This is a genomic window from Streptomyces roseirectus (genome assembly GCF_014489635.1).
In the GTDB taxonomy this organism is placed as follows: Bacteria; Actinomycetota; Actinomycetes; order Streptomycetales; family Streptomycetaceae; genus Streptomyces; species Streptomyces roseirectus.
Window position 1 is genome coordinate 1,710,849 of record NZ_CP060828.1, and the last position, 57,156, is coordinate 1,768,004.

At 70.9% G+C, this 57,156-nt stretch carries 45 protein-coding genes, 1 tRNA gene and 1 pseudogene (1 of these 47 cut by a window edge); 13 read left to right on the forward strand and 34 right to left on the reverse strand.

Annotation, left to right across the window (positions count from 1 at the left end):
* Positions 1 to 439, forward strand: partial view of a flavin-containing monooxygenase gene (locus IAG44_RS06950; RefSeq protein WP_187746243.1) — the 3' portion only. The gene continues 848 nt to the left of window position 1, outside the view; only the last 439 of its 1,287 coding nucleotides appear in the window; its start codon lies beyond the left edge, outside the window; the stop codon is at positions 437 to 439.
* A gap of 229 nt (positions 440 to 668) precedes the next feature.
* Here IAG44_RS06950 and IAG44_RS06955 read toward each other — a convergent pair whose 3' ends face one another.
* Positions 669 to 1,916 carry a tryptophan dimethylallyltransferase family protein gene (locus tag IAG44_RS06955; RefSeq protein WP_187746244.1) on the reverse strand — a complete coding sequence of 416 codons (1,248 nt, stop codon included), beginning with the start codon at positions 1,914 to 1,916 and terminating at the stop codon, positions 669 to 671.
* A 26-nt stretch (positions 1,917 to 1,942) separates the two neighbouring features.
* Here IAG44_RS06955 and IAG44_RS06960 point away from each other — a divergent pair, with 26 nt between their 5' ends.
* The gene (locus tag IAG44_RS06960; RefSeq protein ID WP_187746245.1) at positions 1,943 to 2,125 is read left to right on the forward strand and encodes a hypothetical protein; all 183 of its coding nucleotides are present in this window, start codon (positions 1,943 to 1,945) and stop codon (positions 2,123 to 2,125) included.
* 153 nt (positions 2,126 to 2,278) lie between these two features.
* Here IAG44_RS06960 and IAG44_RS06965 read toward each other — a convergent pair whose 3' ends face one another.
* The 11 genes from IAG44_RS06965 to IAG44_RS07015 form a co-directional block, all read right to left on the reverse strand.
* Complete coding sequence (locus tag IAG44_RS06965) at positions 2,279 to 3,625, reverse strand: cytochrome P450 (RefSeq protein ID WP_187746246.1); 1,347 nt, start codon at positions 3,623 to 3,625, stop codon at positions 2,279 to 2,281.
* A 139-nt stretch (positions 3,626 to 3,764) separates the two neighbouring features.
* Positions 3,765 to 4,358 (reverse strand): GTP-binding protein, encoded by a 594-nt coding sequence (locus IAG44_RS06970; RefSeq protein ID WP_187746247.1) that lies wholly within the window; start codon positions 4,356 to 4,358, stop codon positions 3,765 to 3,767.
* Positions 4,333 to 4,710, reverse strand: coding sequence for a DUF742 domain-containing protein (locus tag IAG44_RS06975; RefSeq protein ID WP_187746248.1), 378 nt, complete (start codon positions 4,708 to 4,710; stop codon positions 4,333 to 4,335). The genes IAG44_RS06970 and IAG44_RS06975 overlap by 26 nt, the downstream gene beginning before the upstream one ends.
* On the reverse strand, positions 4,707 to 5,108 hold the full coding sequence (locus IAG44_RS06980; protein WP_187746249.1) for a roadblock/LC7 domain-containing protein: 402 nt from the start codon (positions 5,106 to 5,108) through the stop codon (positions 4,707 to 4,709). The genes IAG44_RS06975 and IAG44_RS06980 overlap by 4 nt, the downstream gene beginning before the upstream one ends.
* Positions 5,105 to 6,301 (reverse strand): ATP-binding protein, encoded by a 1,197-nt coding sequence (locus IAG44_RS06985; protein WP_187746250.1) that lies wholly within the window; start codon positions 6,299 to 6,301, stop codon positions 5,105 to 5,107. Before IAG44_RS06985 ends, IAG44_RS06980 begins: the two co-directional genes overlap by 4 nt.
* A gap of 270 nt (positions 6,302 to 6,571) precedes the next feature.
* Positions 6,572 to 7,795 (reverse strand): ROK family transcriptional regulator, encoded by a 1,224-nt coding sequence (locus tag IAG44_RS06990; RefSeq protein ID WP_246561557.1) that lies wholly within the window; start codon positions 7,793 to 7,795, stop codon positions 6,572 to 6,574.
* Positions 7,796 to 7,809: 14 nt separating this feature from the next.
* Positions 7,810 to 10,341, reverse strand: coding sequence for a beta-galactosidase (locus tag IAG44_RS06995; RefSeq protein WP_187746252.1), 2,532 nt, complete (start codon positions 10,339 to 10,341; stop codon positions 7,810 to 7,812).
* Entirely contained in the window at positions 10,338 to 11,279 is a 942-nt protein-coding gene (locus IAG44_RS07000) for a carbohydrate ABC transporter permease (RefSeq protein ID WP_246561558.1), read from the reverse strand. Before IAG44_RS07000 ends, IAG44_RS06995 begins: the two co-directional genes overlap by 4 nt.
* A complete protein-coding gene (locus IAG44_RS07005) occupies positions 11,279 to 12,220 on the reverse strand; it encodes a carbohydrate ABC transporter permease (protein WP_187746253.1) in 942 nt (313 codons plus the stop codon). The genes IAG44_RS07000 and IAG44_RS07005 overlap by 1 nt, the downstream gene beginning before the upstream one ends.
* A 6-nt stretch (positions 12,221 to 12,226) precedes the next feature.
* Complete coding sequence (locus tag IAG44_RS07010) at positions 12,227 to 13,495, reverse strand: ABC transporter substrate-binding protein (protein WP_246561560.1); 1,269 nt, start codon at positions 13,493 to 13,495, stop codon at positions 12,227 to 12,229.
* A 205-nt stretch (positions 13,496 to 13,700) separates the two neighbouring features.
* Positions 13,701 to 13,788: transfer RNA gene (locus IAG44_RS07015), tRNA-Leu, on the reverse strand.
* A 279-nt stretch (positions 13,789 to 14,067) separates the two neighbouring features.
* Between IAG44_RS07015 and IAG44_RS07020 the strand changes: the two genes are divergently transcribed.
* The 5 genes from IAG44_RS07020 to IAG44_RS07040 all read left to right on the forward strand — a co-directional run bounded on the left by IAG44_RS07020 (position 14,068) and on the right by IAG44_RS07040 (position 22,077).
* Positions 14,068 to 15,768, forward strand: a complete 1,701-nt coding sequence (locus IAG44_RS07020) for a thiamine pyrophosphate-binding protein (RefSeq protein ID WP_187746255.1) — start codon at positions 14,068 to 14,070, stop codon at positions 15,766 to 15,768.
* An 11-nt stretch (positions 15,769 to 15,779) separates the two neighbouring features.
* Positions 15,780 to 17,012, forward strand: coding sequence for a formyl-CoA transferase (gene frc / locus IAG44_RS07025; RefSeq protein WP_187752548.1), 1,233 nt, complete (start codon positions 15,780 to 15,782; stop codon positions 17,010 to 17,012).
* Position 17,013: 1 nt separating this feature from the next.
* Positions 17,014 to 19,161, forward strand: a complete 2,148-nt coding sequence (locus IAG44_RS07030) for an acetate--CoA ligase family protein (RefSeq protein ID WP_425508426.1) — start codon at positions 17,014 to 17,016, stop codon at positions 19,159 to 19,161.
* Between the two features lie 122 nt (positions 19,162 to 19,283).
* Positions 19,284 to 20,678: an OFA family MFS transporter gene (locus IAG44_RS07035; RefSeq protein WP_187746256.1), complete on the forward strand. Its 1,395-nt coding sequence runs from the start codon at positions 19,284 to 19,286 to the stop codon at positions 20,676 to 20,678.
* Position 20,679: 1 nt separating this feature from the next.
* Entirely contained in the window at positions 20,680 to 22,077 is a 1,398-nt protein-coding gene (locus IAG44_RS07040) for an OFA family MFS transporter (protein WP_187746257.1), read from the forward strand.
* 271 nt (positions 22,078 to 22,348) lie between these two features.
* Here IAG44_RS07040 and IAG44_RS07045 read toward each other — a convergent pair whose 3' ends face one another.
* From IAG44_RS07045 to IAG44_RS07110, 14 genes and pseudogenes are all read right to left on the reverse strand, one after another.
* Positions 22,349 to 23,521 carry a sugar phosphate isomerase/epimerase family protein gene (locus tag IAG44_RS07045; RefSeq protein ID WP_187746258.1) on the reverse strand — a complete coding sequence of 391 codons (1,173 nt, stop codon included), beginning with the start codon at positions 23,519 to 23,521 and terminating at the stop codon, positions 22,349 to 22,351.
* A 195-nt stretch (positions 23,522 to 23,716) separates the two neighbouring features.
* A complete protein-coding gene (gene eboE / locus IAG44_RS07050; protein ID WP_187746259.1) occupies positions 23,717 to 24,886 on the reverse strand; it encodes a metabolite traffic protein EboE in 1,170 nt (389 codons plus the stop codon).
* 96 nt (positions 24,887 to 24,982) lie between these two features.
* A pseudogene (locus IAG44_RS07055) lies at positions 24,983 to 25,168 on the reverse strand (TatD family hydrolase); the annotation flags it as partial.
* The gene (locus IAG44_RS07060; RefSeq protein WP_187746260.1) at positions 25,168 to 25,836 is read right to left on the reverse strand and encodes an EboA domain-containing protein; all 669 of its coding nucleotides are present in this window, start codon (positions 25,834 to 25,836) and stop codon (positions 25,168 to 25,170) included. The pseudogene IAG44_RS07055 and the gene IAG44_RS07060, both read right to left, overlap by 1 nt.
* Before the next feature lie 15 nt (positions 25,837 to 25,851).
* Positions 25,852 to 26,676: a sugar phosphate isomerase/epimerase family protein gene (locus IAG44_RS07065; RefSeq protein WP_246563848.1), complete on the reverse strand. Its 825-nt coding sequence runs from the start codon at positions 26,674 to 26,676 to the stop codon at positions 25,852 to 25,854.
* A gap of 200 nt (positions 26,677 to 26,876) precedes the next feature.
* On the reverse strand, positions 26,877 to 28,154 hold the full coding sequence (locus IAG44_RS07070; RefSeq protein WP_187746261.1) for an inositol-3-phosphate synthase: 1,278 nt from the start codon (positions 28,152 to 28,154) through the stop codon (positions 26,877 to 26,879).
* 175 nt (positions 28,155 to 28,329) lie between these two features.
* Positions 28,330 to 29,646: a ThuA domain-containing protein gene (locus IAG44_RS07075; RefSeq protein ID WP_187746262.1), complete on the reverse strand. Its 1,317-nt coding sequence runs from the start codon at positions 29,644 to 29,646 to the stop codon at positions 28,330 to 28,332.
* A gap of 12 nt (positions 29,647 to 29,658) precedes the next feature.
* Positions 29,659 to 32,145, reverse strand: a complete 2,487-nt coding sequence (locus IAG44_RS07080) for a PQQ-dependent sugar dehydrogenase (protein ID WP_187752551.1) — start codon at positions 32,143 to 32,145, stop codon at positions 29,659 to 29,661.
* A gap of 122 nt (positions 32,146 to 32,267) precedes the next feature.
* Positions 32,268 to 33,266, reverse strand: coding sequence for a sugar phosphate isomerase/epimerase family protein (locus IAG44_RS07085; protein ID WP_187746263.1), 999 nt, complete (start codon positions 33,264 to 33,266; stop codon positions 32,268 to 32,270).
* Positions 33,267 to 33,278: 12 nt separating this feature from the next.
* A complete protein-coding gene (locus IAG44_RS07090) occupies positions 33,279 to 34,502 on the reverse strand; it encodes a Gfo/Idh/MocA family protein (RefSeq protein WP_187746264.1) in 1,224 nt (407 codons plus the stop codon).
* A gap of 77 nt (positions 34,503 to 34,579) precedes the next feature.
* Entirely contained in the window at positions 34,580 to 35,626 is a 1,047-nt protein-coding gene (locus IAG44_RS07095; RefSeq protein ID WP_187746265.1) for a substrate-binding domain-containing protein, read from the reverse strand.
* Between the two features lie 17 nt (positions 35,627 to 35,643).
* Positions 35,644 to 36,663, reverse strand: coding sequence for an ABC transporter permease (locus IAG44_RS07100; RefSeq protein WP_187746266.1), 1,020 nt, complete (start codon positions 36,661 to 36,663; stop codon positions 35,644 to 35,646).
* A complete protein-coding gene (locus tag IAG44_RS07105; protein WP_187746267.1) occupies positions 36,660 to 38,177 on the reverse strand; it encodes a sugar ABC transporter ATP-binding protein in 1,518 nt (505 codons plus the stop codon). Before IAG44_RS07105 ends, IAG44_RS07100 begins: the two co-directional genes overlap by 4 nt.
* Positions 38,178 to 38,368: 191 nt before the next feature.
* On the reverse strand, positions 38,369 to 39,550 hold the full coding sequence (locus tag IAG44_RS07110; protein ID WP_187752552.1) for an ROK family transcriptional regulator: 1,182 nt from the start codon (positions 39,548 to 39,550) through the stop codon (positions 38,369 to 38,371).
* Positions 39,551 to 39,775: 225 nt separating this feature from the next.
* Here IAG44_RS07110 and IAG44_RS07115 point away from each other — a divergent pair, with 225 nt between their 5' ends.
* Positions 39,776 to 40,207 carry a DUF4231 domain-containing protein gene (locus tag IAG44_RS07115; protein ID WP_187746268.1) on the forward strand — a complete coding sequence of 144 codons (432 nt, stop codon included), beginning with the start codon at positions 39,776 to 39,778 and terminating at the stop codon, positions 40,205 to 40,207.
* A gap of 147 nt (positions 40,208 to 40,354) precedes the next feature.
* Here the strand turns inward: IAG44_RS07115 and IAG44_RS07120 are convergent, their stop codons facing one another.
* The 4 genes from IAG44_RS07120 to IAG44_RS07130 form a co-directional block, all read right to left on the reverse strand.
* Positions 40,355 to 41,029 carry a GntR family transcriptional regulator gene (locus IAG44_RS07120; RefSeq protein ID WP_187746269.1) on the reverse strand — a complete coding sequence of 225 codons (675 nt, stop codon included), beginning with the start codon at positions 41,027 to 41,029 and terminating at the stop codon, positions 40,355 to 40,357.
* 146 nt (positions 41,030 to 41,175) lie between these two features.
* Positions 41,176 to 42,114 (reverse strand): beta-ketoacyl-ACP synthase III, encoded by a 939-nt coding sequence (locus IAG44_RS07125; protein ID WP_187746270.1) that lies wholly within the window; start codon positions 42,112 to 42,114, stop codon positions 41,176 to 41,178.
* A gap of 147 nt (positions 42,115 to 42,261) precedes the next feature.
* Positions 42,262 to 42,396 carry an MFS transporter small subunit gene (locus IAG44_RS44225; protein WP_281404278.1) on the reverse strand — a complete coding sequence of 45 codons (135 nt, stop codon included), beginning with the start codon at positions 42,394 to 42,396 and terminating at the stop codon, positions 42,262 to 42,264.
* A complete protein-coding gene (locus tag IAG44_RS07130; RefSeq protein ID WP_187746271.1) occupies positions 42,365 to 43,705 on the reverse strand; it encodes an OFA family MFS transporter in 1,341 nt (446 codons plus the stop codon). Before IAG44_RS07130 ends, IAG44_RS44225 begins: the two co-directional genes overlap by 32 nt.
* A 137-nt stretch (positions 43,706 to 43,842) precedes the next feature.
* Between IAG44_RS07130 and fdhD the strand changes: the two genes are divergently transcribed.
* Positions 43,843 to 44,691 (forward strand): formate dehydrogenase accessory sulfurtransferase FdhD, encoded by an 849-nt coding sequence (fdhD, locus tag IAG44_RS07135; RefSeq protein ID WP_187746272.1) that lies wholly within the window; start codon positions 43,843 to 43,845, stop codon positions 44,689 to 44,691.
* Between the two features lie 259 nt (positions 44,692 to 44,950).
* Here fdhD and IAG44_RS07140 read toward each other — a convergent pair whose 3' ends face one another.
* Positions 44,951 to 45,958: a bile acid:sodium symporter family protein gene (locus IAG44_RS07140; RefSeq protein ID WP_246563874.1), complete on the reverse strand. Its 1,008-nt coding sequence runs from the start codon at positions 45,956 to 45,958 to the stop codon at positions 44,951 to 44,953.
* Positions 45,959 to 46,123: 165 nt separating this feature from the next.
* On the opposite strand from IAG44_RS07140, the gene IAG44_RS07145 reads away from it, so the two are divergent.
* The 3 genes from IAG44_RS07145 (at position 46,124) to IAG44_RS07155 (ending at position 49,962) form a co-directional block, all read left to right on the forward strand.
* On the forward strand, positions 46,124 to 46,987 hold the full coding sequence (locus IAG44_RS07145; RefSeq protein ID WP_187746274.1) for a LysR substrate-binding domain-containing protein: 864 nt from the start codon (positions 46,124 to 46,126) through the stop codon (positions 46,985 to 46,987).
* Positions 46,988 to 47,203: 216 nt separating this feature from the next.
* On the forward strand, positions 47,204 to 49,030 hold the full coding sequence (locus IAG44_RS07150; RefSeq protein WP_187746275.1) for an AMP-dependent synthetase/ligase: 1,827 nt from the start codon (positions 47,204 to 47,206) through the stop codon (positions 49,028 to 49,030).
* Between the two features lie 95 nt (positions 49,031 to 49,125).
* Positions 49,126 to 49,962, forward strand: coding sequence for an aldo/keto reductase (locus IAG44_RS07155; RefSeq protein WP_187746276.1), 837 nt, complete (start codon positions 49,126 to 49,128; stop codon positions 49,960 to 49,962).
* 62 nt (positions 49,963 to 50,024) lie between these two features.
* On the opposite strand, the gene IAG44_RS07160 is transcribed toward IAG44_RS07155, so the two are convergent.
* From IAG44_RS07160 to IAG44_RS07170, 3 genes are all read right to left on the reverse strand, one after another.
* The gene (locus tag IAG44_RS07160; protein WP_187746277.1) at positions 50,025 to 50,732 is read right to left on the reverse strand and encodes an SDR family oxidoreductase; all 708 of its coding nucleotides are present in this window, start codon (positions 50,730 to 50,732) and stop codon (positions 50,025 to 50,027) included.
* Positions 50,733 to 50,784: 52 nt separating this feature from the next.
* The gene (locus IAG44_RS07165) at positions 50,785 to 51,657 is read right to left on the reverse strand and encodes a class I SAM-dependent methyltransferase (RefSeq protein ID WP_187746278.1); all 873 of its coding nucleotides are present in this window, start codon (positions 51,655 to 51,657) and stop codon (positions 50,785 to 50,787) included.
* 181 nt (positions 51,658 to 51,838) lie between these two features.
* Complete coding sequence (locus IAG44_RS07170; RefSeq protein ID WP_187746279.1) at positions 51,839 to 53,590, reverse strand: glycoside hydrolase family 6 protein; 1,752 nt, start codon at positions 53,588 to 53,590, stop codon at positions 51,839 to 51,841.
* A 517-nt stretch (positions 53,591 to 54,107) separates the two neighbouring features.
* On the opposite strand from IAG44_RS07170, the gene IAG44_RS07175 reads away from it, so the two are divergent.
* Positions 54,108 to 57,023 (forward strand): glycoside hydrolase family 48 protein, encoded by a 2,916-nt coding sequence (locus tag IAG44_RS07175; RefSeq protein WP_187746280.1) that lies wholly within the window; start codon positions 54,108 to 54,110, stop codon positions 57,021 to 57,023.
* Positions 57,024 to 57,156 lie beyond the last annotated feature (133 nt).

A 57,156-nucleotide genomic window follows, 5' to 3' on the forward strand; every position in this document is an offset into this window, starting at 1 on the left:
CGGCGCGGTGACCCCGAAGCCCGCGATCGACTTCCTCGACGGCGGCCGGGTGGTGTTCACCGACGGCACGTCCGTGGCCGCCGACACCGTCGTCTACTGCACCGGCTACCGCATGGACTTCCCCTTCCTGCCCGCCGGTTGCCCGACCGGCCCGCAGGGTGCGGTGGAACTTTACAAACGCGTCGTCGCGGCCGACCGCCCGGGACTCTACTTCGCCGGGCTGGTGCGACCCCTCGGCTCCATCACCCGGCTCGTCGAGGCCCAGGCCCGCTGGATCGCCCGCATCATCACGGGCGAGGCGACCCTGCCCGCGCCCGAGGTCATGCACAAGGAGATCGCCGACTACCTCGCAGGGATCGCCGACCAGTACGGGCAGACGGAGGGCTCGTCGACGCAGGTCGCCGTGGCGCCGTACCTGGAGGAACTGCGGGCCGAATGAACGCCGACGGCCCGCCCTGACGCCGTCGGCCTCACCAGTGGTACATCACACATCACGCACTACGCGTCACACATCACGCGTCACGCACCACGCGCCTAAACACCCCGCGCCCACCATCACGCGTGATGCACCACGCGTCATGCATCACACACCACACCTCACGCCCCACACCCCACGCACCCCACCCCACGCACCCCGAGGGGAGCCCCCACCCCCCTCGGCCGCAATATCATGCGCATGCCACCCCACATGGCACATCAACCCCCGCCACCCGCACCGCATACGCCTCGGCGGACAGATAAGTAGTGACCCGAGCCGGCCGCCCCTCCTGATGCACCAGCGCCAGATAGGCGATGAGCCCGGCCCCGTCCTCGGGCCGGCGGGAGGTCAGCGCGTCCATGGCCCGCCGCAGCGACGCGGGATCCATCCCGTAACGGCGCAGGGCACGCGTCGCGCGGGCGAGGGCTTCGCCGTCGTGGCGGACGTAGTCACGGACCGGGACGTGGAGGGTGAACCCGCTGGGCAGCCCCGTGCGGTTCTCGGTGAAGGCGTGGCAGGTGAGGCCGGGCCGCCCGGCCAGTGGCACGTGTAGGTCGCCGTCGCCGAGGCCCCCCGCGAGGACGAGGAAGTCCTCGAACTCGGCAGCCGACGGCCCGGGTTCGGTCCGGCAGAGGGTTCCGGCGCGCGCGGCGGTGAGGCCGTCGTGGCGGAGGTAGACCTTCGCGCGCGGGGTGTCCCAGTCGCCGAGGTCGAGGGCGAGGAAGGGGTACCCGTCGGCGTCGGGCAGCGTGTCGAACGCGTCGGGGTGGCCGAGCCGGCGCAGGGCTTCGCGGACGGTGGCGGCGGCGCGGTCCGGTCCGGAGGCGGCGGGGTTGAGGTAGACCTTGACGGCCGGTGTCCCGCCGGCGCGCAGTTCCAGGGCGATCCACAGGGCGAGCGGCCCGTGGGGGTCGTCGGGGAGGAACAGGTCGGTGAGCGCGTCGAGTTGGGCGGTGGAGAAGTTCCAGGCGCGCGCCAGTTCGTGGACGACGGCGAGCCCGGCCCGCCCGTTGGCCGCCAAGTCCCCTTCGAGGCACCCGGGTTCGACGAGGACGCGGAGCGCGGGAGGTCTGCCCGGAAGGTGGGCGAGGGAGAACTCGACGGGCGTGTGGTCGTCGGAGAGGAAGGTACGGGTCGGCGGCGGCAGGTCCAACGGCCGTTCGGCGACGGGCCCGAGGGCGCCGAGGAGGACACCGGCGTACTGCTCGGCGTCGGCAGGGGCGAGTCCGGCGACGTCGCACAGCCGCAGCAACTGGCCGACGGTGAGGGCCCCGAGGGTGGGCGCACCATCGCCGGGCCGGGCTTCGGCGACGCTCACCACACCACCACCGGGGCGAGCTTCACCGACGCTCACCACACCCTCGCCGGCACGAATTCCCCCGACGCTCACCGCACCGGCACCGGCACCGGCACCGACACGGCGCTCGACGGCGCTCATCGCGCCACCCCCGTCCCGGTGCGGGCATGAAGATACCCGCCCGGTGGGGCGGGTATCTCGCGGTGCCTGCTGTGAAGTTGGGGCTGCGGGGTGGGGGCGGCGACACGCCCCCCGGTTATGCACGGTCCGGTGCGGGCCTGTTCGGCGAGGCACAGGGGCGCAGCGGTGTCGCGGAACTTCAGCTCCATGACACCTCCTTCGTCTCGTGAGCAACACGGATACCGCGTTGCTCACTACCCCCGGTGTCGAACCTTCATGCGGGTATCGCAAACCCTGTGGATGTTGTGTGAATCACCTCGCCGACAACAACTTCAGGACTCCGACCCCGGCCGCCTCACCCCACCCCCTTCACCCCACCCTCCCTACTTCGTCAGCCAGTTGAGGAACTGGCTCCACACACCCCCACGTTCGGCCCGCCGCCCGGCATCCACACTCGGCGCCGGCGCCTGCACCCGAGGCTGAGGTGCCGGCTTGTGGACGGGCTGGACCGGCGTGAACCGCGCCGGCAGCGCGGCGAGCGCCCGGTGGAAGGGCCCCGGCCGCCACGTCAAGCTCTGCTCGGGAACGGCGAGTTCGACGTCCGGCAGCAGGTTGAGCAGGTTCTCGATCGCGGAGACGGCGATGTGCCGCGCCGGGTCCTTGGACGGGCAGGCGTGCGGCCCGGCACTCCACGCGAGGTGCGCGCGGTTGCTGCCGGCCTGCCGGGCGGCGGTCAGCGCGGGCCCGGTGTTGGCGGCGACGAAGCTGACGAGCAGCAGATCGCCCTCGGCCGCCTTCTGGCCGGCGAACTCCAGGTCGGCGGAGGGGTAGTGGGCGGCGAAGTTGGAGATCGGGGGGTTCTCCCACAGCGTGTCGTCCATCGCCTCCTCGATGAGTCCGCCGCCACCGCCGTACCGGTCGTGGGTGAGGAGCCGGTGCAGGGTGTTGCCGATGAGGTTGCGCAGGGGTTCGATGCCGGCGCCGAGGAGGAGGGCGAGCTGGTGGACCATCTCCTCGTCGGTGAGGGCGGCCTGATGGCGCATCAGCCAGGTCGTGACGTCGTCGCCGGGCCGCGAGCGCTTGAGGACGACGAGTTCGCCGATGGCCTGGTAGAGGACTTCGGCGCTCTTCTCCGCGTTGACGCCGTCGAACATGCCGGAGATGCCGAACAGGACGCGGTCGCCGATGTCGGCGGGGCAGCCGAAGAGTTCGTTGAAGACGAACAGCGGGAGCTGCTTGGCGTAGTCGCCGAGGAGGTCGGCCGAACCCCGGGTGGAGAACTGGGAGATGAGGTAGCCGGAGATCCGCTCGATGCTCTGGGCAAGCTTGCGGGAGTCGATCCGGGCGAGGCTGTCGGTGACGGCCTGACGGAGCCTCAGATGGTCGGCGCCGTCGCTGAACATGACGTTGGGCCGGTAGGCGAGCAGCGGAGCGACGGGGCTGTCCGGGGCCACCTTGCCGTCGTTGAAGTCCCGCCAGCGGCGCGCGTCCTTGCGGAACGAGCCGGTGTCCTGGAGGAGTTGGAGGGCGGTGGCGTAGTCGGTGACGAGGGTGGCCTCGACGCCGGGGGCGAGTTCCACCGGGGCGGTCGGGCCGTAGTGGCGCAGGTAGGTGTAGTAGGACCCGGGGTCGGCCGCGAACTCCGGTCCGTACAGGGGGACTCGGGCTCCGGAGTTGTGCGCCGGGCACCCGGGCGGGGGCACCGGGGCGGTGGATCGGTCGTCGTCCATGGCTGCTTGGTCTGCCTCTTCGGGTGAACAGGTCTGGGTGGGTGGGACGGCGGGCGGGCAAGTCGCCGTCGGAGGGCCCCCGTTGGCCCTGTGCCGGTGGGCCCGTACCGCCGATGCCGACGGGCCCGTGCCGACTGCCTCAGTGAGCCCTGGCCATCAGGAACTCCACGAGTTTGATCAGCGCCTCGGCCGAGGATTTCTCGTCGCGCGCGTCGCAGGTCACGACGGGGGTGTCGTCGAGGAGGTCGAGGGCTTCGCGCAGGGCGGCCTCGTCGCGCAGCGGTGTGCCGTCGAAGTGGTTGACGGCGATGGCGTAGTCGAGTCCGTACTGTTCGATGAGGTCGATGACGTTGAAGGAGTCGGCGAGCCGTTCGGGGTCGACGAGGACGAGGGCGCCGAGCGCGCCGCGTGCCATGTCCTCCCACATCTGGACGAAGCGCTGCTGTCCGGGGGTGCCGAACAGGTAGAGCACGACGCGGTCGCTGATGGTGAGGCGGCCGAAGTCCATGGCGACCGTGGTGGTGGTCTTGCCCTGGACGCCCTTGAGGTCGTCGACGGTCTCGGCGGCGCGGGTCATCGTCTCTTCGGTCGTCAGCGGTTCGATCTCGGAGATCGCCCCGATGAACGTGGTCTTGCCCACGGCGAAGTGGCCGACGACGAGGATCTTGACGGCCGTCTGCTGTTCGCCGCTTCGGACGTACGCCTGCTCATCCAAACTTGGCCCGGAGACCATTCAGCACCTCCTCCAGGATTTCCCGGTCGGCGAGGGGAGCCCGTTGGACGGGCGGGCGGGTGACGAGGTGGCCGGCCTCGACGAGCGCGGCGAGGAGGATCTTCACCACGCCGAGGGGCAGTTGGGTGTGCCCGGCGATCTCGGCGACGGACAGGTAGCCGGCGTCGCAGAGGTCGAGGAGGCTCTGTTCCTCGGGGGTGAGCCGGGTCGGCCTGCGCCGGTCGCCGGGGGCGGCCGTGACCAGGGTGATGAGCGAGAGCTGGCCCTCGTCGGGCAGTCCGCGGCCCCGGGTGATGACGTACGGTCGCACTAATTCCGGCGTCTGGGGCTCGAGTTCGCCGTATCCGGTCATGCCTGGACGCCGATGTTCTCGCGCGGCGGCGTGGTGAGCGCCTTGCCGAGCTGGCCGACGAGCTGCTGCATGCGGAAGGTGATGTCCTGCATGTCGACGTCCGGGGTGGCGGAGACGCCGAGGTAGGCGCCCTCGCCGGCGGAGATGAGGAAGACCCAGCCGCCGTCGAACTCGACGAGGGTCTGGCGCCACTGCTGGGAGCGGTCCTCGCAGAAGAAGGCGAGGGAGCGGCTGAGCGACTGGACCCCGCTCATCGCGGCGGCCACCCGGTCGGCGTTGTCCTTGTCGAACTCCTTGGTGCGGGCCATGAGGAGCCCGTCGGCGGAGATCAGGACGGCGTGCAGGGCCCCGGGTATCTCCAGGGCGCTGTCAAGCATCCATGACAGATCGGCGTTCACGAGACATCATGCCCTTCGCTGCTCGCACCTCTTGTGCTGCTCGTCTGGTCCGCCCCGTCGGTCCGGGCCCGGCCGGACTGGGTGCCGCGCTGGAAGGCGCCCATGATCGCCGCGGTCTCCGCGCCGGAGCGTCCGCCGCGGCCGCGCGGGGCGGGGGTGGCGTCGTCCGAGGCGCTGCCGGGCACGATCGCCATCGGCCGTTTGCGGCGCCGTTTGGGCAGGCCGTCGGAGGTTGTGGCGGTGGGCAGCGGGGTGGCCTCGGGGCCGGCGTACTCCGGTGCGCCGACCGTGCTGACGACCGGTGCGGGCTCCTTCTGCTGGGGGGCGCCGGTGAGGAGGTCGTGCGGCAGGAGGAGGACGGCGCGGACGCCGCCGTAGGGGGAGGAGGAATCGACGGACACTTCGAATCCGAAGCGTTCGCTGAGGACGCCGATGACGGCGAATCCGAACTGCGGGGGATTTCCGAGCGCGGAGACGCCGGTGACGCGTTCGCTGGAGAGGAGTTTCTCCGCCTTGACGCGTTCTTCGTCGTTCATGCCGACGCCCGCGTCGTCGACGACGATGCAGATTCCCTTGGGCACGGTGCGAATGTTGATTTCGACGACCGTGTCGGGGCTGGAATAGCTGGTGGCGTTGTCGAGGAGTTCGGCGAGGGCGAGTGCGACGGGTTCGACGGCGCGGCTGGTGATGCCGAAGTCGACCTGCGAGAGGATCTCGACGCGGCGGTAGTGCCGGACGCGGCCCTGGGCGCTGCGGACGACGTCGTACACGGAGGCGACGTCGCGCTGGCGGCCGAGCCAGCCGTCGCACAGGACGGCGATGGACTGGGCGCGGCGGCCGAACTGGGAGTTGGTGTGGTCGATCTCCAGGAGGTCCTGGAGCATGACCGAGTCGCCGTACTTGTTCTGCAGCCGGGAGACGATGAGCTGCTGTTCCAGGGCGAGGCCCTGGAGGGTGCGCATGGCGGATTTCAGTACGGTCTTGGTCGCGTCCTCGGCCCTTTCCTGGGCCGCTTCGACGGATTCCGTGTACTGGTTCTCCAGTTCGGCGTAATGTGTTTTGAGGCCGGTGACCTCCTGCCTCAATTCCCGTGCGGTCCGGCGCAGGCGGACGACGAGGGCGATGGCGAGGGCCAACAATGCCGACAAGGCGAGGAAAGCCCAGAGGGCCGGGTTCCCTATGTAATGCGTCATAAGACTCTCTTCAGGCGACTGACGGCCAGTAGCTGAATTCCCGTCAATGCGGGTGGACCGGCGGACCGCCCGCACCGGGGTCACCGTCGTGCACCCATCCGCCCGCTCTACAAGCGCCGTGATCGTATCACCGCACGAACCGGTCAACGACCGTCAATCCCGGGCCCCGAATGGACATTGACGGACAGTCAGCCGAGGGGGCCGCGGAGGGCTCCGAGGCGGCCCCGACGTGTCGACAAACCGCCGGACTCACCGCCCCCGCGCCGCCCCCTACTGCGCCCGCGCCCGCGCCGGACTCGCCAGCCCCAGCCGCGCCAGAAACTGCTCCAGCGTGAACGCGGCCATCCCGAGCGCGACGGCGTTCCCCGGCACCGGGGACGCCTGGACCCTCAGCCCCGGGAGCGAGCCCGGCAGGACATGGCGCGGAAGTTCCGCGCGGACGGCCGGGACGAGCCAGTCGGCGAGGGCGCGCGACATCCAGCCGGTGAGGGTGACCGTGGGCACGTTCAGCAGGTTCACCAAATCCCCGAGCGCGGCGGCGAGGAAGCGCGCGGTCCGGGCGAGGAGTTCCGCCACGGCGGGGTCGCCGGCGAGGAGCCCTTCGGCGACGGCGGCCACGAACTCCCGCTGTCCGCCGAGCCCTAGCGCCGGATGGTCCGGGGCGAGCGCAGCGAGCGTCGTCTCCAGCCCGGCCGCGCCGACGTACGCCTCGACGCAGCCGCGCCGCCCGCAGCGGCAGGGCCGGCCGTCGAGTTCGAGGAGGGTGTGCCCCCATTCCCCCGCGTTGTTGGTGGTGCCCCGGATCAGCGAGCCGTTCAGGGCGATGCCGGCGCCGACGCCCGTGCCGAGGTTGACGACGGCCATGCTGTCCACGGCGCGGCCGGCCCCGAACCACATCTCGGAGAGCGTGACCGCCTTCAGCGGGTTGTCGACGTGGACGGGCAACTCCAGCCGGGCGGCGAGCAGTTCCTCGATGCGCACGTCGTGCCAGTCCCAGTTGGGGGCGAACACGGAGACCCCCGCGCCGGGGTGGACGTGCCCCGGCATGCTCACGCCGACGCCGTCGATCCGCTCCCGCGTGGTGCCGCCCGCCTCGACGGCCCGCGCGATGGCGGTGACGATGCCGTCGACGACGTACCCCTGCCCGTTCTCGTGCTCGTCGAGCGCCACCTCGCCCTCGCCGAGGACGCCGAGGGCGAGGTCGTGCACCACGGCGACGACGTAGGTCTCGGCGACGTCGACGCCGACGATCCGGCCCCGGCCGGGGTCGATCGCGAGGCGGTCGTAGGGCCGGCCGACGCCGGTGCGTTCCCTCGCCGCGATGGTGAGGACGCCCTCCGACAGGAATTCGCCGACCAGGGTCGTCACGGTCGCCTGGCTCAGTCCGGTGTGCCGGGCGAGTTCCTGCCGGGAGGAGGGGCCGAGGTCGAACAGCGCGTGCAGCACCTCGAAACGGTTCTCGCTGCGCAGATCCCGTGCTGTGTGCCGCGCCACGCGTCCCCCCTCGTTCATGCCCCGGTCGCCGGCTCCAGCGTCAGCGTACGGATCTCCGGCTCGCCGCGCCCCTCCATTGCGCGCGCCAGCAGGGTCACGGGACCCGGCCAGCCGGCCGGTATCCACAGCACGTCCGGGTTCCCGCCGGAGAAATCGGGCCGCTCCCCCGCCCAGACCCGCCCCAGGCACTCCCCGGCGGCCCACGCGGTGACCCGCATCTGTGTGGCGTCCAGCCGGATCAACCGCCCTGCGGCGTCGGGGAGTTCGGGGAGTTCGAAGTCGAACCACGCCTCCTCGCCCGGCTTCAGGGCCAGCGGCAGCCGGACGACCTCGGCGAGCCCGCGCTCGCCGGCGAACGCGGTGAGCAGCGCGTCGTCCTGCACGGCGCAGGACCACTCCGGGACGGCGTCCAGGGCGAGGAGCCGCGCCCGCAGCCCCGGTCCGCTCGGGTGGTGGGGCAGGGTGAGGGCGACGGCATGGGTGCCGGGCGGCAGCAACAGCCAGGGGTTCTCGGCGTGCAGCGTCCGCGGCTCACCCTCGTCGACGCTCACCCGCAGCGGCTCGACGATCCCTTGCACCTGCAACGCGGCGTCGGTCGCCGTCCGCACCGTCCGCGTGTAGGTGACCGGCACGCCGACGCGTGTGCTGCTCCAGCCGCCGAGGGTGCGCAGCGGCGCGGGCTCGCCCGCCCAGTGGCCGTCGACCGTCCACAGGGCGGACACGTCGGCCGTGTCCCGGACCTTCCACAGGCGTCCGGGGCCGCGCAGTGCGCCGAGGCGCAGGGCGGGGAGGCGGGCGTCGTCGAAGTTGGCGTGGCCCCAGATCTCGACGACGGCTTCGACGGCGGCGGCGCCCGTCACGTCCCGGACGTCGATGGTGCGGGCGGCGCCGAACCCGGTGAGCGTGGGGTGCGGGCGTCCCGCGATCGTGAGGTCGACGATGTCGGCGGCCCCGGTCAGCAGGAGTGTGTCGATGCCGGTCAGGTCGGTGACGGTCCGGTAGGCGCCCCGCCCCCGGTACACCCCGAGCGCTTCCAGCGCGGGCGGCAGTGGGTGCGTCCCGGCCGGCCGCTCGGGCGCCGGTTCCAGCCGCCGCCGGACCTCCGGGACGGTGACCGGCTCCGCATCGGCCGGTACGGGGACGGCGTCGTCCGCGTCCTGCCCGGCCCGCACCGCCTCGGCCGGTGGCAGGACGTCGACCGTCGCTCCCGCAACCGTCGTCCGCCCCCGCACGGGGACGACGGCACTCTCCTCGCCGATGACGACGGTCACCGGCACCTCGGAGGCGAACACGAGCGTGCCGTCCCCGGCGGCGACGAGGTCCGCCGAGGCGAGGGTCAGGGTGGCGTCGATGCCCCAGGGGGTGAGGGGGACGTCGAGCGCCATCAGGGGGCAGGAGTCGGGGGCGACGGCGACGGGGGTGCCGTCGACGAGGGCCGTGCCCGCGCGCGTCCCGAGGTGCGGTACGGCGACGAGCCGTCCGCCGCCGTCGAGGTCGAGTGCGGCGGTCGTCGAGCTGGTCGTGAAGTCGCAGTCCAGGTGCGGGAGTCGGCTGCTCGGGGTGGCGAGGGCGAGGCGGTCGCCCCAGGTGTCGAGGACCTTCGCGAGGAGCTGGGCCTCGGTGAACTCGGGGCGCTGGACTCCCGTCGAGGAGACGTAGCCGCCGAAGTCGTAGCCGTGGCTCATGAAGTTGCCAGGGCGGCCCCAGTTGCCGGTGGACGGCGTGAACCCGAAGTTCCAGCCGGACGCCTGGAGATAGGGCGCGATCAACTTGGCGCCACTCGCGAGGAGTCGGCGCAGGGTGCGGTGGCGGCGGTTGGTCTCGGTGACCAGCAGCGGGGTGTCGCGCCCCGCCAACAGGTCCGTGTAGTGGCGGACTTCGGGCTCGATGTCCGGGGAGTCGTCGTCCGGGTAGAAGTTGCAGGCCGGGACGATGCCAGGGACGTCACCGGTGGCGCCCGCGAGGTCGCCCTGCCCGGAGCAGGCGATCAGCGGGACGGTGATGCCGTGGGCCAGCGCCATGTCGCGCAGGGCCGTCAAGTACCCCGTGCGGTCAGCGCAGTCGAAGAAGTCGAGTTCGTTCTCCAGCTGCACCATGATGACGGATCCGCCCGCCGGGTACTGGCGTTCCGCGAGCAGCGGCAGCGCGCGGTCGTACCAGGCGGCGACCTGCTCCAGGTAGCGCGGCTCGTTCTGACGGACCCTCAACTCCCGGTCCAGGCCCAGCCATGCGGGCAGGGCGCCGCCGTCCCACTCGGAGCAGATGTAGGGGCCGGGCCGGGCGATGACGTAGAGGCCGTGGTCGCGGGCGAGGTCGAGGAACGCGGCGACGTCGCGCCGGCCCTCGAACGACCAGTCGCCGGGGGCGAGTTCGTGGAAGTTCCACGGGAGGTAGACGTCGACGCAGGTGTAGCCGGAGGCTTTCACCTGGGCGAGGCGGGCGCTCCACTGCTCGCGGGGCAGCCGGAAGTAGAAGAGGGAGGCGCACAGGAGGGTGCGGGGTCGGCCGTCGAGCCAGAGCCCTCGGCCGTCGGTACGGATGCTCACTTGACCCCCGCGCTTCCGCCGCTGATGTCCATCTCGTAGAGGTATTTCTGTCCGATGTAGTAGACGACGATCATGGGGACGGCGAGCAGGATGGAGCCGACCATGACCAGGTTCCACGGCGGTGCCTGCATGGCGGCCGAGGTGCTGGTGATGTACTGCACGCCGAGCGCGAGCGGCATCTTGGACTCGTCGTTGAGGTAGATGAGGGGGCCCATGAAGTCGCCCCAGGTGTGGGTGAGGGTGAAGATGCCGATGGCGATCAGGACCGGGCGCAGCATCGGGAACATGATGCGCCGGTAGATCCCGAAGAAGCCGAGGCCGTCCATCATGGCCGCCTCGTCGAGCTGGCTGGGCAGCCGGGAGACGAACTGCCGTACCAGGAACACGTTGAAGGCGTTGGAGAAGAAGTTCGGCACGATCAGCGGGAGGTAGGTGTTCACCCAGCCGAGGTCCCGGAAGAGGATGAACTGGGGGATCATCGTGATCTGCGTCGGGATCATCATCGTGGCGATGACGACGAGGAAGATCGCGTTCTTGCCGGGGGCGCGCAGTCGGGCGAAGGCGTAGCCGACGAGGCCGCTGGAGAGGACCTGGCCGACGACCGAGAACAGCGAGATGAGCACGGAGTTGAGGAGGAAGGTGCCCATCGGGAGTTCGGTGCCGAAGACCCGGGTGAAGTTCTCCCAGTGGAACTCGCGGGGGATGATCGTGAACGTGTTGGCGTTGACGGTCGCGTCGCTGGACAGGGCGATCGAGCCGACGAAGACGAGCGGGGTGGAGAGGATCGCCGCGACGATCAGGAGGGTGCCGTAGGTGACGGGGGTCGCGCGGAACGCCCTTACTGCGGACTTCTCTTGACGATCCGTCAGTTTCCGTTTGCGCTTCGGCGCGGGAGCCGTGTCCGCGTCCGGCGGCGCGGCGGTGAGCAGGCCGGCCATCACTTCACCTCGGTTTCGTAGAACACCCAGCGCCGGGCGGTGCGGAAGGCGAGCGCCGTGAAGACGAGGATCACGGCGAACAGGAGCCAGGAGATCGCCGAGGCGTATCCCATGTGGTAGAAGCCGAACGCCTGGTCGAAGAGGAGCGGAACCATGGTCTGGGCGGCGTCATAGGCCCCCCTGTTGCTCTTCGGGGTGAGGATGTAGACCTGGGAGAACACCTGGAACGCGCCGATCAGGCCCATGATGAGGTTGAAGAAGATGATCGGCGTCAGGTGGGGCAGGGTGATGCTCCAGAACTGCCGGGTGGCGCCGGCGCCGTCGACCTCGGCGGCCTCGTACAGCTCTCTCGGGATGCCCTTCATCGCGGCGAGCAGCAGGACGGTCGCGCTGCCGGCGCCCCAGACGGACATCAGGATGAGGGCGGGTTTCACCCAGGGGCCGTCGATGAGCCAGGAGGGGCCGTCGATGCCGAAGACGCCGAGGAAGTCGTTGACGGGGCCCGAGGGCGCGAGGACCATCTTGAAGATCATCGCGGTGGCGACGAGGGGGACGAGGGTGGGGAGGTAGATCAGGGTACGGAACAACTTCCGTGCCCTGACCTGCTTGTTGAGAAGGTTCGCGAGCCAGAGGCCGAGGATCAGGCCGAGGGGGACCGAAATCGCCGCGTAGTAGAAGGTGTTCCAGAGGGCCTTCCAGAACGCCGGGTCGTCGGTGAGGAGTTTGGTGTAGTTGTCGAGGCCGACCCACTTGGGCGGGGTGAAGGAGTCCCAGTCGGTGAGGGAGTAGTAGACCGACGCAATCATGGGGCCGAGGAGGAAGACCAGGAAGCCGATGATCCAGGGGGAGATGAAGAGGTAGAAGGCCAGGGCCTCACGCCTGCGGCGTTTCGAACTGCCCGGCTTCTTCAAGGGGGTCGGTGTCGTCGTGGGGGTCGCCATGGCCGGTCATCCCGCGGACTTGATGATGGATTCGAGGTTCTTCTGCAGGGCGGTGAGGACCTTCTTGGCGTCGGTCTCCTTGCCGAGCCAGAAGTCGGCGAGGCCGCTCTCGATCGCGGCCTGCATCTCGTTCCACTCGGGGATGAAGGGCGCGCGGAAGACGAACTCGCTGGACTCGGCGAACACCCCCATGTCGACCTGGGTCTTCATCCACGCGGGCTTCAGGAACGCGTCGCTCTTCTGGACCTCCAGGTTCGCGGGGACGTCCTGGCCGGAGGAGATGATCTCCTTCTGGGCCTCGGCGGAGGTGAGGAAGTCGATGGCCTTGAAGGCGTTCTCGGCCTGCTTCGAGGTGCGGGAGACGGCGAGGCCGCTGCCGAACGCGGACACCGCCTGCTTCTTGCCGCGCCACATCGGGGCGATGTCCCAGCCGAACGTGGTGGTGGTCAGGCCGGCGATGGCCCAGAAGCCGGTGGCGTTGACGGCGACCTTCTGGTTGGCGAACGCCTGGTCGCCGCCGATGTCGGCGCCCATGTCGGCGTAGTCCTTGGCGCTGGGGACGACCTTGTGCTTGAAGAGCAGGTCGCCGGCCCACTGCAGGGCCTCGATCGCGGCGTCGCTCGCGACCGCGGGGCGGCCGTTGTCGTCGATGATCTGGCCGCCGTTCTGGTAGACGAAGCTCCACCACTGCGGCCACCAGCCGGCTCCGCCGTAGCCCCACTGCTTGCCGGGGATGGTGAGTTCCTTGAACGCGGCGAGCGCGTCGTCCCAAGTCCACTCCGCCGTGGGGGCCTTGATGCCCTTCTTCGCGAACAGTTCCTTGTTGTAGTAGACGATCATCGCGCCGGAGCGGTCCGGGATCGCGTACTTCTTGTCCTGGTAGGAGTAGATGTCGCCGACGGGACCGAACCGCTGTGTGGTGTCGAGGGATGCCTTCTTGGCCAGATCGTCGAGGGGCAGCAACTGGTTCTTGCTCGCGTAGGTGTTGACGCTCTCGGCGACCTGCATGATGTCGGGGCCGTTGCCGCCCGCGATCATCGTCTGGACCTTCTGCGGGTACGAGTCGCTGGGGATGAGCTGGAGCTTGACCTTCAGCTCCGGGAACTTCTTGACCAGCAGGTCGATTCGCGCCTGGTACGCCTTGCGGTCCGGGTCACCGCCCCACACGGTCATCACCAGCGGGCCTCCGCTGGAGCCCCCGGCGGAGTGCCCGCAGGCGGTGAGCGTGATGACTCCGGCCGCCGCGCTCATCCCGAGGAACCCTCGGCGCGACATCTGATTTCTGTCAACTGGCATGACTCATCCCCTGGTTGAGGTGCGCGAACGCATGGGAAAGGTGGTGACGACAGCCAGCCGCGGCTTTGCGTGGCGGTTAAATTAACCCTCATCGAAATCGAGCCACAAGCCCTCGTTCCGCATCAGTTTCGGGAGGCGCCGTGGCCGGACAGCAAAAAGACCCCTGGTTCACAGGGGTCTTCGCTGGTGTCCGAGGGGGGACTTGAACCCCCACGCCCGATAAAGGGCACTAGCACCTCAAGCTAGCGCGTCTGCCATTCCGCCACCCGGACAAGGTGTCTGCCGCTCGGCGGGGGTGTTCCCCGCGGCGACATGGACAACAATACCAAGCTTTCGGAGTGCGTTTCACCTGCGTATCCGCAGGCCACGATCGGTGACCGGCCGGTCACGAGGGTCCGCTGGCCGAAAGTGGCGCCCGCCCCCTGGACAGCGTTCGAGTGATGCGAGATGGTCCATACAGTATTCGTCGACTGTATGCAATGTGCCGCCCATGGCACCTCCCCGCACCTCCCCCCCTCCCCGCGACCACCCCTACGAAGGGACAGTTCGCCATGCCCGAGGACACCCAGGACGACCGGAACGCGCAGGCCACGGTCTCCGGCGGCCATCTCGTCGCCAAGGCGCTCAAGGCCGAAGGGGTCGACCGCATCTACACGCTCTGCGGCGGCCACATCATCGACATCTACGACGGCTGCGTCGACGAGGGCATAGAAGTCGTCGACGTCCGCCACGAGCAGGTCGCCGCCCACGCCGCCGACGGCTACGCGCGGATCACCGGCAAGCCCGGCTGCGCGGTCGTCACCGCCGGACCGGGGACGACGGACGCGGTGACCGGCGTCGCCAACGCGTTCCGCGCGGAGTCCCCGATGCTGCTCATCGGCGGCCAGGGCGCGCTCGCCCAGCACAAGATGGGCTCCCTCCAGGACCTGCCGCACGTCGACATGATGGCGCCGATCACCAAGTTCGCGGCGACCGTGCCGGACACGGCCCGCGCGGCGGACATGGTGTCGATGGCGTTCCGCGAGTGCTACCACGGCGCCCCGGGCCCCGCCTTCCTGGAGATCCCCCGCGACGTCCTGGACGCGAAGGTCCCCGTCGACAGGGCCCGCGTCCCGCAGGCCGGCGCCTACCGCGCCTCGACCCGCTCGGCCGGCGACCCCGACGCGGTGGAACGCCTCGCCGGTCTCCTCGTCCACTCCCAGAAGCCGGCGATCCTGCTCGGCGGCCAGGTCTGGACGACCCGCGGCACCGAGGCGGCGATCGAGCTGGTGCGCACCCTGAACGTCCCGGCGTACATGAACGGCGCGGGCCGCGGCACCCTCCCGCCCGGCGACCCCCACCACTTCCAGCTCTCGCGGCGCTACGCGTTCTCCGGCGCCGACCTGATCGTGATCGTCGGGACGCCGTTCGACTTCCGCATGGGCTACGGCAAGCGGCTCTCCCCGGACGCGACGGTCGTCCAGATCGACCTCGACTACCGCACCGTCGGCAAGAACCGGGACATCGACCTCGGCATCGTCGGCGACGCGGGCCTCGTCCTCAAGGCCGTCACCGAGGCCGCCGCCGGGGCCCTGAACGGCGGCGCGGCCCGGCGCAAGGAGTGGCTGGACGAGCTGCGCGCCGTCGAACAGGCCGCGATCGAGAAGCGGTTGCCGCAGCTGCGCTCGGACGCCTCGCCGATCCACCCCTACCGGCTGGTGAGCGAGATCAACGACTTCCTCACCGAGGACTCGATCTACATCGGCGACGGCGGCGACATCGTCACCTTCTCCGGGCAGGTCGTGCAGCCCAAATCGCCCGGCCACTGGATGGACCCCGGTCCGCTGGGAACCCTCGGTGTCGGCGTCCCGTTCGTGCTCGCCGCGAAGCAGGCCCGCCCCGACAAGGAGGTCGTCGCGCTCTTCGGGGACGGCGCGTTCTCCCTGACCGGCTGGGACTTCGAGACCCTGGTCCGCTACGACCTGCCGTTCGTCGGCGTCGTCGGCAACAACTCCTCGATGAACCAGATCCGTTACGGCCAGGCCCGCAAGTACGGCGAGGCGCGCGAGCGGGTCGGCAACACCCTCGGTGACGTCCCCTACGACAAGTTCGCCCAGATCCTCGGCGGTCACGGCGAGGAGGTGCGCGACCCCGCCGACATCGGCCCCGCCCTCAGGCGCGCCCGCGAGTCGGGCAAGCCCTCACTGATCAACGTCTGGGTCGACCCGGACGCGTACGCCCCCGGAACCATGAACCAGACGATGTACAAGTGAGGTTGACGCCCATGACCGGCAAGGCGCTCGACGGCATCCGTGTCCTCGACATGACCCACGTCCAGTCCGGCCCCTCCGCCACGCAGCTCCTCGCCTGGCTCGGCGCGGACGTCGTGAAGCTGGAGGCGCCGTCCGGGGACATCACGCGCGGGCAGTTGCGTGACGTCCCGGACGTCGACTCGCTGTACTTCACGATGCTGAACTGCAACAAGCGCAGCATCACCCTCAACACCAAGACCGAGCGCGGCAAGGAGCTGCTGACCGAGCTGATCCGGCGCTCCGACGTCCTCGTCGAGAACTTCGGGCCCGGCGCGGTGGACCGGATGGGGTTCACCTGGGAGCGGGTCCAGGAGATCAATCCACGGCTCGTCTATGCCTCCATCAAGGGGTTCGGGGACGGCCCGTACACGAACTTCAAGGCGTACGAGGTCGTCGCTCAGGCGATGGGCGGGTCGATGTCGACCACGGGGTTCGAGGACGGGCCGCCGCTGGCGACGGGGGCCCAGATCGGGGACTCGGGGACGGGGGTCCACGCCGTGGCGGGGATTCTCGCGGCCTTGCTCCAGCGCGAGAAAACCGGGCGCGGTCAGCGGGTCGGCGTGGCCATGCAGCACGCCGTACTCAACCTGTGCCGGGTGAAGCTGCGGGACCAGCAGCGCCTGGCACGAGGGCCGCTCTCTGAATATCCGAACGACGACTTCGGCGCGGAAGTTCCCCGTTCCGGAAACGCGTCCGGCGGCGGCCAGCCGGGGTGGGCGGTGCGGTGTGCTCCGGGCGGTCCGAACGACTACGTGTACGTCATCGTGCAGCCCGTGGGCTGGCGGCCGATCGCCGAGCTGATCGGCCGTCCGGAGCTGGCGGACGACCCCGAGTGGGCGACCCCGCAGGCCCGGCTGCCGAAGCTGGGCAAGATGTTCCAGCTGATCGAGGAGTGGTCGGCGACGCTGCCGAAGTGGGAGGTCCTGGACCGGCTGAACGCCCGGGGTGTGCCGTGCGGGCCGATCCTGTCGACCAGGGAGATCATCGAGGACGAGTCGCTGATCGCGAACGAGATGATCGTGCGCGTCCCGCACCCCGAACGCGGTGAGTTCGTGACCGTCGGCAGCCCGCTGAAGCTGTCCGACTCCCCTGTCGAGGTGAGGAGTTCACCGCTGCTCGGCGAGCACAACGAGGAGATCTTCGCCGGTGAGCTGGGGCTCGGCGGCGAGGAGCTGCGGCTGCTGAAGTCGGACGGGGTGATCTGAGGTGCTGGACGAGAACCGGGCGGCCCGGGTGCGCGCGGTGCTGGACGCCGTGCGCGCCGAGGGGCGGACGACGCTGACGGCGCCGGAGGGCAAGGAGGTCGCCGACGCGTACGGGATCGCCGTGCCGGGCGAGGAGCTGGCGCGGGACGTCGAGGAGGCGGTGGCGCACGCGGCGCGGTTCGGCGGGCCGGTGGTGATGAAGATCGTGTCGCCGGACATCCTCCACAAGACGGAGGCCGGCGGGGTCGTCGTCGGCGTCGAGGGGGCGGCGGCCGTACGGGAGGCGTTCCACACGATCGTCGGCAACGCGCGCGCGTACGACGAGCACGCGCGCGTGACGGGCGTGCAGATCCAGGAGCTGCTGCCCGAGGGGCAGGAGGTGATCGTCGGGGCGGTGACGGATCCGACGTTCGGGAAGGTGGTGGCGTTCGGGCTCGGCGGGGTGCTCGTCGAGGTCCTGAAGGACGTCACGTTCCGGCTGGCGCCGGTCGACGCGGACGAGGCGCTGTCCATGCTGGACTCGATCCGGGCGGCCCCGGTGCTGCGCGGGGTGCGGGGGCGGGCCGGGGTGGACCGGTGGGCGCTCGCGGAGCAGATCCGGCGGGTGTCGCTGCTGGTCGCGGAGTTCCCGGAGATCGCCGAGGTCGACCTCAACCCGGTGATCGCGACCCCCGAGGGCGCGCACGCGGCGGACGTGCGGATCATCCTGGCCGACGGCCCGGTGAAGGAGCGCCGCCGGTACGCGCGTGAGGAGATCCTGGCGTCGATGCGGCGGTTGATGAAGCCCCGGTCGGTCGCGGTGATCGGCGCCTCGGGCGAGCCGGGCAAGATCGGCAACTCGGTGATGCGCAACCTGGTCGACGGCGGGTTCGCCGGGGACATCCACCCCGTCAACCCGAAGGCGGACGACATCCTCGGCCGCAAGGCGTACCGGAGCGTCGGCGACGTGCCGGGCGAGGTCGACGTGGCCGTGTTCGCGATCCCCGCGCGGTTCGTCGGGGCCGCCCTGGAGGAGGTGGGCCGCAAGGGGATACCGAACGCGGTGCTGATCCCCTCCGGGTTCGCGGAGACCGGCGAGCACGCGCTGCAGGCCGAGATCGTGGAGATCGCCGAGCGGCACGGGGTGCGCCTGCTGGGGCCGAACATCTACGGCTACTACTCGACCTGGCAGGACCTGTGCGCGACGTTCTGCACGCCCTACGACGTGAAGGGCGGTGTCGCGCTGACCTCGCAGTCGGGCGGCATCGGGATGGCGATCCTGGGCTTCGCGCGCAGTACGCGCACGGGCGTGTCGGCGATCGTCGGGCTCGGCAACAAGTCGGACCTGGACGAGGACGACCTGCTGACGTGGTTCGCGCAGGACCCGCACACCGAGTGCGTGGCGATGCACCTGGAGGACCTGAAGGACGGGCGGGCGTTCGTCGAGGCCGCGCGGGCGACGGTGCCGAAGAAGCCGGTGGTCGTCCTGAAGGCCGGGCGGACGGCGGCGGGCGCGCGGGCCGCCGGGTCGCACACGGGCGCGCTGGCGGGCGACGACGCCGTCTACGACGACATCCTGCGCCAGGCCGGGGTGATCAGGGCGCCGGGGCTGCACGACATGCTGGAGTACGCGCGCGCGTTGCCGGTGCTGCCGGCGCCGTGCGGCGACAACGTCGTCATCATCACGGGCGCGGGCGGCAGCGGGGTGCTGCTGTCGGACGCGGTGACGGACAACGGGCTGTCCCTGATGGAGATCCCGCCGGATCTGGACGAGGCGTTCCGGAGTTTCATCCCGCCGTTCGGGGCGGCGGGCAACCCGGTGGACATCACCGGAGGCGAGCCGCCGTCGACGTACGAGGCGACGATCCGGCTGGGGCTGGAGGACCCGCGCGTGCACGCGCTGGTGCTCGGTTACTGGCACACGATCGTCACGCCGCCGATGGTCTTCGCGGAGCTCACCGCGCGCGTGGTGGCCGAGTTCCGGGAGCGGGGCGTCGTCAAGCCGGTGGTGGCGTCGCTGGCGGGGGACGTCGAGGTGGAGGAGGCGTGCCAGTACCTCTTCGAGCGCGGGGTCGTGGCGTACCCGTACACGACCGAGCGGCCGGTGGCCGTGCTGGGCGCGAAGTACCGGTGGGCGCGGGCGGCGGGGCTCCTCGGGGGTGGTTCATGAGGTGAGGCGGTCGGGAGCCGGCCGACGGTGCGCGTCGGCCGGCCCCGGGACCCGTTCGCGCACGGAAGCCAAGGGGCCCAGGAAGCCTGCCGGTTCTTTCGACGCCAAGGGGTGCACATCAGATGAAGACCACCGGATACGACTCAGCGGCCGTCCCCTACAGGGAGGTGACGGACCGGCACGGGCGCGTGTACCGGATCGGGGAGAGCGACCGCGACGTCATGGGGCGGGCGCGCTGGACCATGGTGCTCTTCCCGTGGATGGGGATGCTGGGCATCAGTTCCTCGGAGTACGCGTTCACGTCGGCCGAGGACACGCTCCACGAGGCGCATCTGTGGAGCAGCGGGCACATCTTCTGGCTGATGGGCGTCTGGGTGTTCTTCCAGGCGGCCGTCGCCTTCCCGGCGGGGCAGTTGCGGGAGAGCGGGCGGCTTCCCGCGCGCTACGCGATGCTGCTGGGCGCGCTCGGCACGGTGCTGGGCTATCTGTCGCTGGCGTTCGCGCCGAACGTCGCCGTCGCCTATCTGGGCTTCGGGATGTGCAGCGGCATCGGCGCCGGCCTGGTGTACGCGACCTGCGTGAACATGGTCGGCAAGTGGTATCCGGAGCGCAAGGGCGGCAAGACCGGCATGGTCAACGGCGGTTTCGCCTACGGCTCGGTGCCCTTCGTGTTCCTGTTCACGTCGTACATGGACCTGAGCAACTACCGGAGCGTGCTGGTCGCGGTGGGGCTGGTGTGCTGTGCGGTCGTCGCGTGCGCGGGCTGGTTCTTCCAGGACCCGCCGAAGAACTGGTGGCCGCCGCACGTGGACCCGCTGGCGCCGACCGACGACCCGAAGATCCGCCGGGCGCTCCAGAAGAACCCTCCGGCGCCGCGGCAGTACACGCCGCGGGAAGCCGCGCGCACGCCTGTGCTGTGGATGATGTGGTTCTGCCTGCTGTGCACCGCCGGGATCAACATCTTCGGGATCGCCTTCCAGGTGCCGTTCGGCAAGGACATGGGGTTCGCGGGCGGGATCGTGGCCACGGCGATGTCCCTGAAGGCGATCGTCAACGGCACCGGGCGCGGGGTGATCGGCTGGATCTCCGACCGGTACGGGCGGCGCAACACCCTGGTCGTCGTCTGTGTGGTGCTGGGCACCGCGCAGTTCGGTGTGCTGGTCTCCGGCCAGATGGGCAGCATGCCGTTCTTTCTCTTCTGCTCCATGGTCTCCGGGTTCGGCGGGGGCGCGATCTTCCCGCTGTTCGCCGCGATGACCGCCGACTACTTCGGCGAGAACAACAACGCCAGCAACTACGGGATGGTCTACAGCTCCAAGCTCGTCTCCGGCCTCGTGGGCTCCGGTGTCGGCTCCGTCGTCGTCGGGGCGTGGGACTACGAGGGCGCGTTCGTCCTGGCGGGCGGGATCGGGCTGGCCTCCGCCGTGCTGGCGCTCTTCCTGAGGGCACCGGGCAGGCCCCGGGCCCGTCGTCGCATCGTTCCCAATCCGCATCCACTCGGTGAGGAAATGGCCTGACATGACGGCAGATCCGTACGCAGCACAGTCCTCGCGGCAGCGCGCCGCCTACCGCGAGGTGACCGACGCGCGCGGGCGCGTGTACCGCGTGGGCGAGACCGACCGGGACATCCTCGGTCACTCGCGCAAACTGATGATCTATCTTCCGTGGCTCGCCATGATGGCGATCAGCGTTTTCGAGTACGCGTACGGCTCCGCCGAGGACACCCTGTCCCACGCGCACGGCTGGACGCAGTCCAACACGTTCTGGATCCTCAGCGTCTGGGTGTTCTTCCAGGCCGGTGTCGCCTTCCCGGCCGGCTGGTTACGCGAGAGAGGGCTCCTCACGGCCCGTCAGGCCATGTACGCGGGCTCAGGACTGTGCCTCGTGGGTTTCCTCGCCCTCTCCCATCTCGACGACGTCCTGCTGGCCATTCTGGGCTTCGGCGTGGTCGGGGGCATCGGGGCGGGGCTCGTGTACGCGACGTGCATCAACATGGTCGGCAAGTGGTTCCCCGAGCGGCGCGGCGCCCGCACGGGGTTCGTCAACGGGGGGTTCGCGTACGGGTCGCTGCCGTTCATCTTCGTCTTCAACTACGGCTTCGACACGGCGAACTACCACCGGGTGCTCGACCTCATCGGCTGCTACGTGATGGTCGTCGTGTTCGGGTGCGCGTTCTTCTTCAAGGATCCGCCGAAGAACTGGTGGCCCGCCGACGTCGATCCCCTCGCGTACGCGGGCGCGGGCGCCGGTGCGGGTGCTGTCGCCGGGTCCCGCTCGGGGAGCCTCGTGAAGAACCCTCCCGCCGTGCGCCAGTTCACCCCCAAGGAGGCGATCCGCACCGGCATGCTGCCCCTCATGTGGCTGTCCGTCGTCATGACCGCCGGGGTGTCCATCTTCGGGATCTCCTTCCAGGTCGACTACGCCAAGGAGGTCGGTTTCGGGCCCCTCGTCGCCGCGTCCTCCATGGGCGTCATGGCCGTCGTCAACGGGGTCGGGCGCGGTGTCGTCGGCTGGCTCTCCGACCGCTGGGGCCGCAAGTCCACCCTCGTCTTCGTCATCGTCGTCCTCGGGCTCGCCCAGTTCGGCGTCATCTGGGCGGGCGACGTCCGCAGCGAGGCCCTGTTCCTGTTCTTCGCGTTCCTCTCCGGGTTCGGCGGCGGCGCCTTCTACCCCCTGTTCGCCGCCCTCACCCCCGACTACTTCGGCGAGAACTACAACGCCACCAACTACGGCCTCGTCTACAGCGGCAAACTCGTCAGCGGCCTCTTCGGCGGCGGCCTCGGCTCCCTCGTCGTCGCCTCCTGGGGCTACGACGGCGCCTACGCACTGGCCGGCGCCGTCTCCCTGATCGCCGCCCTCCTCGCCCTGCTCCTACGACAGCCGGGGAGGGCGCGGGCGGCCGCCGGGACGGGGTGAGGCGAGGTGGGGTGCGGCGAGGCCGATGGCCGGCCGCGAGCGCGAGTGGCCTGTGTGTGGGCCTCAACAGGCGGGACCGGGCGGAGAGTTCGGCACCGGATCGCGCGATGTGCCTCCTGTTGTCCTCGCGCACGCGGGGCTGGACGGGCGCCGGTCCCGAACGCGCGGATCGGCAGGGCTTTCGGCCGGCGCGTGGGGCTCGCTCTGCGGGGGTGGGCACGCGTGCGTGGAGGCCCGGGTTTGTGGGGGTGGGCCTCCACGCGTGTGTGGGTCAGTGGCGGCGGCTCTTCAGGGCTGCGAGGTTGTCGTAGCCGATGCGGGCGTAGGTGAGGGACTGGGTGGGGTCGGTGGGGCTGGGGGCGTTGTCCTGTTCGACCATGGGGTTGCGGTAGTCGCGGTCGCCGATGCGGGAGAAGAAGGTGGTGTAGTCGATGTCGCCGGTGCCGAAGGGAACCATGTCGTAGCCCATGCCGTTGGTGAGGTTGACGGTGCCGTCCTTGGCGTGGAAGAGCGGGTAGCGGCGGCCGTGGCGGACGACGACGGCGGCGGGGTCGAAGACGTGCTCGCGGGTGGAGCCGTCCGGCGCGGTGTAGGTGTGGAACTTGTACTGGGCGACGTGCGCCCAGAAGACGTCGAGTTCGAGCCAGACGGCGCGGGGGTCGGTGACCTTGAGGAAGTACTCCAGCCTGCGGATGCCGGAGCTGCGGGTGGGTTTGCCCTGCGCGTCGAGGGGCCCGGAGTCGAGGAGGAAGCCGTAGGCGGCGTCGTGGTTGTGGGTGTAGAGCTTGACGCCGGCGCGGCGGGCGATCGTGCCGAGCGCGTTCCACTTGTCGGCGGCGAGGTCCCAGTCCGCCTTGTGGGAGCCACTCGTGGGGTCGGCGCCGGTGCCCATGTGGGGCATGCCGAGGATGTTGGCGATCTCCAGGTGCTTCTTGAAGGTGTCCACCTCGGCGGGAACGAGCGGCCAGGACGGCGGGATGTAGCCGTGGTTGCCGCGGGCGCGCAGCCCGAAGTCGTCGAGCCAGGACCGCAGCAGCCGCGCCCCCTTGACGGACTCCAGGCTCGCCCCGCCGGGCGCGTTGGCGTGCTGCCCGTACCCGGCGAACTCGACCTGCCGGTAGCCGAACCGGGAGAGCTGCTTGAAGACCTCGCGGAACCCGGAGGGCAGGTCGGAGGCGAGCGGGTCGCGGGCGGTGGCGTCGCGCACGGTGTAGAGGATGAGGCCGCGCCGGTGGGCCGGCACGAGCGCGCCGTGCCCGTGGCCGTGCCCGTGCCCATGGCCTCTGCCGAGGTCCTGCGCGGCGGCGGGCGCGGCGCCGATGACGGGCGCGGCGATCGCTGCGCCGGCGACGGCGGTGCAGGTGCTGAGGAAGCGGCGGCGGCCGATGCCGAGGGCGCGGCGCAGGGCCTCGTCGGTGCCGGATTCGTCGTTGAACGCGGTCACGGTGTCTCGCTTTCGGGTCGGTGATGCGGTTTCACGGAGCGGGGGGTGCCGTATCGGTTCTCCGGGTGGTGCCGTGGGGGGATCCGGTCTGTGTCCGGGGCCTGCTCAGCGCTTCGCGGACCCCGTTGTCAGTGGCGTGTGGTTACGTTGAGTCATGGCCGTCGGACGGGTCGGCGGCCGGGCCGGCCGCGGTGCTCACGGGAGTTCCTTGAGGCCGAGGTCGGTCAGGAGGTCGCGGGCCAGGGCCAGTTCGGCGGCGATGCCGTCGGCGAGCTGGACGCGGGTGCGGGGCCGCAGCGCGGGAGGGAGGGTCTGCCAGGTGTAGGTCTCGACTTCGAGGTGCCGGGTGAGCGGGTGCGGGCCGCCGACGAGGCGGGTGAGCGCCGTCCGCAGGACGGGGAGCGTGGAGGTGAGGGGCGCGGCGGGCGTCGCGTGCAGCGGGACGTGGAAGTGGGCGCGCCAGGGCGCCGTGTCGGGCAGGGCGCCGGTGGTGAGGGCTTCGGCGAGGTCGTCGGTGCCGTGCGGTCCGGTGGCGGTGCGGGCGCGGGTCTGGTGCAGGTAGCGGGGTTCGGCGAAGGCCGCGAGGGCTTCGCGGACGGCGGGCAGATCGGGCCGCTCGGCGTGCAGGGCGGCGGAGAGCTGGGACTTGACGACGGGTACGCGGGCGGCGGCGAGCGCGTCCAGGGCGGTGTGCGGATCTTCGAAGGAGGTGGCGAGATGGCAGGTGTCGACACAGATCCCGATGCGGGGGTGCGCGACGGCGGCGAGCGGGGCGAGGGCGTCGGCGGTGGTCTCGACGACGCACCCCGGCTCGGGCTCCAGGCCCACACGCACGGAACGCCCGGTCAGCTCCTCCAGCGCGTCGAGGCGTTCGGCGAGCGTGCGCAGGGCGGTGCGGGCCAGGTGCGCGCGGGCGTCGTCGAAACCGGTGCGCCAGGCGAGCGGCAGGGTGGAGACGCTGCCCTCGGTGACGTCGTCGGGAAGCAGCCCGGTGAGGACGCGGGCGAGGGCGGTGGTGTGGTCGAGGCGTTCGGGGTCGGCCCAGTCCGGCTTGTAGACGCGGTACTTGACCTCGCCGGTACCGAACCCGTCGTAGGGGAACCCGTTGAGGGTGACGACCTCCAGGCCCCGCCGGTCCAGGGCCGTGCGCAGGGTGCGCAGGGCCGCCGGGTCGGTGTCCAGGGTGTGCGCGGCGTCGCGGGCGAGCCACAGGCCGATGCCGAGGCGGTCGCGGCCGAGCCGGCGCCGTACGGGCTCGCAGTGGTCGCGCAGTTGGGCGAGGACGCCGTCCAGGGTCTCGGCGGGGTGGACGTTGGTGCAGTACGCGAGGTGGACGGTGGAGCCGTCGGGGTGGCGGAAGCGCATCGGTCACTCACCGCCACGCAGCGGGGCGACCGTGCGCTTCTCGTCCGTCTCGGTGTCCGGGCAGACCGAGAAGCCCGGCCGGCAGCCGCTGGCCGGCGCGGCGCGGAAGGGCTCCCGGCCGGGCAGGGAGTCGGAGGGGGCGTGGAAGCTCTCCGGGGAGGTGCGGGGCCGGCCCGGCCGGAACGCTGGCTCGACGACCGCGCGCACGCCCGCGGCGCGCATCGCCTCGTGGTCGTCGGTCGTGCGGGACGTCATGTGGATGTGGGGGTCGAAGAGACGCATCACGGCTCCGTCGGTCGGGGGGCTTCGGCGATGGCCAGGACCCGCCTCAGGTCCTCCTGCACCGGGCGGCCCGCCGCCGTCCGCTCCGCCGCCTGGTCGCGCAGCATCCTCGCCAGCTCGGTGTCGCCCCGCGCGCGGTCCGCCAGGCCGGCGACCTCGGTCACCGGGACGCCGGTGAACACGCACTTCAGGACGGCGTGGCGCCACGCGTGCGCGTCCAGGTGCCGGGCGCCGTACGGGCCGACGGCGGCGGCGATCAGGCTGGTGTCGTTGGTGCGCAGGGCGTCCTCGACGAGCGGGAGGGCGTCCGGGGTGGGGGTGGTGTGCGGCAGTGCGTGCAGGACCGCGCGGCGTTCCGCCGCCGTGCCCTGGGAGTACAGGCGGGTCAGGGTGGGGGTGTCGGGGTGAGCGGCGTGCAGGAGCAGGACGCGGGCGGCGTCGGCGTACGCGGCGCCGCAGCGCCGGGCTGCCTCGGTGAAGTGGCGTTCCCAGGTGGGGAGTTCGGTCAGGGCTTCGTCGAGCCAGGTGCGGGCGGCGGCGGGCAGGTGGGTGCGGAGGTGGTCGTGGAGGGCGGGGAGGGGGGTGCGGGCGGGTGGCGGAGGGCCGGGGGTGTCGGGGGCCGCTGGGTCAGGGGTTGCTGGGAGGCCGGGCTCGTGGGGGTCGGGCATCGGGGTGGGCCTCCTTCAGGGCGTGGTCGCGGCGGTCAGGAACGGGAGCGAGCGGGCGGCCTGTTCGGGGCCCGCGTGCGAGTGACGGGGGAGTTCGACGACGGTCAGGCCCCGGTAGCCGGTGGCGGCGAGGGCCGCGAGGACGGGCGGGAAGTCGATCTCGCCCTCGCCGAAGGGGAGGTGTTCGTGGACGCCGCGCCGCATGTCCTCGATCTGCACGTGGCGCAGCCAAGGGGCGGCGGCGCGGACGCAGTCGGCCGGCGGGAGGGGTTCCAGGCACTGGCAGTGGCCGATGTCGAGGGTGAGACCCAGCGCCGCGGGGTCGCCCAGGAGGGCGCGCAGGTGGTGGAAGTCCGCGAGGGTGGCGAGGAGGTGGCCCGGTTCGGGTTCGATCGCGAGGGGGACGCCCGCGGTGGTGGCCCTCTCCAGGACGGGGGTGAGGCTGTCGGTGAGGCGTTTCCACGCGGCGTCTTCGACGAGCCGCGCCCGCGCCGGTTCCGGGTTCCGTTCCGGCTTCGGGAGGACGCCGCTGAAGCAGTGGACGGCCTCGGCGCCCAACTCCTCGGCGATCTCGACCGCGCGGACCAGCAGCCCGGTCCGGCGGGCCCGGTCCTCCGGGTCGGGGTCGATCAGCGACGGACCGTGCTTGCGGCGCGCGTCCAGGACATAGCGGGCCCCCGTCTCGACGGTCACGCCCAGCCCCAGCGCGTCCAGCCGCCGCGCCAGACGCCGGGTCCGGGCCACGAGGTCCGGGGCCAGCGGGTCGAGGTGCATGTGGTCGAGCGTCAGCCCGACGCCGACGTAGCCGAGGTCGGCGAGGAGGGCGAGGGCGTCGTCCAGCCGGAGGTCGGCGAGGCCGTTGGTGCCGTAACCGAAGCGGAGGGGGTGGGAGCGGGGGCCGACGCGGGGATCTGCACCGGCGTCGACTCGGGAGAGCCCAGCAGCTACCGGAGCTTCAACGCCCGCACCACCAACGGGAGTCGCACCGGACGCCACCCCCGGACGCACACCGCCCCCACCCGAACCCTCCTGCCCCCCGCTCACGCCCCCTCACTCCCGCCGCGAGCCCCCGCATCACTCCCGGCGACTCCTCCGCCGAGCCCCCGCCCACCCGCACCGCCACCACTCTCCGGACCGGCCGCCCCCGAACCCCCTCCCGGCCCACCCGCACCCGCACTGCCCCCTCCCCCACCGCTCCCCAACTCCCGGCCGAACCCCACCAGTTCCCCCCACTGCTCCTCCAACCCCGCCGGCGCCTCCCCCACCGGATCCTTGAAGAAGAACGCCAGGGCCGACAGCGCCCCCGACACCCCCCGTTCGTGCGCGCGCAGCGCGAGGCGGGCCAGGTCGAGGACGAGCGGTGCGGCCAGGGCGGAGTCGCAGCCCTGCCAGGTGGTCTGGAGGGTCATCCGTGTGCCGAGGAACCCGTCGAAGGCGATGTGGTCCCAGGCGGTCTTCCAGTCGCCGAGGGCGGGGACGTCGTCGATGTGGACGCGGCCCTCGGGGATCGAGCCGAGCGTGTCGGCGAGGACGCGCTCCTTGCCGGCGTTCTTCGCGGCGGCGGCGCCGGGATCGGCCAGCGCGGCCCCGTCGCCGCCCCCGAGGAGGTTGACGCCGGACCACGAACGGACGTGCAGCGCACGCCGGTCGAACATCGGCCCGAGGACGGAGCGCAACAGCGTCTGCCCCGTCTTCCCGTCGCGCCCGGCATACGGCAGCCCGCTCGCCTCGACGGCCTCGGCGAGGGCGGGATGGTGAAGCCCCGTGGAGGGCGTGAAGTTGACGTAGGGACACCCGGCCCGCAGCGCGGCCGCCGCGTACAGCGAACTCGGCGGCAGGACACGGGCGTCGGGCTCAGGCGCGGCCTCCGTGGAGGCGACGTTGACGACGACGGCCCGATCGAGCCCCCGCCGGCGCACGAAGTCCTGAATGTCGGCGGCGAGAGCGCCGATCCGCTGCTCGTCCTCTTCAAGGACACCGGCCCCGCCGGGAGGCGTACCGCGTCCTGGAACCACCCCCACCCTGATCTCCCGCTCCGCCTCCGCCAGTTCACCCTCCACGGCCGCCCCCAGTCCCCCCGGCAGCACCCCCTCCGCCACCAGCTCCTCCGCCCGTTTCACCAGCGGCGTGTCCGCGACGTCGTGCCCCCCGAAGACGAGCGACGCCAGAGGCGGCAGCCCGGCGTCCGCGAACTCGGGCCGCTCCGTGACGAGTCCGACCGGCGGACGCAGCCCCGCGGTGACGGCGGCGCAGCCCGCGACGGCGGTGGTGGCGACGGAACCCCGTGCGCCGATCAGCCAGACACCCACCTTGGGCATGGCAACCTCCTTGCAGTGAACGCGAGTTGACGGTGCGCGCGAGCCGAGAGCGAGCACGGCTCCCTGACGTCCCCGAGTCCCCGGGGCACCCGAGTTCCAACGCACCCGAGTTCCGGCGCACCCGAGTTGCGCCGTGACGGCGGGCGAGGGTCCGGCGTCCCTCGCCCGCCGCCGTTCAACGGCCCTTGACGGGCAGTTCCTTGACGCGGATGTCGCGGAACGACACCTCGTCGCCGGGCCCGTGGTTCTGGAGCCCGATGTGACCGTCGCGCAGGCTGCGCGCGGGGTCGCGGTTGGTGAAGTCGTTGATCCGCACGCCGTTGAGCCAGACGCGCAGCCGTTCACCTTCCACGCGGATCTCGTACGTGTTCCACTCCCCCGGCGGATTCAGCGCCCGGTCCCGCTTGATCAGGTCGGCGGACTTGAACCCGTACACGGCACCGGTCGTCCGCCAGAGCACGTCGCTCGCGTCGATCTGCACCTCGTGCCCGTGATCGACGGCCGACCGGGGGTCGTCGGACGGGGGGAACCCCACGAACACACCGGAGTTGGAGTCCCCGGTCACCTTCCAGTCGACTTTCAGGGAGTACGACGTGAAGGCGCGTCCGGCGTACCAGAGGAGCCCCATCCCGCCGGACGAGGTCCAGGTCCCGTCGGCCGAGCGGGTGAAGGTGCCGGGGCCGGCCTGCCGCCAGTCGCCGTCGGTGAGCTTCGTGTAGCCGCTCTCCGGCCGGCAGTCGGCGTGGGCCGTGCCGAGGGCGTACCGGATCCCGCCGAGCAGGTGCGCCCGGTAGGCGGGGTCCGTGTACGACTCCTTGGTGTGTCCCGCGCCGGTGTAGAAGGCGCGGCCCCCTTCGTAGGTCTGGCACCAGGCGATCGGATGATCGCCGTTCATGCCGGCGCCGCTGTAGGACGACTCGTCGAGGGATGCCAACACCCTTACGGATTCCCGGGGGTTGGCGCGGTAGTCGTACCATTCGTCGGTGCGGTGCCAGACGGGCGGAAGGCCCGAGGTGGCCGGGTGGGCGCGGTCCTCCACGATCGTGTCGGCCGGCTGGATCGCCGGGTGGCCGCGGAAGTAGGCGCCGACCAGGCCGCCGTAGAACGGCCAGTCGTACTCGGTGTCGGCGGCGGCGTGGACGCCCACGTAGGCGCCGCCCTTGCGGATGTAGCCCTCGAACGCGGCCTGTTGGGTCTCGTCGAGGACGTTCCCGGTGGTGGAGAGGAAGACCACGGCGTCGTAGCGGCGGAGGTTCGTCTTGTTGAACGCGGTGGCGTCCTCCGTCGCGTCGACCGTGAACTCGCCGCTGGATGCGCCGAGTTCGCGGACGGCCTGGATGCCGTCGGGGATGGAGTCGTGCCGGAAGCCGGCGGTCTTGGAGAAGACGAGGACGCGTGGGGTGCCGTGGTCCGGGCGGGCCAGGGCGGATGGTTCGGCGAGGGCGCCGAGGAGCAGGGTGGCGCCCGCGACCGCGCCGAGTGCGCGGATCATGGGGCAGTCCTCTCAGCTCGTGGTGAAGGTGAAGTCGTCGATCTCGTAGAGGGGTTGGCCGCCACGTCCCTTGAAGACGAGGTAGAGGGAGGTGGTTCCGCGAGGTGCGCGGGACAGCTTCGCGGTGACGTTCTGGTAGGTCTCCCAGCCGCCGGTGACCGGTACTTGGGCCTTGCCGAGGAGCGTGCCCCTGGCCGAGCCGGCGCGGATCTCCAGGGTGCCGCCGGCTCCGGCGGAGGCGACCCTCGCCGTCACCGAGGTCTGCCCCCGCAGCACGTACGGGGTGAACGCGATCCAGTCGCCGTTCTCGATGCCCCCGACGGTCTTCGCGCCGTTCGCGGACGCCCGCGCCGTCACCGTCACGCCGCTGGAGGTGCCGTAGTGCTCGGCCTGCCGGTGGCGGGGCTGGAGGACGTTCTGGTCGCGCGAGGTGAGCGCCGCCTGCCCGCCGCCCCCGTTGTCGGTGTACTCGGCGTCGAGGACGCCGAAGATGTTGGCGTTGGGGTCGTGGCCGCCGTCGGCGCTGGTCTTGAGGGTGCCGGTGCAGCCGGTGGCGGAGGTGATCGGGTGGCCGTGGCTGTCGTGGCCGAGGATGAAGCGGACGGTGACCTTGGCGCAGTCGATCGCCTTGCCGTCCTCGGGGTCGGTGACCTTCACCTTGAAGGGGATCGCGTCACCGAAGCTGAACAGCTGTCCGTCCAGGGGGGTTTGGAGGACGACGGTCGGCGCGGTGTTGCCGACGACGACCTGGACGCTCGCGCTGCCGGTGCGCCCGGAGGGGTCCTTCGCGGTCAGAGTCGCGGTGTAGGTGCCGTTCTTGCGGTAGGTGTGCGAGGGGTTCGCCGAGGTCGAGGTGGCGCCGTCGCCGAAGTCCCAGCGGTAGGTGAGGGCGTCGCCGTCCTGGTCGGTGGTCCCGGCGGAGGAGAACTTCACCTTCAACGGGGCTTGTCCGGACGTCCTGTTGGCGGCGGCCTGTGGAACGGGTGAGTGGCCGTCGGTGGCGTTCTCGATGCGGTAGAGCGCGGAGTGTTCGTCGCCGCCGAACCAGGAGAGGCCGTAGTCGAGGACGTACAGGGCGCCGTCGGGGCCGAAGGCCATGTCCATCACCTGGGTGCCGGACCAGGGGATGGGGCTGATGGACTCGACGGTGCCGTTCGCGTCGCTGCTGATGCGCTTGATCCAGCGGCGGCCGAACTCCCCGGCGAAGAAGTCGCCGTCGTACGCCTCGGGGAACTTGACGGGCGAGTCGAGGTTCGCGTCGTAGTGGTAGACCGGGCCGCCCATCGGGGACTCGGAGCCGTCGCCGAACTCCGGTACGGAGGCGCCGTCGTAGGGGATCCAGGCGGGCTGGGCCGGGGGCAGGTCGACGAGGCCGGTGTTGTGCGGGGAGGTGTTCTTCGGCGCGTTGCAGTCGAAGGCCGCGCCGGAGGTCTTGGTGGCGAAGTCGTAGTCCACATATGCGTCGTTGGCGCCCGTACAGAAGGGCCAGCCGAAGTTGCCGGGGCCGGTGACGCGGTTGAACTCGACCTGTCCGCCGGGGCCCCGCTTCGGGTCGGCGGCGCCCGCGTCGGGGCCGTAGTCGCCGATGTAGAGGATGCCGGTGGCCTTGTCGACGCTGAAGCGGAACGGGTTGCGCAGGCCCATCGCGTAGATCTCGGGGCGGGTCTTCGCGGTGCCCGGGGCGAACAGGTTGCCGTCGGGGATGCTGTACGAGCCGTCGGCGTTCACCTTGATGCGCAGGATCTTGCCGCGCAGGTCGTTGGTGCTGCCGGCCGAACGGCGGGCGTCGAAGGCGGGGTTGCGGTTCGGGCGCTGGTCGATGGGGGTGAACCCGTCGGACTGGAACGGGTTGGTGTCGTCGCCCGTCGACAGGTACAGGTTGCCGGCCGCGTCGAAGTCGATGTCGCCGCCGACGTGGCAGCACAGGCCGCGTGAGGTGGGGACGTCGAGGATCTGCTTCTCGCTGGCCGCGTTCAAGGTGTTGTCCGCGTTGAGCGTGAAGCGGGAGAGGCGGTTGACGCCGTCGAAGGGCGCGAAGTCGGCGGCGGTGCCGGTCTCGGGGGCATCGCCCGCCGGGGTGTTCAACTTGGGTGCGTAGAACAGGTAGATGAAGCGGTTGGTGCTGAACTGCGGGTCGACGCCGATGCCTTGCAGGCCCTCCTCGTCGTGGTTGTAGACGTCGAGCTTGCCGATCAGGCGGGTGTTGCCGGCCGCGTCGGTGCGGCGGAGTTCGCCGTCGCGGGAGGTGTGCAGGACGGAGCGGTCGGGCAGGACGGCGAGCGATATGGGCTCGCCGACCTCCGCCTCGCCCTTGGCGAGGGTGACCTGCTGGAAGTCCTCGGCCGCGGTGGGGGCCGGCTCGTCGGCGACGGCTGCGCCGGCGGGAGTGGTGAGGGTGAGGGACGCGCCGGCGAGCAGGGTGCCGGTCAGCAGCGCGACGGCCTTGCGCAGTGCGGGGCGTCTGCGCTGGGTGCGGATGGTGGGGTCGTTCCCGTGCACGGGTGCCTCCAGGGTGGTGCCTGTGGGTTCGTACACCGGGATGCGCCGTCATCCCGGGGCAGGGAGCCGGGGGTTGACAGCCCGTCAGATCAGGCGGGCCGTCAACCCAGGCAGGGGGAAGGTCAGTTGGAGAACGCCGCGTCGAACGAGGTCGACGGCGGCTCGAAGTCGAGCGCCTTGAGGCGGTTCAGCGCCTCGGGCGCGCCCTGGAGCCGGTCCATGCCGGCGTCCTCCCATTCGACGGAGATCGGGCCCTTGTAGTCGATGGACCGCAGCATCCGGAAGACGTCCTCCCAGGGGACGTCCCCGTGTCCGGCCGACACGAAGTCCCAGCCGCGCCGGGGGTCGCCCCACGGCAGGTGGGAGCCGAGCCGCCCGTTGCGGCCGTCGAGCCGCTTGCGGGCCTCCTTGCAGTCGACGTGGTAGATCCGGTCGCGGAAGTCCCAGAGGAACCCGACCGGGTCGAGGTCCTGCCACACGAAATGCGAGGGGTCGAAGTTCAGCCCGAACGCGGGCCGGTGGTCGACGGCCTCCAGGGCGCGGCGCGTTGTCCAGTAGTCGTAGGCGATCTCGCTCGGGTGGACCTCGTGCGCGAACCGGACGCCCTCCGCGTCGAAGACGTCCAGGATCGGGTTCCAGCGCTCCGCGAAGTCGTCGTACCCGCGCTCGATCATCGCCGCCGGGGCGGGCGGGAACATCGCGACGAGGTGCCAGATCGCGGAGCCGGTGAAGCCGATGACGGTGTCGACGCCGAACGCGGCGGCGGCGCGCGCGGTGTCGCGCATCCGGTCGGCGGCGCGGCGGCGGACGCCCTCGGGGTCGCCGTCGCCCCACACGTCGGCGGGCAGGATCGCCTGGTGGCGTTCGTCGATGATGGCGTCGCAGACGGCCTGGCCCGCGAGGTGGTTGGAGATCGCCCAGCACTTCAGGCCGTACTTGTCGAGGAGCTGGTGGCGGGAGGCGAGGTAGGACGGGTCCGCGAGGGCCTTGTCGACCTCGAAGTGGTCGCCCCAGCAGGCGAGTTCGAGGCCGTCGAAGCCGAAGTCGCGGGCGAGCCAGCAGACCTCTTCGAGGGGCAGATCGGCCCACTGGCCGGTGAACAGGGTGAACGGGCGCGGCATGCTCGGGACTCCTCAGTCCGTGACGGGCGTGTAGACGGCGTTCTTCTCGGCGCTCTCCTCGACGGCCGCGAGCACGCGCTGGACCTGGAGTCCGTCGGCGAACGACGGCTCGGGGGGCCGCAGTTCGGCGATCGCGTGGACGAGGTCACGGGCCTGGTGGACGAAGGTGTGCTCGTAGCCGAGGCCGTGGCCCGGCGGCCACCAGGCGTCGAGGTAGGGGTGGTCGGGTTCGGTGACGAGGATACGGCGGAAGCCGGCCTCGGAGTCCGGCAACGTGCCGTCGTGGAACCAGAGTTCGTTCAGTCGCTCCAGGTCGAACCACAACGAGCCCCGCTCGCCGTTGAGTTCGATGCGCAGCGCGTTCTTGCGTCCGGTGGCAAAGCGGGTCGCCTCGAAGGAGGCGAGCGCGCCGGAGGCGAACCGGCCGGTGAACAGGGCGGCGTCGTCGACGGTGACGGCCCCGGTCGCGCCGGCGCCGGACGCCCCGCCCGCCGAGAGCCCGCTCGTCGCCCCGCCCGGCAACGGCCGCTCCCGCACGAACGTCTCCATGAGCGCCGACACCCCGGCGATCCGCTCCCCCGCCAGATACTGCGCGAGGTCGACGATGTGCGCCCCGAGGTCCCCCAGCGACCCGGACCCCGCGAGTTCCTTCCTGAGCCGCCAGGTCAGCGGGAACTGCGGGTCCACCAGCCAGTCCTGAAGGTACGTCACCCGGACGTGCCGCAGCGTCCCGAGCCGCCCGTCCGCGACCAGCCGCCGCGCGAAGGACGTCGCGGGCACCCGCCGGTAGTTGAACCCGACCATCGCCAACTGACCGCGCGCGGCGGCCTGTTCGGCGGCCCGTGCCATCTCCTCGGCCTCACCGACCGTGTTCGCGAGCGGCTTCTCGCACAGCACGTGCTTCCCGGCCGCGAGGGCCGCGAGCGCGATCTCGGCGTGGCTGTCACCGGGGGTGCAGATGTCGACCAGGTCGATGTCGTCCCGCGCGATCAGCGCCCGCCAGTCGGTCTCGGCCGACGCCCAGCCGTGCCGGTCCGCCGCCGCCCGGACCGCGTCCGGGTCGCGGCCGCAGATCGCGGCGAGGACCGGGGTGAGGGGGAGGTCGAAGACCCGGCCTGCGGTGCGCCAGCCCTGGGAGTGGGCGGCGCCCATGAAGGCGTAGCCGACCATGCCGACGCGCAGCGGGCGTTTCCCCTGTTCCCCGGCCGTCTCCCTCGGCTCCTGCGGCTGTTCCATGCGGTGGTCCTCCTCGTCGTGGTGCGCGCGGTGGGGGGTGCGGGCCGGCGGCCGTCACGCGGCGCCGGCCGGGCCGGTCACCGGAAGCCGGTGGGCATGTACTGGTCGACGTTGGCCTTGTCGACGACGGCCGAGTACAGGGTGATCGACGCGGGGATCTCGAACTCGGCGAGCCCGCCGACGCCCTTGTCCTGGCCGAGGGCGCGGGCGAGGTCGATCGCGGAGGCGGCCATCGTCGGCGGGTACAGGACGGTCGCCTTGAGGACGCCCTTGTCCTGCTTGATGGCCTGCATCGCGGAGAGCGAGCCGGCGCCGCCGACCATCAGGAAGTCGTCGCGCCCGGCCTGCGAGACGGCGCGCAGGGCGCCCACGCCCTGGTCGTCGTCGTGGTTCCACAGGGCGTCGAACTGGGGCTGCGCCTGGAGGAGTTGGGCCATCTTGGCCTGTCCGGACTCGACGGTGAAGTCGGCCGCCTGGCGGGCCACCTTGCGGAGGTTCGGGTAGTTCTTCAGGGCGTCGTCGAAGCCCTGCGTGCGCTGCCGGGTGAGTTCGAGGTTGTCGATGCCGGCGAGTTCGACGACCTTCGCGTTCGCCTTGCCCTTCAGCTTCTCGCCGATGTACTGCCCGGCGTTGAAGCCCATGCCGTAGTTGTCGCCGCCGATCCAGCACCGGTACGCCTGGGGGGTGTTGAAGATCCGGTCGAGATTGACGACGGGGATCCCGGCGCGCATCGCCTTGAGGCCGACCTGGGTGAGGGCCTTGCCGTCGGCGGGCAGGATGACGAGGACGTCGACCTTCTTGTTGATCAGGGTCTCGATCTGCCCGATCTGCTGGGCGGTGTCGTTGGAGCCCTCGGTGATCTCCAGGCTGACGTCGGAGTACTTCTGGGCGCGCTTCTTGGCCTGGTCGTTGATGGCGTTGAGCCAGCCGTGGTCGGCCTGGGGGCCGGCGAAGCCGATGGTGACCTGCTTGCCGGGCTGGTCGTCGGCGGCGGGCTGCCCGCTGGTGCCGGCGTCCTCGTCGCCGTCGCTGGTCTCGTTGCTGGTGCAAGCGGCGAGGACGGCGGTCGCGGAGACCGCGGCGGTCCCGAAGAGCAGCCCTCTGCGGCTGGGGATGTGTGACATATGACTGGACCCTTTCCTCAGGTCGCGTTCGCGGTACGGCGCTGGACCAGGACGGCGGCGACGATGATCGCGCCCTTGGCGATCTGCTGGACGTCGCTCTGGAGGTTGTTCAGGGCGAAGATGTTGGTGATCGTGGTGAAGATCAGGACGCCGAGCACGGACCCGACGATGGTGCCCCGACCCCCGCTGAGCAGGGTGCCTCCGATGATCGCGGCGGCGATGGCGTCGAGTTCGTACAGGTTGCCGTTGGTGTTCTGGCCGGAGCCGGACAGGACGATCAGCAGGAACGCGGCGATGCCGCAGCACAGCCCGGACAGCAGGTAGAGGTAGAGCCGCTGGCGGCGGACGTCGATGCCGGCGAGGCGCGCCGCCTCCGGGTTCCCGCCGACCGCGACGGCCCGCCGCCCGAACGTGGTCCGGTTCAGCAGCAGCCAGCCGATGACCGTCACGAGTGCGAACACCAGGACGAGCGGCGGGATCCCGAGGACGTAGGAGCCGCGTTCGCCGAGCTTGAGGACGCTGTCGATGGTGACGATCTGGGTCTGCCCGTCGGTGATCTGCAGGGCGAGCCCGCGCGCCGAGGCGAGCATGGCCAGCGTCGCGATGAACGGCACCATCCCGCCGTACGCGATGAGCACCCCGTTGACGAGCCCGCAGCCGAGTCCGACGAGGACGGCGGTGAAGAGGATCCCGGCGAACCCGTACTCCTGGGTGGCGACGGTGGTCGCCCACACCGAGGCGAGGGCGACGATCGCGCCGACGGACAGGTCGATGCCGCCGGACATGATGACGAACGTCATCCCGACGGTGACGACACCGATCACCGACGCCTGGGTGAGGACGAGTTGGAGGTTGCGGGTGTCCAGGAACTCGTCGGGTTTGGTGATGCCTCCGATGACGACGAGGACGGCGAGCACGCCGAGGAGGGAGAGGATACGGACGTCCGCGCGGGCCAACAGGCCGCGCCACGAGGGGACTTGGGCGGCTTCCGGCATCTTGTCGGCGCTGTCCCGCGGCGGGGAGACGGGCTGCGTCATGACGCGGGGCTTCCTTCCATGACGAGGTCGAGGACACGGTGTTCGTCGAGTTCGCGGGCGGGCGCCGTGTGGACGACACGGCCCTCGCGCAGGACCAGGACGCGGTCGGCGAGGCCGAGGACTTCGGGCACCTCGCTGGAGACGAGCAGCACGGCGAGCCCTTCGTCGGCCAACCGCCGTACCACGGCGTAGAGTTCGGCGCGCGCTCCGACGTCGACGCCGCGCGTCGGCTCGTCGAGGAGGAGCACCTTGCAGCCGCGCAGCAGCCAGCGGGCGAGCACCGCTTTCTGCTGGTTGCCGCCGGAGAGGGTGCGTACGGCGACGGACGGGTTGTCGGGCCTCAGGGAGAGTTCGCGGGTCGCGGCGTGGGCGGCGCCCTGTTCGGCGCCCCGGTCGATCCAGCCGGCGCGGGCGAACCGGGAGAGGGTGGAGACGGAGACGTTGCGGGTGACGGACTGGAGCAGCAGCAGGGCCTGCGCCTTGCGTTCCTCGGGGGCGAGCCCGAGCCCGGCGCGCACGGCCGCGGGTACGCTGCCCGGCCTCAACTCCTTGTCCTCGACGAGGACTTGACCGGCCGTCGGTTTCCGCGCCCCGTACACGGTCTCCAGGATCTCCGAGCGTCCGGAGCCGACGAGCCCCGCGAGTCCGACGATCTCCCCGGCCCGCACCTCGAAGTCGACGGGCTCGAACTCGCCGTCTCTGGCGAGCCCGCGCACCTGGAGCACGGGCGTGCCCGTGGACTGCTCGGCGGGCCTCTCCGGGAAGACGTACTCGACGTTGCGCCCGGTCATCAGCGCGACGACCTCACGCGTCGGCGTCGACTCGGCGGGCAGCCCGCCGGCGACGGCCCGGCCGTCCTTGAGGACGGTCACCCGGTCCCCGATGCGGCGGATCTCCTCCAGTCGGTGCGAGATGTAGACGACGGCGACCCCGTCGGCGGTGAGGTCGGCGACGATCCGGAAGAGGTTGTCGACCTCGTCGGGGTCGAGCGCGGCGGACGGCTCGTCCATCACGATGAGCCGCACGTCGTGCGAGAGCGCCCGCGCCATCGACACGATCTGCCGCTGCGCCGCCGACAACTCCGCGACCAGCCGCCCCGGTTCGACCTCGGGATGGCCAAGTCGCTTGAGGAGGGCCGCCGTCGAGTCCTTCGCGGTCTTCCTGCGGACGACGAACCCGGCGGCCGTGGGCTCGTGGCCCAGGTGGATGTTCTCGGCCACCGACAGGTGCTCGACGAGGTCGAGTTCCTGGTAGATGGTGGCGATGCCCAGGCGCATCGCGGCGATCGGCGAGCGCAGGACGACCTCCTCGCCGCGCCAGCGGATGGTGCCGCCGTCGGGCTGGTGGGCGCCGGCCAGGACCTTGATGAGCGTGGACTTTCCCGCGCCGTTCTGGCCGAGCAGACAGTGCACTTCACCGGCCTGGACGTCGAGGTCGACGCCGTCCAGGGCACGGACGCCGGGGAACGACTTGGTGATGCCGGACATGCTGAGCAGCGGTGCTTGTGGAGCCATGTGGATCCCCTCGGCGGGCGGTGCGGGCCGGTGTCAGGGCGCGCTCGGCCGCCGGACGTGTGAACTCCGGTGCCGGGCAGGTGCGTTGCGGCGCTGTGCGGGAGGGCGCTGGTGAGGAGCGCTCGGCGATGGGACGTCGGGCCGGGTGGCCCCAGGGGGCTGACGCCCCGTCACGTGCGGTCGCTTGCTGGTTACGCGGGTGAGAACAGGTGGTCGCTGATCAGCCGGGCCGCGCCGATGACTCCGGCGGTGGGCCCCAACTCCCCCAGGACGATGGGGAGGTTGCCGGTCGCCAGGGGCAGCGACTGGCGGTAGACCTGGGTGCGGATCGCGGCGAGCAGGGTGTGGCCGAGGCCGGTCACCCCGCCGCCGATCACCACCAGGCCGGGGTTGAAGAAGGAGACCAGGCCGGCGATGACCTGCCCGACCTGGCTGCCCCCCTCACGGATCAGGTCGAGGGCGGTCGCGTCGCCGGCGACGGCCGCCGCCGCGACGTCCGCGCCGGACAGCGTGCCGTTCACCGCGAGCCGGTCCGCGAGTTCGGCGGACAGGCCCTGCCGGGCCGCCTCCGTCGCGTCCCGCGCGAGCGCGGCGCCGCTGAAGTGGGCCTCCAGGCAGCCCCGGTTGCCGCAGGCGCAGGGACGGCCGTCGGGCACGGCCCGGATGTGGCCGATGTCGCCCGCGCTCCCGGTCGTCCCCCGGTAGACCTGCCCGCCGACGACGATGCCGCAGCCGATGCCGGTGCCGATCTTGACGCAGAGGAAGTCGGCGACGGACCGGGCGACCCCGGCGTGCTGCTCCCCCATCGCCATCAGGTTCACGTCGTTGTCGACCATGACCGGGCAGCCGAGTTCCTGGCTCAGCGCCTCCCGTACGGGGAAGCCGTCCCAGCCCGGCATGATCGGCGGCGCGACCGGGACGCCCTCGGGGAAGCGGACCGGGCCCGGTACTCCGATGCCCGCGCCGTCCATGCCGTCGGCGAGGCCGGTGGCCCGCAACTTGGCCGTCATGGCGAGGACTTGCTCGAAGACCGCGACCGGTCCCTCACGGACGTCCAGGGGCTGGTTCAGGTGGCCCAGGATCTCCAGCTCCGCGTTGGTGACGGCGACGTCGACGGAGGTCGCGCCGATGTCGACGCCCAGGAAGCGGAGTTCGGGGTTGAGGCGCACGTTGTGCGAGCGCCGTCCGCCCCGGGAGGCGGCGAGACCGTCGGCGACGACCAGTCCCGTCTCCAGCAACCGGTCCACCTCCACGGCCAGTTTGGACCGGGAGAGGTCGACCTGGTCGCCCAGCTGGGCCCGGGAGCTCTGGCCGCCGTCCCTCAACAGGTGCAGCAGCCGGGCCTGGTGGGCGTTCGCGGGCCGTGCCGTCATGCGTCTCACGAACCCCTCCCCGCCTCGCATCGGCCGTCAGCTCCGGGCTTTCGAAGGGAACGTAGCAGCGGGCGCCGGAGCTGGGAAGAAGTTGTGCGGGATTCAACCCGATCTTTCTCCACTCACAGGACAAAGATCGGGGCGAGATCGTCCACCGGTTCCGAAGAGGCGGAAATGTCCGGGGAGTTGGCTACGCTGGTGGTACGACGGCCTCGGGGGGAGCGCATGACGCAGGAGACGCCTGAACAGCCCGGGTACGCGATGGCTCTCGCGAACGGGTCCTACGACTGGTACCGGCAGGCAGCCGCCAAAGCACGTAAGTACTACCGCGTCTCGGAATGCCTCCAGATCGTGCTCTCCGCCGCGATCCCCGTCACCGCGGTCCTCTCCCCCGGCGACGCCAAGGTCCCCGCGATCCTCGGCGGCCTCGTCGTCGTCCTCACCGGCCTGCGCTCCGTCTTCCACTGGCAGGACGACTACCTCCGCTTCAGCCAGGCCCGCGAGGCGGTCGAGTCGGAGCGCCGCCTGTACCGCACGGGCGGCGAACCCTACGACGAACCGGCCTCCAGGGACCGGCGGTTGGCGGCGGCGGTGACCCGGATCGAGCAGCAGGAGATGGGCGTCTGGATCCAACTGTCCAGCGCGCGGGAGGAGTAGAGGCGGAGGAACAGAGGCGGAGGAGCAGAGGAGTCGACGGGGCCCGCAGAATCCCGAGCGCCCGCGAACGCCCCTACTCGCGCCCGCGAACACCCGCCGCCCCTCGGCGCCCCGCCACTTCCGCGAACGCCTCCCTCTCAACTCCCCCTACTTCTCCCGCTCGTGGTACGACCGCCGCGTGTGCTCCGTGTGCTCCCGCATCAACCGCGTCGCCAGCTCCTCGTCCCGCCCGGCGATCGCGGCGATCAACTCCCGGTGCTCGTCCCAGGACTTGCGCCCCCGCCGGCGGGCGATCGGCGTGTAGTACCAGCGCACCCGCCGGTCGACCTGCGCCGCCAGCTCCGCGAGGACCGTGTTGCCGGCCAGTTCCATGATGGCGGAGTGGAAGCGGGCGTTGAGGGCGACGGCCGCGTCGACGTCGTCACGGGCGACCGCGTCGAGGCCCAGCTCCTGGATCTCCCGGAGTTCGAGGAGGCCGGCCTCGGTGGGGTTCGCGGCGGCCAGCCGAGCCGCCTCGGCCTCCAACAACGTGCGTACCGTGAGGAGTTGGTCGGCCTCCTCCTCCGTCGGCTCGTGGACGAACGCGCCCTGCGCGGGCCGCAGGTCCACCCACCCCTCGGTGTTCAGCCGCTGCAACGCCTCCCGCACCGGCTGCCGCGACACCCCCAGATGCCCGGCGAGTTCACTCTCGACGAGATGCTGTCCGGGCCGCAGCGCACGCGTGATGATCAGCTCCAGCAGCGCCTCGTACACCCGGTCCCGCAGCGGCCCCGGCCGCTCCAGCCGAGGCACCGCACCGTGCGGCAGTCCTGACGACAACATCGCGTCCCCCTCCTGGGCGGCGCACCACACGCACCTGCGTCGGAAAGCCAGTATCAATTGTCTTTCGTCTACAGTCTACGGCGCACCCGAGCCAGCCACGGCTCGCACCTGGGCCGGCCACAGCTCGCACCTGAGCCGGCCAGTCCCTACGGACACCGCACCACCTGCCCCGCGTACGACAGGTTCCCCCCGAACCCGAACAGCAGCACCGGGTCCCCCGTCGAGATCTCCCCCCGCTCCACGAGCTTGGAGAAGGCGAGGGGAATGCTGGCGGCCGAGGTGTTCCCCGACTCGACGACGTCCCGCGCGACCACCGCGTTGACGGCCCCGATCTTCTCCGCGAGGGGTTCGATGATGCGCAGGTTGGCCTGGTGGAGGACGACGGCCGCGAGGTCCGCGGGCACGAGCCCGGCCCGCTCGCACGCCTGCCGGGCGAGCGGCGGAAGCTGGGTCGTCGCCCAGCGGTACACGCTCTGCCCCTCCTGCGCGAACCGCGCCGGCTGCCCCTCGATCCGCACGGCGTGCCCCATCTCCGGCACCGACCCCCACAGCACCGGCGAGATCCCGGCCTCCTCGGACGCCTCGACGACGGCCGCACCCGCCCCGTCCCCGACGAGGACGCAGGTCGTGCGGTCGTTCCAGTCCGTGACCTCGGACATCTTGTCGGCGCCGATGACCAGCGCCCGCCGCGCCCCGCCCGCCCGCACGGTGTGGTCGGCGGTGGCGAGCGCGTGCGTGAACCCGGCGCACACGACGTTGAGGTCCAGCGCGGCGGGCCCGGGGATGCCGAGGCGGGCCGCGACCCGGGCGGCCATGTTGGGCGAGCGGTCGACGGCCGTGGACGTCGCGACGAGGACGAGGTCGATGTCGTCCGGGCCGAGACCGGCGGCGGCGAGGGCCTTGGCGGCGGCGTGCCCGGCGAGTTCGTCGACGGGTTCGTCGGGGCCGGCGATGTGGCGGGTGCGGATGCCCACCCGGGAGGTGATCCACTCGTCGCTGGTGTCGACCATGCCCGCCAGCTCCGCGTTCGTGAGCAGCCTGGCGGGCTGGTAGTGGCCGACGGCGGCGATGCGAGAGCCGTTCATCTGGGGTCCCCTCGTGGCCTTGGGTAGCGGGATTCCCCAGTCTGATCAGTGACTCACGGGTACGAGGGCAGGTGAAGCGACAGGAAACGGGCGCCCTCGTTGTCAGCTTCCCTCACAACGCCGGACCCCACGGGCGCGTGCCGGAACCTACCCCGTGAAAAGTTTCGTCGCCTTCTGGACGAGTTCGTACAGACCGTAGAGGAGCGGCGCCCCCACCCACAGCCAGGCGAAGGCGATGAGTGGACGCCGGTCAGGCGGACTCTGGCTGCTGGACTCCGGCATCGGCGGTCTCCTTCGGGGTGGCGGGAACATGGTGGCGGGGATGGACGGGACGCACCAGCTCGTTGGCGACGAAGCCGACGGCGAGCAGCCCGATCATGATGAACAGGGAGACGGTGTAGAGCGAGGCGCCGCTCTTGCCGGCCTCCTCCTGCCGGTCGGCGATCCAGTTGACGATCAGCGGGCCCAGCACCCCGGCCGTGGACCACGCGGTGAGCAGCCGCCCGTGGATCGCGCCGACCTGGTACGTCCCGAACAGGTCCTTCAGATACGCCGGGATCGTCGCGAACCCGCCGCCGTAGAACGAGAGGAGCACCAGCGCGCAGACCACGAACAACGGCTTCGAGGAGTCCCCGAAACTCGCGATCAGCGCGTACATCAGCGTGCCCGCGCCCAGGTAGACGCGGTAGATGTTCTTGCGGCCGATCAGGTCGGACGCCGACGACCACCCGATCCGGCCCGCCATGTTCGCCGCCGACAGCAGCGCGACGAAGCCCGCGGCGGCCGTCGCCGACACCGTCTGCGAGGTGTTCGCGAAGAAGTCCGTGATCATCGGCGCGGCCTTCTCCAGGATGCCGATGCCCGCGGTCACGTTCATGCACAGGACGACCCACAGGCACCAGAACTGGGGCGTGCGCACGGCGCTGTTCGCGGAGACCTGCGGGCCGGTGACGACGCTCGGCGCGTCCGCGGCGGCGACGGCCTCCGCCGGCCGGGGCACCCGGACGAGGAGGACGCCGAGCGTCATGAACACCGCGTACGACAGACCGTGCACGAGGAACGCCAGCGCGATGCCCTCGCTGTCCGAGCCGAACGACTCCAGCATCCGCGCCGACCACGGCGAGGCGATCAGCGCGCCGCCCCCGAAGCCCATGATGGCGATGCCGGTCGCCATGCCGGGCCGGTCGGGGAACCACTTGATCAGCGTCGACACCGGCGAGATGTAGCCGATGCCGAGACCGATGCCGCCGATGAAGCCGTACCCGAACACGATCAGCCAGTACTGCTCGGTCGCGGCGCCCAGCGCGGAGACCAGGAACCCGGTGGAGAAGCAGACCAGCGCGACCGTCATCGCCCAGCGCGGGCCGTTGCGCTCGACGAGGGTCCCGCCGAACGCGGCGGACAGGCCCAGCATCACGATGGCGAGCTGGAACGGCAGCGCGCTCTGCGTCCCGCTGAGGTCCAGCGCGGACTCCAGCGGCGGCTTGAACACGCTCCAGGCGTACGCCTGGCCGATCGAGAGGTGGACGGAGAGGGCGGCCGGGGGAACGAGCCAGCGGCTCCAGCCGGGCGGCGCTACGGGGGGACTCATGAGTCCGGAACCGTAGGAATCTTCCGGCCACTTGAGAAGGGATCACGCCGACTGTATGCGGTGAGCGGTATGCACCGAGCGCCGAACGGTCGGACAGATCGTTTCCGCGACACCGGGGGTGCGGGACAATGAAGGGCATGGGACGAGTCACCGAACGCCGCAGAGTGGTCCGGATCCGGGACGGGGTCGTGTCGGCGCGGGCCGACACCCTGGTGGCCGAGGAGCCGCTGGAGATACGGCTCAACGGGAAACCCCTCGCCATCACCATGCGCACACCGGGGGACGATTTCGCGCTGGCTGCGGGATTCCTGGTGAGTGAAGGGGTGTTGGCGGAGGCCGGGGATCTGGTGAACATCGTCTACTGTGCGGGGGCCACGGTGGACGGGGGGAATACGTACAACGTTGTCGATGTGCGGACGTCCCCCGAGGTCGTGGTTCCCGATATCACGCTTGAGCGGAATGTCTATACGACGTCGTCGTGCGGGCTCTGTGGGAAAGCGAGTCTTGATGCCGTGCGGACCACCGCTCGGTGGGGGATCACTGATGATCCGCCGGTTCGTATCGACGTCCGTCTTCTGTCCCAGTTGCCCGAGCGGCTTCGCGCCGGTCAGCGGGTGTTCGAGCGGACCGGGGGGCTGCATGCCGCCGCGTTGTTCAGTGAGGAGGGGGAGCTGCTGGATCTGCGGGAGGATGTGGGGCGGCACAACGCCGTTGACAAGATTGTCGGGCGGGCACTTCAGGAGGGGTTGCTGCCGTTGTCGCGGTGTGTGTTGATGGTTTCGGGGCGGGCCTCTTTCGAACTGGCGCAGAAGGCTGTGATGGCGGGGATTCCGGTGTTGGCGGCTGTTTCGGCGCCGTCTTCGCTGGCGGTTGATCTGGCTGAGGAGACGGGGTTGACGTTGGTGGGGTTTTTGCGGGGGGAGTCGATGAACGTTTATGCGGGGGTGGAGAGGGTTTTGGCGGGGGTTGAGGTTTCTCGGGGGTGAGGTTTCTTGGGGGGTAGATTTTGCTGGCTTCGTTGAGGAGTTTTTGCTTTTGCGGGCGCCTGTTTGCCGGCACCCTCGCGCGTGACATTGGCTCTCTCGCCTACGGGGCGCCTCAGTCGGTGTCGAGCGGGCCGACGTGCTCAGCCCTTCGGGCCTGCGCGCGACGGCCCGCTCGACACCGACGCGCCCCTTCGGCTCCTTCGCGGCCGGTGGTCGGCAACGGTCTGCACCGAACACGGCCTGTGCCGTTTCCTCTCTGCTACTTGGCTGTCCTTACCGTCTCTCGGTCTGGTGTCAGCGCCAGCTTCTCTTCCGCCCCGTCAGTCAACTCGTCCCTCGACCTTCGCTTCGCTAGCACCGCGCACACCATCAGCTGCATCTGGTGGAACAGCATCAAGGGGAGTACCGCCAGGGATGCCTGGGCGCCGAACAGGACGCTGGCCATCGGGAGGCCGGAGGCGAGGGATTTTTTGGAGCCGGCGAACTGGATGGCGATGCGGTCCTCGCGGTTGAAGCGTAGGGCTTTGCCGCCGTACCAGGTCAGGGCGAGCATGATCGCGAGGATGATGGCTTCGACGATCAGGAGGGCGCCCAGCCTCGCGGGGCTGACCTGGTGCCAGATGCCCCGCACCATGCCCTCGCTGAACGCCGAGTAGACGACCAGGAGGATCGAGCCCCGGTCCACCAGGCCCAGCACCTTCTTGTGCCGGGTGATGAACTTCCCGATCCAGCGGCGGGCGAGTTGTCCGGCCAGGAACGGCACGAGGAGCTGGAGGACGATCTCCAGCAGCGAGTCGGCCGAGAAGCCGCCGCCCGCGTTGCCCAGGAGGGCCGCTGCCAGCAAGGGCGTCAGGATGATGCCGATCAGGGAGGAGAAGGAGCCCGCGCAGATGGCGGCGGGGACGTTGCCGCGGGCCAGGGAGGTGAAGGCGATGGAGGACTGGATGGTGGAGGGGACGAGGGTGAGGAAGAGGACGCCCTGGTAGAGGGGGTGGGTGAGGATCGTGGGGACGAGGGCGCCGGTCGCGAGGCCGAGCAGCGGGAAGATGACGAACGTGCAGGCCAGGACGGTGACGTGGAGGCGCCAGTGGCGCAGGCCGTCCAGGGCCTCGCGGGTGGAGAGGCGGGCGCCGTAGAGGAAGAAGAGGAAGGCGATGGCGCCGGTGGAGACGCCGGAGACCGTGTCGGCGACCCCTCCGCGCGCGGGGAGCAGTGCCGCTAGGCCCACGGTCCCCAGGAGGAGAAGGATGTAGGGGTCGATCGGCATCCAGCCGGGCCATCGCAGGCGTTTCACTGTGCTCCACGTGCGCGTTCGTAGGTGCTTGAGGGCACAACCGCCCCTCTCCATGGTGCTCCTTCCGCCCGTGATCGGGAATCTGGCATACGGCACTTACTGTTATCGCGTTCGGCGATGAGCGACTAGCCTGCCCCCATGTACGACCCCTCTCACCTGCGTACCTTCCTCACCGTCGCGCAAACGCTGAGTTTCACGCAGGCCGCCCGGCGGCTCGGGCTGCGTCAGTCGACCGTCAGCCAGCACGTACGGCGGCTGGAGGACGCGACCGGGCGCACCCTGTTCACCCGGGACACGCATTCCGTCGAGCTGACGGAGGACGGGGAGGCGATGCTGGGGTTCGCCCGCCGGATCCTGGCCGTGCACGAGCAGGCCGCCGCGTTCTTCACGGGGACCCGGCTGCGGGGCCGGCTGCGGTTCGGGGCGTCGGAGGACTTCGTGCTGACCCGGCTGCCGGAGATCCTGGAGGGCTTCCGGTACGAGCACCCCGAGGTCGACCTGGAGCTGACCGTCGAGCTGTCCGGCACGCTGCACGAGCAGCTCGCCGCCGGGAAGCTGGACCTGGTGCTCGCCAAGCGCCGCCCGGAGGACCCCCGGGGCGAGCTGGTGTGGCACGACGAGCTGGTGTGGATCGGCGCCGAGAGGTTGAGGCTCGATCCGCGGCGTCCCGTCCCCCTCATCGTCTACCCGCCGCCCGGCATCACGCGGGCGCTCGCGCTGGAGGCGCTGGAGCGGCAGGGGCGGGCGTGGCGGATCGTGTGCACGAGCGGGAGTCTGAGTGGGCTGGTGGCGGCGGCGCGGGCGGGGCTCGGGGTGATGGCGCACTCGCGGACGGTGGTGCCGCCGGGGCTGGTGCGGGTGCCGGAGCGGTTCGGGCTGCCGGAGCTGGGGGCGGTGGACTTCGTGCTCGTGCACGGCCTCGGCCGGCCACAGGCGGCGGAAGCGGCCGACGCGCTCGCCTCCGCGATCCTCGCCGGAGGCGTGCGGCTGCACCGGGCGTGACAAGGCTCGGAGGTGCGGGGGGATTCCGTGGAGATCGGCGCCGGGAAACTTACCGAACCGTCAGTTTTCTGTCCGTTCTCTTCCCCCGCGCGTGAAATCTCCCGCCCCGGTGGGCCTCTACGAGAACATCACTCCGTTTTCGGCCCCCTCCCGCCGTTCGCCCCCTTGGGGTAGCTTTCACCGCGCGAAACGGCCGGGAAGAAGCGGGGTGCGAGGTTGCGCGAGTTCACCAACCCTCCGTTGGCGTTGGCACCCCCGGTCGGCGGTCTCGCCGACTCCGTGTTCGGGTACGCCGAGGAGGACCCCGGGTACATCGCGCTGGGCCGCCGCGACGAGGGTGGTGAGTGGCGGGACGTCACCGCCGCCGAGTTCCGTGACGAGGTCCTGGCGCTCGCGAAGGGGCTGCTCGCGCGCGGCATCCGGTTCGGTGACCGGGTCGCGATCATGTCCCGCACCCGCTACGAGTGGACGCTGTTCGACTACGCCCTGTGGACGATCGGGGCGCATGTGGTGCCGGTGTATCCGACGTCGTCCGCCGAGCAGTGCTTCTGGATGCTCTACGACAGTGACTGCGTCGCGGCCGTCGTCGAGCACGAGGACCACGCGATGACGATCGCGACCGTCATCGACCGCCTGCCGCAGCTGCGGGAGCTGTGGCAGCTCGACACGGGGGTGGTGCGGGAGCTGTACGACGCGGGCGCGCATCTGGACGACGAGGTGGTGCACCGGCACCGGGAGGCGGTGACGCCTCAGGCGGTGGCGAGCGTCATCTACACCTCGGGGACGACCGGGCGACCCAAAGGGTGTGTGATCACGCACGGGAACCTGATGTTCGAGGCGGACACCGTGATCCGGTACTGGGAGCCGATCTTCCGCTCCCGGCGCGGGGACGAGCCGGCGACGCTGCTGTTCCTGCCGCTGGCGCACGTCTTCGGACGGATGGTGCAGGTCGCGGCGCTGCGGGCCAAGGTGCGGTTCGGGCACCAGCCGCAGATGCAGGCCGCCGTGCTGTTGCCCGACCTCGCCGCGTTCAAGCCGACGTTCTTCCTGGCCGTGCCGTACATCTTCGAGAAGGTGTTCTCCGCCGCCCGGCGCAAAGCGGAGCGCGAGGGGCGCTCGGGGCCGTTCGAGAAGGCCGTCGACGTCGCCGTCGCGTACGCGGAGGCCGTGGAGGCGAAGGCGTGGGGGACGGGGCCCGGCCCCTCGGCGGGGCTGCGGGTGCAGCACCAGGTGTACGACAAGCTGGTGTACGCGAAGGTACGGGCCGCGATGGGCGGGCGGGTGCGGCAGGCCGTGTCCGGGGGCTCGGCGATGGACCGGCGGCTCGGGCTGTTCTTCGCGGGCGCGGGCGTGCAGATCTACGAGGGCTACGGGCTGACGGAGACGACGGCCGCCGCGACCGCCAACCCCCCGGGTCGCACCCGCTACGGCACCGTCGGCCGGCCCATCCCCGGCATGACCGTGCACATCGCGGAGGACGGCGAGATCTGGCTGCGCGGCGAGAACGTCTTCCCCGCCTACCTGAACAACCCGAAGGCCACCGACCAGGCCCTGCACGACGGCTGGCTCGCCACCGGCGACCTGGGCTCGCTCGACGAGGACGGCTATCTCACCATCACCGGCCGCAAGAAGGAGATCCTGGTCACCTCGGGTGGCAAAAGCGTCTCGCCGGGCCCCCTGGAGGAGCGGGTGCGCGATCATCCGCTGGTCGGCCAGTGCGTCCTCGTCGGCAACGACCGGCCCTTCGTCGCCGCGCTGATCACCCTCGACATGGAGGGCGTCGAGCACTGGCTCAGGATGCGCGACAAACCGGGGCTCACCCCCGCCGAGGTGGTGCGCGACGGCGATCTGGAGGCCGAGGTGCGCCGGGCCGTCGTCGCCGCGAACACGCTGGTCTCGCAGGCCGAGCAGATCCGGACGTTCCGGATCCTCGCGCAGCCCTTCACCGAGGAGCACGGGCTGCTGACGCCGTCGCTGAAGCTGAAGCGCAAGGCGATCGAGAACGCCTACGCGAAAGAGGTCGAGGCGCTGTACCGGTCCTGAGCGGGGCCGTGGCTTGGGGTGGGAGGAATGCGCCGCGTACGGTGATCGTTGAGTATGGAAGCACCCATGACGGACAACCTAAGGATCGAGAGCGCGTGAGCAGCAAGGTCCCCCCGATCATCCTGAACAACGGCGTCGAGATGCCCCAGCTGGGTTTCGGCGTGTGGCAGGTGCCGGACGACGAGGCGGAGCGCGCGGTCGCCACCGCCCTGGAGGCCGGGTACCGCAGCATCGACACGGCCGCGATCTACGGCAACGAGGAGGGCACCGGCAAGGCCATCGCCTCCTCCGGTGTGGCCCGCGAGGACGTCTTCGTCACCACCAAGCTCTGGAACTCCGAGCAGGGCTACGACTCGACGCTGCGCGCGTTCGACGTCTCCCTCGGCAAGCTGGGCCTGGACTACGTCGACCTGTACCTGATCCACTGGCCGACCCCGGCCCGTGACCTGTACGTCGACACCTACAGGGCGTTCGAGAAGCTGTACGCGGACGGCCGGATCAAGGCGATCGGCGTCTCCAACTTCCTCCCCGAGCACCTGGAGCGGCTGATCGCCGAGACGTCCGTGATCCCGGCCGTCAACCAGATCGAGCTGCACCCCCACCTCCAGCAGCACGCCTCGCGCGAGGTGCACGCCGAGCAGGGCATCGCCACCGAGGCGTGGTCGCCGCTCGGTCAGGGCAAGGGCCTCCTTGAGGTCCCGGCGATCGTCGCCATCGCCCAGAAGCACGGGCGTTCCCCGGCCCAGGTCGTGCTGCGCTGGCACCTCCAGCTCGGCAACGTGGTCATCCCCAAGTCGGTGACCCCCTCGCGCATCAAGGAGAACATCGAGGTCTTCGACTTCTCCCTGGACGACGAGGACCTGGCCGCGATCAGCGCCCTCAACGAGGACCGGCGGATCGGGCCGGACCCGGCGGCGTTCAACCAGGCCTGAGCCAGCCGTCAGGCCGGTTTGCGCGGGCGGGGGGCGGGACGTCATGTCCCGCCCCCTTTCCGTCAGTTGGGCTGCCCGATCGGCCGCACGACGACCGTGTTGACGTCCACGCCCTCGGGCTGCTCCATCGCCCACACCACCGAGTCCGCGATCTGATCCGCCGTCAGAAGGTGGCCGGGCGGCAGGCTTCCGTAGCTGTCCCAGAACGGCGTCTCGACCCGCCCCGGCGCGATCAGGGTGACGCCGACACCCCACTCGGTGACCTGCCGCCGGGTGTTCTCCGCGAGCCCGGTCACCGCCCACTTCGTCGCCCCGTAGATGTTCCCGGGCGTCGGCACGAACCCGGCGACGCTGCCGACCAGCACGATCCTCCCCTTCGTCTCCTTCAGGGCGTCGATCGAGGCGCGGATCAGCAACGCCGGTCCGAGCACGTTGGTCAGGATCATCTCCGGCCAGCCCGCCGGGTCCCCCTCGGCGACCGAATCGTGCGTGGCCGTACCGGCGTTGGCGACGACGGCGTCCAACCGCCCGTACGTCTGAAGGGTGTTGGTGACGGCGTGCTGGACGTCGGCGTACTCGGCCGTGCTGCCGGGGAAGGTCAACAGGCCCTCCGGGTCGCCGAGTTCCTTCGCGAAGGAGCTGAGGCGTTCCTCGCCCCGGCCGGTGACGGCGACCCGCCAGCCCTTGCCGAGAAGTTGGCGGGCGGCAGCGGCGCCGATGCCGCTGCCGCTGCCGCCTCCGGTGATGAGCGCGACGCGCGACTCGTTCATGGTGAACCCCCTTGTGTCAGCCGGGAGTTCATCACTTGGAGCGCTCTCGATGTCAAGCCGCCGGTTTCACCGCCGTGTGGACCGTGTGGGCCGCGAGGACGTGCAGGTCGGCCCGGCGGTGGACGCTCGCCGGGTCCTCGGGGTCGAGGAGGCGGTCCAGGGTCGCGCGGTCGTCGGCGTCGAGGTCCGCGCCGACGCCGTCGCGCATGCGGGTGAACATCTCGGCGACGTACCGGCGGGCCCGGTCGGAGACCGGGGCGGGGAGGTCGAGGAGGAAGCTGCGGGTGCGGGTGTGGCCGAGGCCGGCGGAGGCCAGCAGCGCGGGCCAGTGCTCCGCCTCGGCGACGGAGTCGGGGAGGTCGGCGCGCATACGGGCGAACCAGTCGGCGGACCGCGCGTCGAGGCGGGCTTCGAGGCCGGGCCGGCCGAAGCCGAGGTCGCGGGGCAGGAAGCGGGTCGGCAGGCCGCCCTCCATGAGCGCGAGGGTGCCGCCGGGGGCGAGGCGGTCGGCGCAGGCGGCGACGGCCGCACGCTGGTCGCCGAGGTGGTGCAGGCTGCGGCCGGCCCAGATCAGGTCGGCGGGGTAGTCCAACTCGGCGAGGCTGCCGGGGAGTTCACCGGCGAGGACGGCGAACCGGTCCGCGTACCCGAGGCGCTTGGCCCGTTCCGTGGCCCGCTCCAGCAGGGCCTCGGAGCCGTCGGCGGCGATGACGCGGGCGCCGGGGAAGGTCTCGGCGAACAGTCCGGTGACGACGCCGGGGCCGCTGCCGACGTCCACGACCAGGCCGGGTTCGGTGACCTCCCGGCCGAGCCAGGCGAGCGCCCGCTCGTACCAGGGGGCGTACAACTCGGCCTGGGATTCGAGGTGTTGGGCCATCGCGGCCCAGTCCATGCCGGTGTCACTGTGATGGTGCTGATGTGCCATGCCGGTCAGCCTCTCGTCGTCGGTGGCGCCAGCGTGCGCCGCCGCACCGGGAGGGGGCCACTTCTCTTGCCGGGACGGCAAAAAATTGCCGTCCCCGCAAAAGCCGGCTCGGCCGAGGTGCCCGGGTCCGCCGAGGTGAGGGGGGTGAGAGCGACCCCGGCGGACACGGGACGGGGAAGGGTCAGCTGAGCGGCGGGTAGGCGTTCTGCATCAGCTGCTGGAACTGGGCGGAGAACCAGTGCCCGGACAGCGGCGAGTTGGGCAGCGCGCCGGACAGGTTGTTGTTGTTGCGCGGGTTGCCGGTGTACGTCGGGTCGCACATCCGGTCGAAGCCCTTGCCCTCGTCGTTCGGGATCGCCGAGGACGCGCCGTCGGACTCACCCGGCGGCTTCATCCACACGTACGCGTCGATCCCGGAGGCGGGAGCGGTCTGCGGGCGTTCGCCGAGTCCGGCACCGGTCTGGTTGCACCAGTTCCCGACGTGGATGCGGCGGTCGAAGCGCCCGCCGTCGACGTACGCGTCCACGCTGGTCTGCGGGCCGGGTCCGGCCGGCCGCGCGGTGCCGCCCCAGCCGTTGCGGGAGGTGTCGATCAGCATGCCGATGTTGGAGCGGAACCCGGTGGTGACGAGCTGGTTGCGCAGGGCCTGCGCGTAGGACTGCTCGTCGGTGTAGCGGTTCCAGTCGACCCACTTCGACTCGCGCACCGACTTGCCGGCGATCGTCTCGCTGACGGAGAAGTTGGTCTCCTTCAGGGCGCTGTAGTTGGCCGTGTTGGTGATGAAGCCGTGGACGTCGTCGACGGTGGCGCCCTCGGCGGTCGCGGCCGTGTGCAGGATCTGGGCGGTGGGGACGAAGTTGTCGTCCCAGCCGAGCCAGCCGTGGTGGCCGGCGTCGACGTAGTTGTAGACGTTGGGGATGTCGCCGAGCTTGTTGAGCGCGTAGCCGACGCCCTTGACGTAGTTGCCGTTGGCCTTCATGACGTCACAGGCCGGGACGGCGGTGGGCCGGCTGCCCGTGTTGGTCACGAGGTTGGGCAGCGAGTCGATCTCGACCGCGGTGACGATCCGCAGCGACGCGTACTTGGGGTCGGCGAGGATCGCGGCGATCGGGTCGATGAACTGCGTCTTGTACTTGTCGATCTCCGTCGGGCCCAGCTCGCCGTTGGAGGCGAGCGCGGAGCAGTCGCGGCCGGGGAGGTCGTAGACGACGAGCTGGACGACCATCTCGCCGCTGCCCTTCTGGGTGAGCGCGGTGTCGAGGTGGGCGCGCAGGCCGCGGCCGGTGCTCGTGCCGGTGATCGCGGCGATCCGGTCGAGCCAGATGCCGGTCGGCTGGTTGGAGACCCGCGAGCCGCCGGGTTCGGCCGCCGCCTTGGCGGACCAGTCCGGGTTGACGTACACCTTGGCGCCCGCGTACGGGTTGTCGACGCGGTTCGTGGGCCCGCCGGTGCCGGTCGGGCTCGGGCTCGGGCTGCCGGTGCCGGTCGGGCTCGGGCTGCCGGTGCCGCCCCCGTCGTCGACGTTGCAGGTGACGCCGTCGAGGGTGAACGTCGCGGGCAGCGCGTTGGTGCCGCTGTAGGACGCCTGGAACCCGAAGCTCACCGAACCGCCGGTCGGCAGGGAGCCGTTGTACGTCTCGTTGGCGGCGGTGACGGCCGCCCCGGACTGGGTGACCTTCGCGTTCCAGCCGCTGGTGATCTGCTGGCTGCCGCCGTAGGACCACTTCACGGCCCAACTCGACTTGGCGGCCGAGTTGTTGGTGACGGTGACGTTGGCGGTGAAGCCGGTGCTCCACTGGTTCTGCACCTTGTAGTCGACGGTGCAGGGGACGGCGGCGATGGCTCCGCCGTCGGGGACCATCGCCAGCGCGGTCCCGGACGCGCCGGCCACGAGCGCCAGGGCGGCGAGCATCGCTGTTCTGCTACGGCTCATGAGTGCGGGTTTCCTTCTCTTGGGGGTGCGGGTGCTTCTCGTTTCCTCGGGGGGGTCGCCTGTTCGGGGCGCGGGGAACCGTGCGGCTCTGTCGTCGAATCCACGGGCCGACGGGCGTCCGGTGCCGGAGCGGGCACGGGGGGCCGGCGCGGTTTCGACCACGGGTGTCCAGCCGTACGCCTGGACCGGCGGCGGCTCAAAGTACTGAACGCGGAGGGTGTCGCATGAGCGACTCCTTGCAGCTCAGGGCGTCGTGACCGACGCGCCGACTGTTGGAACCGCTCCCACTGGTGTCAACGAAGCTAGCGGCAAGACCCGGTAAAGAACAGGGGAGTCACTGACTTTCCCTCAATCTTTCCCGCGCTGAACTGGTGTCGAATCTTTTCGACTCTTCAAGCGCCTTGACCGTGGACACCCACGTCCCCACTATGGGAGCGCTCCCACTGGTTCAAGGCTTGTTGCTCCGCCCCCACTTCTGCCGAGCACTCTCCCCCGAGCCGCAAGGAGGAACCAGCACATGGACCCACGACGCAGACGCCGAAGGACGCGGCGCCTGTGGACCGCCGCCGTGGCGGCCCTCGCGCTCCCGCTGGCCACCCTGAGTACCTTGTCGACGACCGCCCAGGCGGCGGCACTCCAGTGCAGCGTCGACTACAAGACGAACGACTGGGGCAGCGGTTTCACCGCCGACCTCACGATCACCAACCGGGGCACCGACCCCATCAACGGCTGGACGCTGGGCTACTCGTACGCCGGCAACCAGAAGCTGTCGAACGGCTGGAACGGCACCTGGACCCAGTCCGGCAAGTCGGTCTCCGTCCAGAGCGCCTCGTACAACGCGAACATCGCGGCGGGCGCGGCGGTGACCACGGGCGCCCAGTTCAGCTACAGCGGCACCAACGCGGCGCCGACCGACTTCACCATCAACGGCACCTCCTGCGTCGGCGCCCACCAGCCGCCGATCACCGTGCTGACCAGCCCCGCCGCGGGCGCGATCTACGCGCAGGGCAGCGCCGTCCCGCTCGCCGCGACGGCCGCCGCCGCGGACAACGCGACGATCAGCAAGGTCGAGTTCTACGACGACACGACCCTGCTCGGCACGGACACCACCGCGCCGTACACGTTCTCGGCGACGGGTCTCGCCGTCGGTTCCCACTCCCTGGTCGCGAAGGCGTACGACAGCCTCGGCGCGTCCGGCACCTCGACGCCGGTCGGCATCACCGTGGCCTCGGGCCCGTCGGTCGTCGCGTCGGTGACGCAGCTCGCGGTGCAGCAGGGCAAGACGGGCACGTACACGCTGCGGCTGTCGACGCAGCCGTCGTCGAACGTGACGGTGTCGACCGCGCGCGTCTCCGGGAACACCGGTCTGACGGTGACCGGCGGGGCCTCGCTCACCTTCACCCCGTCGAACTGGAACACCCCGCAGACGGTGACGATCACCGGCAACGCGACCGGCACCGGGGCGGCCACGTTCGACTCGACGGCGACCGGCCTCGCCAAGGCCACGGTCACGGCCACCCAGATCGCCGGGCAGAAGGAGTACGACGCCCGGTTCCTGGAGCTGTACGGGAAGATCACCAACCCGGCGAACGGCTACTTCTCGCCGGAGGGCATCCCGTACCACTCGGTCGAGACGCTGATCGTCGAGGCACCGGACCACGGCCACGAGACGACGTCCGAGGCGTACAGCTACCTGCTGTGGCTCCAGGCGACGTACGGCCGGATCACCGGTGACTGGTCGAAGTTCAACGGCGCGTGGAACATCATGGAGAAGTACATGATCCCCACGCACGCCGACCAGCCGACCAACTCGTTCTACAACGCGTCCAAGCCGGCCACCTACGCGCCCGAGCTGGACACCCCGAACGAGTACCCGGCGCGCCTGGACACGTCGGTGTCGGTCGGGCAGGACCCGATCGCGGCCGAGCTGAAGTCCGCGTACGGCACGGACGACATCTACGGCATGCACTGGCTGCAGGACGTGGACAACGTCTACGGGTACGGCAACGAGCCCGGCAAGTGCGAGGCGGGGCCGACGGCCACCGGGCCCTCGTACATCAACACGTTCCAGCGCGGCGCGCAGGAATCCGTGTGGGAGACCGTGCCGCAGCCGACCTGCGACCAGTTCAAGTACGGCGGGCCCAACGGCTACCTCGACCTGTTCACCGGTGACAGCTCCTACTCCAAGCAGTGGAAGTTCACCAACGCCCCCGACGCCGACGCGCGCGCCGTGCAGGCCGCGTACTGGGCGGACGTCTGGGCGAAGCAGCAGGGCAAGGGCGCCGACGTCTCCGCGACCGTCGGCAAGGCCGCGAAGATGGGCGACTACCTGCGGTACGCGATGTACGACAAGTACTTCAAGAAGATCGGCAACTGCGTCGGTCCGTCCGCCTGCCCGGCCGGGACCGGGAAGAACTCCTCGGCGTACCTGTTGTCCTGGTACTACGCCTGGGGCGGCGCGACCGACACCAGCGCGGGCTGGTCCTGGCGGATCGGCTCCAGCCACAGCCACAGCGGCTACCAGAACCCGCTGGCCGCGTACGCGCTCAGCTCGTACGCGCCGCTGAAGCCCAAGTCGGCGACCGGCTCGGCGGACTGGGCCACCTCGCTCACCCGGCAGCTGGAGTTCTACCGCTGGCTGCAGTCGGACGAGGGTGCCATCGCGGGCGGCGCGACCAACAGCTGGGCGGGGCGGTACGCCACTCCCCCGGCCGGCAAGTCGACCTTCTACGGCATGTACTACGACCAGCAGCCCGTCTACCACGACCCGCCGTCCAACCAGTGGTTCGGCTTCCAGGCGTGGTCGATGGAGCGGGTCGCCGAGTACTACCAGCAGACGGGCAACACGCAGGCCAAGGCCGTCCTCGACAAGTGGGTCGACTGGGCCCTGTCGGAGACGACCGTGAACCCCGACGGCACCTACCGGTTCCCGTCGACGCTCGCCTGGTCCGGCCAGCCGGACACCTGGAACGCGTCGAGCCCCGGCGCCAACGCGGGGCTGCACGTCGACGTCGTCGACTACACCAACGACGTCGGTGTGGCGGGCGCGTACGCCCGGACGCTCACCTACTACGCCGCCAAGTCCGGTGACGCACAGGCCAAGACGGTCGCCAAGGCGCTGCTCGACGGCATGTGGACGCACTACCAGGACAGCCTCGGCATCGCGCTCCCGGAGACCCGGGCCGACTACAACCGCTTCGACGACAGCGTCTACGTCCCGAGCGGCTGGAGCGGCAAGATGCCGAACGGCGACACGATCAACTCCTCCTCGACGTTCGCCTCGCTGCGTTCGTTCTACGAGGACGACCCCAACTGGTCGAAGATCGAGGCGTACCTCGCGGGCGGAGCGGCGCCCACGTTCACGTACCACCGGTTCTGGGCCCAGGCCGACATCGCACTGGCCCTGGGCTCGTACGCGGAGCTGCTCGAATAAGTCCCCGCTGAGGCTTCGCGTGACACGCCGGGCGGCCCCCACCCGCACAGGGGGCCGCCCGGTCGTCGCCCTGTTTCCGGGGAGGGCTGTGCCTTTCCCGGGGCGGGGCCACCTTCCGTACATGGCCGCACGA

What these genes read in the sequence shown, in the direction of transcription:
- IAG44_RS07130 (WP_187746271.1), bottom strand. Translation starts at nt 43,705, where the DNA reads ATGAGTCCCCCCGTAGCGCCGCCCGGCTGGAGCCGCTGGCTCGTTCCC.
- IAG44_RS07090 (WP_187746264.1), bottom strand. Translation starts at nt 34,502, where the DNA reads ATGGAACAGCCGCAGGAGCCGAGGGAGACGGCCGGGGAACAGGGGAAA.
- IAG44_RS07110 (WP_187752552.1), bottom strand. Translation starts at nt 39,550, where the DNA reads ATGACGGCACGGCCCGCGAACGCCCACCAGGCCCGGCTGCTGCACCTG.
- IAG44_RS07085 (WP_187746263.1), bottom strand. Translation starts at nt 33,266, where the DNA reads ATGCCGCGCCCGTTCACCCTGTTCACCGGCCAGTGGGCCGATCTGCCC.
- IAG44_RS07140 (WP_246563874.1), bottom strand. Translation starts at nt 45,958, where the DNA reads ATGCCGATCGACCCCTACATCCTTCTCCTCCTGGGGACCGTGGGCCTA.
- IAG44_RS07070 (WP_187746261.1), bottom strand. Translation starts at nt 28,154, where the DNA reads ATGCCCAAGGTGGGTGTCTGGCTGATCGGCGCACGGGGTTCCGTCGCC.
- IAG44_RS07115 (WP_187746268.1), top strand. Translation starts at nt 39,776, where the DNA reads ATGACGCAGGAGACGCCTGAACAGCCCGGGTACGCGATGGCTCTCGCG.
- IAG44_RS07120 (WP_187746269.1), bottom strand. Translation starts at nt 41,029, where the DNA reads ATGTTGTCGTCAGGACTGCCGCACGGTGCGGTGCCTCGGCTGGAGCGG.
- IAG44_RS07125 (WP_187746270.1), bottom strand. Translation starts at nt 42,114, where the DNA reads ATGAACGGCTCTCGCATCGCCGCCGTCGGCCACTACCAGCCCGCCAGG.
- IAG44_RS07175 (WP_187746280.1), top strand. Translation starts at nt 54,108, where the DNA reads ATGGACCCACGACGCAGACGCCGAAGGACGCGGCGCCTGTGGACCGCC.
- IAG44_RS06955 (WP_187746244.1), bottom strand. Translation starts at nt 1,916, where the DNA reads ATGAGCGCCGTCGAGCGCCGTGTCGGTGCCGGTGCCGGTGCCGGTGCG.
- IAG44_RS07000 (WP_246561558.1), bottom strand. Translation starts at nt 11,279, where the DNA reads ATGGCCGGCCTGCTCACCGCCGCGCCGCCGGACGCGGACACGGCTCCC.
- IAG44_RS07075 (WP_187746262.1), bottom strand. Translation starts at nt 29,646, where the DNA reads ATGATCCGCGCACTCGGCGCGGTCGCGGGCGCCACCCTGCTCCTCGGC.
- IAG44_RS06970 (WP_187746247.1), bottom strand. Translation starts at nt 4,358, where the DNA reads ATGGTCTCCGGGCCAAGTTTGGATGAGCAGGCGTACGTCCGAAGCGGC.
- IAG44_RS07020 (WP_187746255.1), top strand. Translation starts at nt 14,068, where the DNA reads ATGCCCGAGGACACCCAGGACGACCGGAACGCGCAGGCCACGGTCTCC.
- fdhD (WP_187746272.1), top strand. Translation starts at nt 43,843, where the DNA reads ATGGGACGAGTCACCGAACGCCGCAGAGTGGTCCGGATCCGGGACGGG.
- IAG44_RS07040 (WP_187746257.1), top strand. Translation starts at nt 20,680, where the DNA reads ATGACGGCAGATCCGTACGCAGCACAGTCCTCGCGGCAGCGCGCCGCC.
- IAG44_RS07160 (WP_187746277.1), bottom strand. Translation starts at nt 50,732, where the DNA reads ATGAACGAGTCGCGCGTCGCGCTCATCACCGGAGGCGGCAGCGGCAGC.
- IAG44_RS07060 (WP_187746260.1), bottom strand. Translation starts at nt 25,836, where the DNA reads ATGCCCGACCCCCACGAGCCCGGCCTCCCAGCAACCCCTGACCCAGCG.
- IAG44_RS07145 (WP_187746274.1), top strand. Translation starts at nt 46,124, where the DNA reads ATGTACGACCCCTCTCACCTGCGTACCTTCCTCACCGTCGCGCAAACG.
- IAG44_RS07105 (WP_187746267.1), bottom strand. Translation starts at nt 38,177, where the DNA reads ATGGCTCCACAAGCACCGCTGCTCAGCATGTCCGGCATCACCAAGTCG.
- IAG44_RS06975 (WP_187746248.1), bottom strand. Translation starts at nt 4,710, where the DNA reads ATGACCGGATACGGCGAACTCGAGCCCCAGACGCCGGAATTAGTGCGA.
- IAG44_RS06985 (WP_187746250.1), bottom strand. Translation starts at nt 6,301, where the DNA reads ATGACGCATTACATAGGGAACCCGGCCCTCTGGGCTTTCCTCGCCTTG.
- IAG44_RS06960 (WP_187746245.1), top strand. Translation starts at nt 1,943, where the DNA reads ATGAAGATACCCGCCCGGTGGGGCGGGTATCTCGCGGTGCCTGCTGTG.
- eboE (WP_187746259.1), bottom strand. Translation starts at nt 24,886, where the DNA reads ATGCGCTTCCGCCACCCCGACGGCTCCACCGTCCACCTCGCGTACTGC.
- frc (WP_187752548.1), top strand. Translation starts at nt 15,780, where the DNA reads ATGACCGGCAAGGCGCTCGACGGCATCCGTGTCCTCGACATGACCCAC.
- IAG44_RS07010 (WP_246561560.1), bottom strand. Translation starts at nt 13,495, where the DNA reads ATGTCGCGCCGAGGGTTCCTCGGGATGAGCGCGGCGGCCGGAGTCATC.
- IAG44_RS07095 (WP_187746265.1), bottom strand. Translation starts at nt 35,626, where the DNA reads ATGTCACACATCCCCAGCCGCAGAGGGCTGCTCTTCGGGACCGCCGCG.
- IAG44_RS44225 (WP_281404278.1), bottom strand. Translation starts at nt 42,396, where the DNA reads ATGCCGGAGTCCAGCAGCCAGAGTCCGCCTGACCGGCGTCCACTCATC.
- IAG44_RS06965 (WP_187746246.1), bottom strand. Translation starts at nt 3,625, where the DNA reads ATGGACGACGACCGATCCACCGCCCCGGTGCCCCCGCCCGGGTGCCCG.
- IAG44_RS07005 (WP_187746253.1), bottom strand. Translation starts at nt 12,220, where the DNA reads ATGGCGACCCCCACGACGACACCGACCCCCTTGAAGAAGCCGGGCAGT.
- IAG44_RS07170 (WP_187746279.1), bottom strand. Translation starts at nt 53,590, where the DNA reads ATGAGCCGTAGCAGAACAGCGATGCTCGCCGCCCTGGCGCTCGTGGCC.
- IAG44_RS07035 (WP_187746256.1), top strand. Translation starts at nt 19,284, where the DNA reads ATGAAGACCACCGGATACGACTCAGCGGCCGTCCCCTACAGGGAGGTG.
- IAG44_RS07165 (WP_187746278.1), bottom strand. Translation starts at nt 51,657, where the DNA reads ATGGCACATCAGCACCATCACAGTGACACCGGCATGGACTGGGCCGCG.
- IAG44_RS07100 (WP_187746266.1), bottom strand. Translation starts at nt 36,663, where the DNA reads ATGACGCAGCCCGTCTCCCCGCCGCGGGACAGCGCCGACAAGATGCCG.